The organism is Myroides gitamensis, from assembly GCF_029894455.1.
GTDB classification, from domain to species: Bacteria; Bacteroidota; Bacteroidia; order Flavobacteriales; family Flavobacteriaceae; genus Flavobacterium; species Flavobacterium odoratum.
Map to the genome: position 1 here is coordinate 1,787,029 of NZ_JARYHN010000001.1, position 57,671 is coordinate 1,844,699.

Here is a 57,671-nt window from a genome sequence, read left to right on the forward strand (position 1 = left end):
TGTTTTTGTTCAGAATTATAGCGTTAATATGGTTCTAAACTAAGTGATTTAAAGTAGTCCAATCGAGAAAGAACATGAGTCTTTCTCGATTGGATTAACTGAGAATGCTTTTCAACTTATTCGTTTTTTTTCTTCTATGGCTCAAACTTTTAAATATTAGATTTCCAATACAAAGTACTAATAGTAAGTAAATAACGAATAAAAAACGATTTATTTAATAAGTTATTATTCTGGGATTACTAACTCATAATATTTCAAATTTTTATCATTTGTACCATCATAGCTTTTACCATAGTTTTTAAATCCATTTTCAATAAGAAAATTTTGACTACTTCCAATTGCAGTGGTAGAAAAAACAATACCTTTTCTTGATTTAAGATGTTCTAACAGATTAAATTTAATTCTTTTACTTAATCCTTTTCTACGATGTTCTTCTTCTGTAAAAGAATAACCTATTTCAAAAGTTAATTCATCAGCGATTCGATTGATTTTACTTTTTTCTATAATTCGTAGTTTATAACTATTATTGGGGATTTTAATAGCTGATATACCTATTAGTTCTTTATTATAATAGCAAAATCCTAATAGTTCACAGTTTTTAATTCTTTCTTGTAACCCTACTAATTCAACTTTCCCTCCTTTTACTACTTTATTGTAAAACAATTCTAACTCTTCCTTAGAGCAATTTATAGGCTCTTTTACCAATAGATTACAGTCATCTATAAATTTCTTCATTTTCTAAATATTAATACACAAACATATTCAAAATATCTTCATTACCCCTTGCTTGAGCATTGAATTTCACAACTCTCTCATATTCAGTTTTTGAGATAAAAGACTCAATAATCTCTAATCGATGTAAATTCTCTAAATAGAAATAAATAACTCTGTGTATAATTTGATCAATGCTCTTACCGCATAAAAAATCAAACATCATTTTATTGAATATAGCTTTGCTATCGTGATTGAGATTGATTGGTTTTTTGGACGCCAAATTGGTCAGTCATCATAGCAGCCAAAAGCAAGGTGTCGTTTTCAATCAGGATTTTAATGATATCTGCTTTATCTTCCTGTGAAACAGATTCTAAAAAGAAGTGAATACACTGATAAAAGTATCTGCTTTGCTTGCCTTTTGCATACTCTTCCATAGATAAAAAATATCCTTCCGATAATTTGATGCAATCATCTTCAATAACTACTTCTTTACTTCCTGTTAAGATTAAGTGGATTAATGGAACTAAAACTGCATAATATTCTTTTGTTTTCATCAGCAGTTAGATTTTAAAATTCTTACTGAACGTATCTTTATCCGTTTGTTTACTTCTCCCTTTAGGTACAGAATCCTGTGCTTGTTTTTTATTGAAAGTGTCTTGGAAAATTTGGAGATCACTTCGATATGTTGAGTCTTGTTCTCGTGCTTTTAGATTCGCATTGAAGATACTATCTTGCTTACTCCTTTCCTGATTAAAGGCTTCCATTCGTTGTTGCATTCGCTTTAGACTTTCTTCAGCTTTTTGCTTTTTTGTTTTCTCTTGTGCTATAGAAGTAATTGAGAATAGAATTGATAATAAGAATACTGATTTTTTCATCGTGCCTTAATTTGTAGTGAATAAAAAAGCGTGGAACTAAGATCATGTCCTTATCAGAGGTTTGCGACAACCCAACAGCCAGACAGACTCAGCCCACGCCAATATAAGGCATGAGCGTAAGTCTATCGCTATGTTGGCTGTCATCTGAAGGTCGCAATTTCTGATAAACCAATAACGATAGATTACGCTTGTTCGTAATATTTTATAATGCAAATGTAGAGAATTAAGAGTAATAGTGAAAATTATCTTTTCAATAACAGAGATTTTAGAGATTTTTGGCGTGATATACAATTGTTTTTACTAGAGAATTATAGTAGTTTACTATTTCTCTTAGTTACTTTTTTTTAGTTTTGGTATCTTTATAATAATTTATACTTTTCAACTAATTATGATTAACCAATATCAAGCTAAATACTACGCCTACGAACTTTCGAAAAAAGCATCTTCAGACAGCCCAGAAAAGTTTGGTGCAACTTTAATGGATGCAAAAGTAGAACTAAATCCTCACCAGGTAGAAGCTGCTTTATTTGCTTTTAAATCACCTTATTCTAAAGGTGCTATCTTAGCTGATGAAGTTGGACTTGGGAAAACCATAGAAGCAGGTATTTTATTAAGTCAAAAATGGGCAGAAGGAAAACGAAAAATATTGATTATATGTCCTTCCTCATTACGTAAACAATGGGTAAATGAATTAGAAGATAAATTCTTTCTAAAAGCCGAAGTTCTTGATAATATTTCATATAATAAAACATCAAAATCAGGGATTAAAAATCCATTTGATAATGGGTTGACTATTAAAATATGTAGTTATCAATTTGCTAGAAAACGTGCCGAAGAAATTCAATTGACTTCTTGGGACTTAGTCGTATTGGATGAAGCTCATTATCTAAGAAACGCATACAAACATGGTAATGTTACTGCACAAACCATACAAAATGCAATTCGCGATTATAAAAAAATACTACTTACTGCAACGCCTTTACAAAATCGGTTAGATGAGCTTTTTGGCCTTGTTTCTTTCATAGATCCTGAAATATTTGGTGACATCAAAAGCTTTAGACGCAACTATATTTTAGATTCTGGTAATAGAGATATAGATGGGTTAAAAGAAAGATTAAATACCATCATCCACCGTACATTACGTAGAGATGTAAAAGAGTTTATCAATTACAGGGACCGTATTCCTATTACGCAACAATTTACCCCTACCAAAGAAGAACAAGAGTTATATGAAAAAGTCTTAGATTACCTAAGACAGGAACGTACATATGCCTTTCCTCCTGCTCAAAAGCACTTAATGCAATCTGTAATTTTCAAATTGTTAGGTTCTTCATCCTTTGCAATTAGTAGAACATTAGAATCATTGATTAAAAGATTAAAAATGCTTTTGGAAACATCAAAAGTTGTTGAAGATGATTTGTACGAAATGTTCTTAGAAGAATATGAGAATCTGGATGATGAATTTGATGAAAGTGAAATTATTGAGGAAGATATTTTTACAGAAATAACATTAGATGATAAGATCGCGATTGAAGAAGAAATTAAACAACTTGAAGAATTCTTAATACTATCAAATAGCATTCAGCATAATGAGAAAGGTGAAAAATTATTAATCGCTTTAGATCAAGGTTTTTCTAAATTGAAAGAATTAGGTGCAAAACAAAAGGCATTAATATTCACGGAGTCTACCAGAACTCAACAATACTTACTGGAGCGTTTGTCAAAAGAAAAATACAAAGAGAGAATTCTAATTTTTAATGGGAATAATGCTGATCCTATTTCTAATCAAATTTATAAAAACTGGTTAGCTGATGACAAAAATGCAGGTAAAATAACAGGATCAAAAGCTGTTGATATTCGTCAAGCGTTAGTGGATGCATTTAAAAGTGATGATTACGATATTATGATTGCAACGGAAGCTGCTGCGGAAGGGATTAACCTACAGTTTTGTAGTATGATCGTAAATTATGACTTACCATGGAATCCCCAAAGAGTAGAACAGCGTATTGGACGTTGTCATCGTTATGGGCAAGAATATGATGTAGTGGTTGTCAATTTTATAAATTCTGCAAATGCTGTTGAAACGAGAGTATATGAATTGTTAGAGCAAAAATTTAGACTGTTTGATGGGGTATTTGGTTCTTCAGATGAAGTTTTAGGAACCATAGAAAACGGAGTTGATTTCGAAAAACGCATCATAGAAGTTTATAAACAATGCCGTACAAAAGAAGAAATTGACGCCTACTTCAATCAATTACAAAGTGAATTTGAAGATCAGATTAACCAGAAAGTTAAAGAAACACAATCCAAATTATTTGATAATTTTGAAGCGAGTGTGATTGACAAACTTCGTACGACATATTCCGAAACAAAAGTTTTTATTGAAAAATTTGAAAAATGGCTGTGTGGGAATTAACCAAATTCTACCTACAAAATAAGGCGCGTTTTATAGATGAGGATTACACTTTTATACTTGAGAATGAAGATAAATTTACCTTAAATAAGAAAAGAGATGATGCCAAACGTTTTTTAATCAATGGTGCTATTGCTCAAAAAATAATTCTTCAGGGTAAAAAGGAAAATACACCTTTAGCGCATCTTTCATTTAATTGGTCTAATACCAAAGCGAAGCATTCAGAAATTGAAAACTTAAAAACTAAATCTGGAAGTATTAGGGTGAGTAATTTGGAAGTTAATTCCGAAATTGAATCTCATTCCGTTTTACTTTTTTCTGGTATTACCGATGCAAACGAAGTTTTAAATGACGATATTTGCCGTTATATTTTAGCACTCAATTCTACAGTACACGGTAATTTGAAAGGTGAATTAGAAAATATTGATGAGACTCACCTTAAAATTAAAACCGAACGACTTAATTATCTTAATGATACTGATGCAGCATTGATGCAAAGGGAATTTAAAAAATTCCACAATTGGGCGGATGATCGCATATATGAATTGGAAAACGATTTAAAAGATGCTAAAAAAAATGCAAAAGAAATCGATAAACAAGCTATGCAAGAAGGTTTATCTGGTGCAGAGGCGTTAGCGTTACAAGTACAATTAGCAAAAGCCAAAAAGAAAGTATCGCGTCTAAAAAAGCAAATGTTCGATCGTGAAGAAGAAATTGAAGAAGAACGCGATCAAATGATTGAGGAAGCTAAGAGTAAATTAAATAGAACAATAACAGAAGAAGAAGTGTTTACCATTTCTTTTGAATTGATATAAGGATGAGCAATTACATAAAATTACAAGGTGTTTTAAAGGAAATTTTTGAAATGGATAAGGCGGATTTAGATTTCGGAATCTACCGCATTATGAATCAAAAACGCGAGCAGGTAATGGATTTTATCGATCGTAATTTACCTAAAGACATCAAAGACATATTAGCCCAAACCCAATCAAAAGATTCTGCCATGATTCAGGCTGAATTAGATCAAATGGGTAAATCACTGGACGATGCTGGCGTTGCTCGCGAATCGGCACCAAAATATGTAGCCCTTAAAGCGCAATTAGAAAATGCTGTTGATACCAACGCTTTAGAGCAAGAAGTCTTTTCGCATTTAGCAAGCTTCTTCAAAAGATATTACAAAGACGGCGATTTTGTTTCCTTACGTCGATACAAGAAAGATGTATATGCTATTCCGTATGAAGGGGAAGAAGTAAAATTGCATTGGGCTAATGCCGATCAGTACTATATCAAAACATCAGAATATTTAAAAAATTATGCCTTCAAGTTAAGTGATGGTAAAAAAGTACATTTCCAATTAAAAGAAGCTTCTACCGAGCAAAATAATAATAAAACGCAAGGTGATACCGAACGTCGTTTCTCAATATTCGCAGAGCAACCTATTGAAGTGGTGAACGGTGAATTGTTTATCAATTTCACTTATGAACCACATAAAAAATCGGTAAAGCAAGACGAACTTGCAAAGAATGCCTTAGAAGTAATTCAATCCAATATTGTCAGTCTGAGCACTGTCGAAGACTTTTCTGGTATTTTTGATAAAGCGCCAACAGAGAAAAACAAAAATCGTACATTGGTAGAAAAACACCTGAATAATTTTATTTCTCGTAATAGTTTTGATTATTTTATTCATAAAGATTTAGGTGGTTTCTTATCGCGTGAATTAGATTTCTACATCAAAAATGAAGTCCTATACATCGACGATATCAATACGGAAAATCCTGCTTATTTTACAGCGCAGTTATCCAAGATAAAAGCCTTGAAATTGGTAGCATCTAAGATTATCAACTTTTTAGCTCAAATCGAAAACTTCCAAAAGAAACTATGGTTAAAGAAAAAATTTGTCATCAGTACCAACTACTGCATCACTTTAGATCGCATTCGAACAGAATATTATCCTGAAATTGCTTCCAATGAAGCTCAACTTACGGAATGGAAAGAATTATTTGGCATTGTCATTCCATCTACGGAGGCTGAGGCGCTCGAAGCCTTGCGTAATGAACCTTTCTTAGTGGTAGATACCAAGTTTTTCTCAGAAGAATTTAAGGACAAAATATTAGCAGAGTTTGACAATTTAGATGAAGAAACCAATGGTTTATTAATCAATTCAGAGAATTTTCAAGCATTGAATGTACTGCAAGAGAAGTATCAAGAGAAAGTGAAAACAATTTATATTGATCCGCCTTATAATACTGGAGATGATGGGTTCATATATAAAGATGACTTATCACATAGTAGTTGGCTTTCTTTTATGAGTGATAGGATTTTATATAGTAATAAATTACTAAATGAAAATGGATCATTTTTTTGTCAAATAAACGACAAAGAGTATAATAATTTATCTCTTATTTCTAATCAAATATTTGGTGTAGAAAATAGAGTGCAGTCTATTACTGTTAAAACTGCAACTCCTGCAGGTTTTAAAGTTGTAAATCCAGGTCCAGTTGATGTAAGTGAAAGTATTTTATTTTACACAAAAAATAAAAGTTCATTTGAATTTACTAAAGTATTCATTGAATCTAATTATGTTAAAGACTACAAATATTATGTTTCAAATATCGATGATAATATTTTAAATTGGAAAATATCTAATATTAAAGATATTGTAATCGAAAATTTAGGATTTGAAAACGAAAAAGCCTTAAAAGCAAAATATGGTAATGACATAGCTAAAAGAGTTCTTGAAATAAGTATTTCAGAATTTGCACTTAAAAATTCTAGTAGTGTGTTTGCTACCTATGGCCCACATAAACCAACAGGTAGATTACAAGAGCTTATTGAATTGTCTAAAAAATCAAAGGATAAATTAGTTTATGAAGAAAGAGATGGATTTTCTCCATATATTTTACTAAACGGCAGACTATTAGCTTTTTATTCGAATAAGTTGAAGCTAATAGATAAAAAAGAAGTACCAACAGAGTTACTTACTGATATTTGGACTGATATTTCTTGGGATAGTTTATCAAGCGAAGGCAAAGTGGAATTTAAAAACGGTAAAAAACCTGAAAAATTATTAAGAAGAATCTTTGAAATTAATAATTTAAAGAAAAATGATACTGTATTGGATTTTTTTGGAGGAAGTGGAACTACATCCGCAGCATCGATTAAATCAGGATATAAAAATATTTTAGTTGAATTAGGTGAGTATTTTAATGAAAGAACATTAAAAAGAATAAAGCATGTTATTAATGGAGAGCAAGGTGGTATTTCAAAACTAAATGATTGGAAAGGTGGAGGTTTTATAAAATATCAAGTCTTAGAAAGCTACGAAGATGCTTTAAACAATCTAGCCATTACATCAAAAGCACAAGACGGTTTAATACAGTTTTCTGAAGAAGCACAAGAAGAGTATTTACTTAACTATATGTTGAATGTTGAAACACAAGACCATTTGTTCAATATTCAAATGTTCCGCAATCCGTTCAACTACCAATTAAAAGTGACGGAAAATAACGAGTTGGTACCTACTAAAGTAGATTTGGTAGAAACCTTCAATTATTTAATTGGATTATATGTTGAGCGTATGCAACGCGTTGGCGACATCAAGTTTGTAGAAGGTAAAACACGCGAAGGTGTAAAAACTTTAATTATTTGGCGTAATCTAGAAACCACAACCAACGAAGAAACGGCTCAACGCTTCCGTAAAATCTACGACAGCGTTCGCTCTTCTGAGTTTGATCAAATCTATATCAATGGTGATCATCATTTTGATAATATGCGTACAGGTGAAGATAACTTTAAAGTAAAATTAATCGAAGAGACATTTTTTATGCAAATGTTTAATGTTTCAGAATTGTAAAATCCTTGTAAAAAATAAACTTATAAGTTGATTTAATGAAAATAGTTAATATATTTGCAGAACGGTTATTCGCTTTTCGTTATGAAAATGAAGTAGATAATGAATACGATAGGTTACTAGATCTATGGAGTGATATGGAATATGTTTACAACTTTCTAAAAGAAAATAAACAAGATATACCAAAGACCAAATCCATTGCGCAAATAGCGGAGTTCATTGTGGATGACGCTATAGAAATAGATGAAATTTTAATTGAAATTACTGAAACAGAAAATAAATCACTAAGCCATTTTTTTAAACCTTTACGCAATTTAGAAGCTGGTGCACGTATTTTATCCCTACAAAAAGGAAGACAGTTTTGTTTGAGAATATATGCAATTAGAATAGACGAGGATACTTTTGTAATTACAGGTGGTGCTATTAAATTGCCTTCACATCATTTAATGGAAGATAGAGAACATACAAAAGTAGAGTTACAAAAATTAAAAAATGCCCAAGCGTACTTAAACGGAAATGGCATTATTGACAAAGAATCATTTTTTGAATTTCTAAATGAAGATTAAAATGACTAACAAAGAAAAGTTTCTGAATTTAGTATCTAAAGAAGAAACAAAAACCGTAGATCGCGCAAAAGCAAGAATTGCTAAAAAAGCGTACACTAAAATTTCTAATAAAATAGCAATTGTTATCCTTACTCGTTTAGATGAGTTAAAATGGAAACAAAAAGATTTAGCTGAAAAAATGGAGGTTTCTCCTCAGCAAGTAAACAAATGGGTAAAAGGAAATGAAAATTTCACCTTAGATACACTTGCTAAATTGAGTCAAGTGTTAGGTATTGAATTAATCAATGTGTTAGTAAAACCAACACCGCAAAAACCTGAAGAAGTAAAAGTAACTTCTTCAGACAATTATTCTTTTACAAATGTAAATAAGGTAGTTAAACCAATGATTACGATGAGTGATGACAGTTATTATGAGAATAATTATAATACCTTAACGGCTTAATTTTATGAATAAAAAAGAATTACCTATACCCTTCAAAATTGTTAAGGTTGAAGAAAATCAATTTTCAGTTTTTGAAGAAACATTGGCTATCGAAGAGCGTATCCAGCAACAACTTGGTTTTGGTTTTGGTACGGATGCAGAAAACAATATAGTGGCTGTATCGATGGAATTTATGTTACACAAACAAACTCAACCATTGATTAAATTAGAAATTACTTGTTATTTCGAAATTGAACCAAAAGCGTTTAATGAAAAATTAATTCAAGCTGAAGCTATCATTTTACCTTGCGGTTTTGCTAAACATTTAGCTATGATAACTACAGGTACTGCCCGTGGTGTTTTATTTGCAAATACTAATAATTCGCCTTTTAACCAATACATTATTGGGTTAGTTAACGTAGACAAAATGTTTGCAGAGAATATCCATATTAAATTATAATCGATATGGCTAATTTTCACGACAAACTGGTACTTAATAAGTACCTTTTATCATTATTCGGAATTGATAGTATTGGGAAAAAAATAATTGGGAAAAATGGTGTTGAAATATTTACCGATTTAAAACTTTCTTTCAATGAAGGTTATACCGAAGAAGGAAATACAAAATATCTACAAACACTAATCAGTTATCTATACAATTCGGAGCATTTAACACCTACAATGCTTCAAACCTATGACGAAAATATTGTACATTATACCAAACAAATATCTGATAAGAGAAGTGAACTAATTACTTGGAAATATTTCCAATATTTATCGCTTTTATTTACAGAAGTGTACTTGGATAAATACTTTCAAAATAAAGTAAAGCTTCTAGCAGATTTAAATGAGTTTATCAAAGAATTCAATTTAAAACAAGCTAAAAAGCAAGCAGGTAAGAAAAAAAGCAAAGACACTTTTGTTGCTCAGACCTTTACTTTAGATAGTTTAAATAAATTAGCTTTTTGGAATGCAACTGGCTCTGGAAAAACATTATTGATGCACATTAACATCAAGCAATATTTGCATTACGCCAATTATTACAACCAGCACCATCAAAATAAAGTGTTGTTAATAACGCCAAATGAAGGATTAACAAAACAGCACCTAGAAGAATTCAAATTATCCGATATACGTGCGAATAATTTCTCTAAAAATGATTCAGGTATGTTCTCTGGTAAACAAGTTGAAATTCTAGAGATTACAAAATTAGCAGAAAACAGCGGAGATAAAACAGTAGCTGTTGAGAGTTTCGAAACCGACAACCTGGTATTAATTGATGAAGGTCATGGTGGAATGTCAGGAGATAGTTGGAAAAAATTCAGAGATCAATTAAGTCTAACAGGGTTTGCTTTCGAATATTCAGCAACCTTTGGTCAAGCTATTAATGCCGCTTCTGGTGCTAAGAAAACTGAATTTACACAAGAATATGCCAAAAGTATTTTATTTGACTATTCATACAAATATTTCTATGAAGATGGCTATGGTAAAGATTATCGTATTTTAAACTTAAAAGAAGATAACACAGATTATCAGCAATTATATCTGACAGCAAATTTAGTATCGTTCTTTCAACAGCAGTTGTTGTACAAAGAGAAGAAAACCGAGTTAAAGGATTTCTTATTACATAAACCCTTATGGATTTTCGTAGGTGGTAAAGTAAATGCTGTACGCAAAGAAGGAGGTAAAGAAGTTTCAGATGTTTTAGAAATTATTTATTTCTTGACAGATTTCTTAAAAAATCCTACGGTTTCTATTCAAAACATTGAGTCAGTAGTTAACAATAAGGCAGGGTTAGTCGATAAAAATGGCTATTCAATATTCGAGAATTCATTTACCTATATCAACGAGCAAAAGTTAGAGGCCAATACAATATTTAATTTAATCAATGAACTGGTTTTTAACAATACAACCATTGGTGCCAATCTATATGTAGATAATTTAAAAGGTGCAGACGGTGAGCTAGGACTACGTGTGGGTGATAATGAATATTTTGGAGTAATCAACGTAGGTGACGAAAAGAAATTACACGATTTAGCCATCAATAATAAAGTTTTAGGTACGGATCGTGATTTTTCAGATTCCCTATTTAAAAAGATAAATGAAGATTCATCAACGATTAACTTATTAATTGGTTCCAAAAAATTCTCCGAAGGTTGGTCATCTTGGCGTGTTTCGTCTATGGGATTAATGAATGTAGGGAAAAGTGAAGGTTCACAAATTATTCAATTATTCGGACGAGGTGTTCGTTTAAAAGGGTATAATTTCTCATTAAAACGTTCTACTGGTTTGGATGAATACCAAAAGCCTAATAATATTAAAATTCTTAAAAAACATCTAAGACAGTTAGAAACACTTCATATTTTTGGTGTAAAAGCCGATTATATGGAGAAATTTAAAGAGTTTTTAGAAGAAGAAGGTTTACCAACCAACGATTCAGCTTGGATTACAATTAAAGTACCAACGATTCAAAAGGAAATTGTTCAGCAAAATAAATTAAAACTAATAGCGGTTAAGGAGTCTGAAAACTTTAAACAAAAAGTGATTGTACCTTTAATCTATAATAAATCTATTTTTGATGGCAAGTTGGTTGAATTAGATTGGTATCCAAAAATTGATGTGTTAGAAAAGAAGAACACTGGAGTTGCAATCACTAAAAATGAAGCAATTTTGAGTGATTCTAATCTTTCGATGATCAATTGGAATTCGATTTATTTAGAACTTCAAAATTTTAAAGCGAATAAAGGGTATCATAATTTGAAAATTGAGTTAGAGCAATTACAAGATATTATGAATCAAGTGTCTTGGTATAAATTATTGATACCAGAGCATAAAGTTAATTTCTCACATTTTTCAAATACATTCATTTGGCAAGAACTGGTCATAACATTACTGAAAAAATATATTGAGCAGTTTTACCTATTCCATAAAAATGAGTTTAGCTCAGATCATGTAGAAGCCATTCAATTAAATGGCTCAGATGATAATTTTGTGTTAGAATATGATTTTAGATTAAATACAGAGGAAGAAATTGAACAGTATCAAACTAAAATTGAACAACTGAATGAAGAAGTAATAGACCCTGCTTTTACAAATGTTCAAATTGGATCTGAAGTGGATGCTTTTGATAATCTATTACATCTATATAAGCCATTAGTTCATATAGGTAAAGGATATAAAGAAAAAATACAGGTAAGTCCTATTCCTTTAGATGCCTCAGAAAAGCAATTTTTAAATGACCTGATTACTTATGTAGCAGCTAAACCATCTTCTCTAGAAGGAAAAGAAGTACATGTTCTTAGAAATCAAAGTAAAAAAGGTTTAGGTTTCTTTACAGATGGAAACAATTTCTATCCAGATTTTATTTTATGGATTGTAGAAGGTGAAAAACAAATAATTAAGTTCATTGATCCCAAAGGTATCCGTAATTCAAAAGCAATTAATGACCCTAAAATTCAATTCTACAAGGTGTTAAAAGAAAAGATACAACCACAAGTTGAAAAAGCTGGAATTGAATTGGATTCGTATATTATTTCTAATACTTCTTATTTAGAAGTGAACTGGAAGGATAATCTGAGTATTGAAGAGTTTAATAATAACCATGTATATTTTCAGAAAGAAAATGCTTTAAATTATATTAATAAAATTATAACACTTTAAAATATTACCACAACAGCCTTCAAATCGAGGGCTGTTTTTTTTATATACTCAGAATTATATAAGCTTCACATTTTTCTTTTAGTTTCTTATGTTTTGTTTTGATATTTTTACGTTAAAATATATCACTTTACTTAACAAAAACATGTATAAAAATTTAGACGAATTAATTGAAAAATACAAATCAATTACGAGTAATAACTATCATTTATCTAATGACATTCAAGAAATCATACAGAGAGGAATAACTTTTCAGTATGATGAAAACGAAACAGATGCGGATCTTCTTTTTCTCGGAATGAATCCTTCATTTGGAGGAGATAAAATTGATGGAATCTTTCCTTGGACAAAAGAGTTTTCTAAAGATCTAAGTTATTTCAAACCCTTTTTCACTATTGAAGAGCGATTAAAAGAAGTTTATCAAATAGACTTAAAGTGGACTCATTTTGACCTTTTTGTATTCAGAGAAACGAAGCAAGCTCGAATTGAAAAGGTTTTTATGAACAATGAACAAGGTAGAATATTCCTTGCTCAACAACTTGAAGTACTAAAAGAAAGACTATTGCGTACAAAACCAAAAGTAATTGTCGCTAGTAATGCTTTAATAAGAACATTTTTAGGATTGAACAGACACCATGATAAAAATGGAAATGAGGTTGCTATTTGGTTAGGTGATTGGATTGAAACTAAATTTGATCCAAAAGTAGGAACGCATGTCATCCTTCAACCTGAAGAATTAAAGGGTACTAAGATTTTCTTTACAAGCATGTTAAGCGGTCAGAGAGCCTTAGATTTAGGAACAAGAGAACGTTTGGTTTGGCATATTGCTCAAATTTTAAATTAAAAAATCAATTTTATGTTAGATCAATCATTTTCCAGTTCGAATTTCAATATTATCTTTTTAAAAGAAAATCGAAAAGGAAATATTAAAAAAAAATATTTAAATCAAGAATACTTTGAAAAACACCAAGAGTTTAAAAATATTCTTGCCCAAAAGTTAAGTCTAAAAAACAATAGAAATGGAGTTCTCTTAACCAAAGAAGAATTAGATGATTTTACAGAAAAACTAGAAAATATAAATATAGAAAAAGAAGAAATTAGAAATAATATTTTTTTCGAATACTCTAAATTAGTAAATTCAGAGGAGCTTCCATTCTATTTCAATATAAATTATGATAAACAAAAGAAAGTGTATACTATTAAAAAAGACGGTTTACATTTTTTTATAATGAAACAACTTCAGTACAATATCCATAAAACATTTAAGGTTATACAAGCTGACAGAAATAGTATTATCAAACAGACTTTTAATTTACTAAACGATGGTTTTCCTAAAGTTGTAGTAAGAACAGATATTACCAAATTTTATGAATCATTACCACAAGAAAAGCTTTTCGAATTAATTGAAAACAATACATTACTTTCTCCCCTCTCAAGAAAATTCTTAAAGAGAATATTCTACGAATTTGAAAACGTAAAAGATAAATCAATAATGGAACCTAAAAAAGGAATACCAAGAGGTTTAGGGATTAGTGCATATTTATCTGAATTATACATGAGGAAATTAGATGAGGAAATTAGATTACTACCAGATTTAATATATTATGCAAGATATGTGGATGATATAATTACAATTTTTGCGCCAAAGACTAAAAATACTAGAAGACCCTATGATTTAGAATTGAAAAATTTGATTAAAAATTATGGTTTAGAAATTAATGACAATTTAGAAGGAAGAAAGGACAAAACTAAAGTTATGGAGTTATTAGATTCCTCACTAGCTAGACAGTCTGTTTTTGAATTTTTAGGTTATAAGTTTATAATTAAGAATGATCATAAAGTAATAGTTGAATTATCTAATAACAAGATTGATAAATATATTCGAAGAATAGACTTATCAATAAATAAGTACAACAATGACTCTAAGACAAACGAAAAGTTAGCACGTAAAATGCTAATCGAAAGATTGAAATTTTTAACAGGTAATTACAGACTAAATCATAATAAAAGTAGTATTAAAGCAGGAATATTTTATTCAAATCAAATGCTTACTTTAAATAAAGACAGAGGATCTTTTAATAGCTTATATAACTTAGATAGGAGATTAGAAAGGAGTTTGAGTAATATACAACCTTATGAGAAAATAGGAATAGATGCGAATAAACTAATAGACTTTTTAAAAGTTAAATTTTCTTTTAGTGATGGTTTTTTTGAGAAAAGTAATCATTTCTATACTTTTAAATTTAATACTAAGGAGAATAATATATATAAAAGAAAATTTGACAGATCTACTAATAAATACGAAGTCATAAAATCAATTTGGAAAGATGAGTAAAAGAAAAATATATATCGGGTATCCGAAAGAACGAGTAGTTCTTTCAGATGTACACCCGTATGAGTTGCCAATAACTTTTTCAAATAGGTATTTTTATAGATTTATAGTTAATAACTACATAAATCTGGCAGATAATAGTATTACTTTTAAAAATGATCTCGCAGGTGATAATTTAAGAGCTTTTGAAGAAATTTTAAAGATTTTGTTTCATCATGATTTCAATAATAATGAAGATTATAAATTTCGAAGAATACCTTTTACATATAAAATTACACATAAAGAAAGCGACTTTCGTCAACTAGCTTTGATACATCCAATAAACCAGCTTAAAGTAATTGATTTTTATAATAAATATAAAGAATCAATTTTGTATTCATGTTCTATTAGTAATTTCAGCCTTAGAAAACCTATTAAAGAAGCTAGGTTTACGTTTTTCAACGATAAATTACATCATCAAAATAAGGGAGATAAAGATGATTTTCTTGAATTAGAAGGTGTAGAATATGAGGACTTGAAAACTTTTTTTGTTTATAAAAAATATACTAATATTTATAAATTTTATGAAGATTATCGTTTTCATAGAGCAGAAAAAAAATTTAATTTTTTATATAAGTTTGATATAAGTAAATGTTTTGATAGTATTTATACTCATTCAATCTCATGGGCTGTACTTGGTTTAGATGCAGTTAAGGAAAATGTAGATGAGTCTAAAAAAAACTATTCAGGAATTTTCGATAAACTCCTTCAGTATGCTAATTATGGAGAAACAAATGGAATTTTGATTGGACCTGAAGTCTCTAGAATTTTTGCTGAAATAATTCTTCAGAAAATTGATAAAGATTTAGAGAATAAAATCGCATCTTATTTAAACCTAAAAAATAAAATTGATTATGAACTTTACAGATATGTTGATGACTATTTCCTTTTTTGCGATAGCGAAGCAGTTAAGGATGAAATACTTAAAACATTAAAACATAGTTTAAAAGAGTATAAGTTGTCTATAAATAATTCTAAATCTATTGATTATAGTAAACCAATTATCACTGAAATTACCATTGCTAAAGAAAAAATAAACAAGCTTTTTAGTGAAAAGCCTAGATTCAAAATTACAGAATTAGAGGAGCAAATAGATACAATTGAAGATGTAGAAGCAGATATATCTATACTTAACCATAAGTTTTCTTTTTATTTTAAATCAGAAAATTTGATTACGGATTATAAGATATTGATCAAAGAGTCTAAAGTTGATTACAAAGATGTATTAAATTATAGTCTTGCTGTATTAAATAAAATTGTAGAAAAAAATCTTGTAAATTTTGAAAAGGTTTATTTTCAATATTTAAGCAAAATAGAATCTGGCGAAATTAATAACCCTAAAATAATTTCTAGTTTACAAAAGATTGAAAATGAATTTACAAGTCACATGATTAAATTTATTGACTTTATATTTTTTATATATTCGGTATCACCTAGAGTAAATTCAACAATTAAGATATGTCATATTCTATCTAAAATTATAACTTTTTATAAACTAAAAAATAAAGATAGTAAAAGTGAATATATAATTAAGACAAATAACAGACAACTAATTTTTAAAAAAATTCTAGACGAAACTACATTGATAATTAAGAAAAACTGTTTAAATCAATATTCACAATTAGAAATTTTTATACTTGTTGACTGTGATTAAGGAACTAGACAAAGAATTTAGATTGCCTGTTCATGTCTTAGAAAAATTTATTGGGTATGAAGCTAATAATAATAGTAAAAGAATAAAATCTGAGCATTTAAATTATTTTTCAATCGTAGTTTTATTATACTATATAGGAGATTTCAGCAAATACTCAGATGTTAAAAGATCATTAGTCAATTATATCAAAGAGTACATAGAATTAATTCCGCCTGAAAAGCGGAGTAAATCATCTGAGATTACTCATTTAATTTTAGATATATTTACATGTCCATTTATCACGGTCATTGATAAGAAAGAAATATTTAATATTTTTAAAAATGGTTCCCCAAACCAATATGATAATTTAGTTGAATGTATTTTAGATTTTCAAAAGAAAAAAAATATTAATTATTGGTTTACTAAATGGAAAAGATTTAATTTAGCAAAAGAATTTGAATATAAGAAAAGTCAAGAGGTTTATTCTTAAAAATATTGTCTTTACCAATCTCCAGTTAGGTTTTTAACTTCTCTAGAATTGAATAAAAGATAAAGTCGTATCAATTTTAAATATTGTATGCAAAACAATATAAAAATGATTTAATTTTTATTTAATTCACACACTTGTAATAGACAGCAATCTGTAAAGGATGAAAAAAAGTGAAGCAACCTAGGAGACAGGTTGCTTTTTTTTTATAAAAATATCATCACATTCGCATCACATAACTGGTGTAACTAATTATAAATCAAGCAATATAAGATATTGTATCGGTAAATAAATTACTTCAATACTAAACATAAAAAGATTAAAGCCAAGGAATACTTTGAAGTGCTCTTGGCTTTTGTTTATATACTATTGTTTACCAATCCAATCTACAATTTGTTGCTTCGGTTGTTGGTGAATATCATAAGGCTTGCTATCTCCATCCGAGAAAAAGTGGTTTTCACCTTCTAATACGATCGCTGATATCACAGGATTCGCAAGGCTATTTAAGCGATTGATATTCGCTACGGGATCGACAATCACATCCTCCGAACCAATCATATAAAAAACAGGTATGTTGGTGTTCTTCAATAAATCAATAAGGTCTTTCGACGCTAAATCACGCTCCAGAGAGCCAAGTAAAAAAGGAAAACGAGTAGCATATCTTTTCTTTGTATAACCGACTCTCTTTACTTCTTTTTTGTACACTTTCCAAAAGCCTTTTTCTTTTTGATTTGCAAGGTAAAAATCAATTAACTCTGAACATACTTTCTGTTTTTCTTCGAGTGTATCGTAGAGAAAGTAATCATTAAATATATTTTCACTGTGTTGTAATTGATAAAGGAATAGTTGTTTACCTGTAACAACGGGAGCAGCGAAAAGCACTAAAAAGTTTGGGGTAATCTCGTGTTGTAAGGCTTCCATAACTGCTATGCCCCCTAAACTATGGCCAATAATTCCCATTTTTTTATCTTGTAAGTCTGGGTGTTTTTTTAAAGTGTTAAACGCACAAGTCAACTCTGCTCCCATCATTGTAGCTGTATAAAGCATATCGCCTCCTCCTTCTCCTTTAGAATTTCCCATTTCGCGTTCATCATATCGAAAAACAGCGATATGATTATCCAATAACGCTTCAGCTAAAGAACTATGGGTATTACGCGTATTATAGCCCGTTCCTGGTTTGATAATCACAACTTTATCAAAACCATCTTTGGGAAAGATTAAACTTCCTTCAAAAGTCACACTGTCCACTTTTTGTCTATAATCAAAGGCAGGTACATTAAAATTGATCGTGGTAAAAAAATAGTTGTCCTTTTCAGGGATAAAGGTTTCGTATGGAGTCTTCACATTTTGTCCAAAACAAAGGGTCGTTAGTAAAAGAAAAGTCCCGAGATATCTCATCTTCATAGCTAATTATTTAATTTGCCTTATATTTATTTCACTTAATAAGGAAATAAACTTAACTAAATGTAACCTAACCAACAGAAGGGTTGTGTTTATTTTAACATATGTTTTTTTTTGTATTCCCCTTAAGACCGCAATGTTGATTATCTTAGCCTATAATCTTTATTGTAGTCATGAATATTCTACCTCAACCATTGAATGCGCTAGATATCCTAAACATTTTTATAGAGGAACATCGTATTTGTAGTCCTTTAGACTTCGAAGCCGATGTAACTATTATACTAAACTTTAATACAACAGTCAGTGATTGGAGATGTGCCAGAGACCTCATGCGCTGGAGGCCTCTTTCTCATTCTTTGAACGCCGAATTTAACCTCAGCCTATCAGAAGAACAGTGGAAATCGGTCCTTACACCTGCCCGAAAAAGGACCTTGCGAGAGGTATGCGAATTGATTGCCAATCATTGTTCTTTTCCAACCGTTACTCCCGTTCGATTACTTGGAAACTCTTGTTTAAGTGCGGCAGTATTTGTCACGCTAAAAAAGTATTTAGCGCGAAGAGGGGTCCAAGTTTATGATCTAAAACCTTCAACGCTTATTGCTCCCTATCTCGATGATCATTTTTCAGAAATGATTGAACAAATAGGAATTCTGGCTAGAGGAAATAAGGTCTTTGAAGTGTTGGACTATGCTTCAACATCGCATCTCAATAAATCCTTTTTTAATTTATTCTCCACTCGAGTTGCATTAGAAACGGGATCTATACAAACGTTTCGGGATGTAGTAGAGAAAATTATCGCTGTAAATGATTCCTATAGTTCTCCTAAATCCTAGCGAGCACTGTTCAATTTATACCTGAGAAACTTGATTACTTTAACCTTCACCTTACCAATGAAACAATACATTTTACTTCTAACCCTACTTGGTACATTTACGCTACATGCTCAAGAACAGGTTTTTACTTCCCGTAAAGGCCCCAAATTTTTACCTGGTCATTACGATATCACGATAACGGTTCAAAATGACACCTTGAAATACGAACTATTTAATCATTGGTATTCCAGATCCTATGCTCAATTGCGAAATGTTTCCATTCCCCTAAGCGACATACACAAACAGGATAGTATTACCTTCAAAATAACCAAAAAAGACATTCATCTAACGGATAAAAAATTTGGTATTACTAAAACAGTAAAGCGTAAAAACCTGTGTAATTCACTAGAAGATATGAGAAAAATCTCCTATGCGTATGAAATCGCGCAAGACAACAACCTAAGGCATTATGAGCTATTTAAGTCTGCTGATTTACAGCTATCGGAAGCAGCCTTTCGAGCAAAAGTGAATGCAAACCTGTTAAATAAAAAGGAGAATGAGTGACAAGATGACTCCATCTCAACCGATCAAACACTGTGACGAATGCGACAGCGCATACTATGTACATACTTCTGCTATGGATAAGCTATGCCCTGCTTGTGCTCATGTGTTATATGGATATCCCGACTGTGACCATCTATTTGAAGCAAATCGCTGTGTCCATTGTTATTGGGATGGTAGTAGGAGTTCCTATATAAATTCGATACTAGAAACAAAGAAAAGGTAAACGCGGTGTTCACCTTTTTTGTTTTGTATTATTGTAGTTTGCTCTTACTACTAAAAACAATTGATTATGGGGGTTATCAAACTTAACTTTATTCATTATTACTTCTCGCCATATTTCCTTCTCATTAATCTGTAAAAAAAAGTTCATTTTTCCTTTGAATTAGTTTTAAAAAACTATTGTACGAAAGATACAAAACAATAAAGCTCAGAAAATCTAGTTGATAAAACATATAATTTTCATCTATTACTCCCAAACAAAAAGGCTTTTTCTTATATGTTTTAACACAAGTTTTTAAAATTTATTAACATAAATTTTATTTTTATTATTTTTATTAAATCTAATTATAGTTAAATTTGCCCGCTTAATTTAAATTCATTACTAATGAAACAAAAAGCACTCTTATTTCTACTAATCTTATTTACCCTTTCATGCGCCAAAGAAGATAATGAATCCTTAAAAGAAGATGAATACACAAAAAAAACTCAATTACTACATACACTTCAAAGTGAATTAATCAACAACCAATACGAGCCAAAAGATCATTTTAATTGGGATATGCCTATTATTGAATATAATTCGAACAATGTCCCCTATATCATTGAATTGGAATCTAAAAAAGTATTCCAAAATAAAATTGCTAAAATAATTTTCAATATAAATGGAGAAAAAATAAGTTCTCAAGTATGGGTCCTATCCTTCGCCGACAAGAGCATAAATACGCAATCATTGCGTCATTTAAAAATACACGAAGTATTGTTAGATTTTTACGGTACTCTCACCGTGTATGATATTAATTCAAAGCTAGTTAAGCAGATACCCGTTGAGTCACCTATTTCTAAAACAAAAAAATACAGCGCACAATCAAATCCTCACGTATTCAATAGTGCTTGTGCTTTATGTCATAGAACTTTAGATGAAATCGTTATAGGAGGACCAGGCTCTAGCGGGGGCGGATGGGGCGGATGGGATAGTGGTTTTGGCTCTGAGTCTGACATTGGCGTTATACCTGGAGGAGGACACTCTGGAGGTTCAAGACCACCTGTTCCAGAAAAAAATAAAGATGATAAATTACAAGACAATCCGTGTTTATATCCAATATATAATACCGTGATGAATACTAACTTTGGTGAAAAATTTATCAGAAAAGTTTTTGATTTAGATAACAGTAGATTTGATTTAGTGTGGATGATAAAAAACAGTACTACCGATAATTTTTTAAGAGACAATCCTGGTACAAATGGATACACCACTCCATTCACACCTTTCAATAATAATTTCAAAATAGTACTTAATAGTGATAAATTTAGGGATAATCCAAAACTTGTTATTGCTTCAACGATAATACATGAAACAATACATGCCTACCTATTTAAAGTTAGATATGAATATGATCCAAATAAAATATTTTCAAATGAATTAGAAATGGCTTTTCCAGGAGTTTTTGATTATGTCTTAAGATACGCAAATGATGGAACTGCTAGAGCACAACATGAACAAATGGCTGCCCATTACATTGAAATTGTAAAAAATGCATTAAAAGCATATGATAATAGTTTTGACGAAAAATACTATGATGCATTAGCTTGGTTAGGTTTACAAAGTACTACTTCTTGGAATAGGCTAGGTAAAAAGAAACAAGAAGAGATAATTAAAAATTATAAGGAATTAAAATCTATAGCTCCTAAAATGGGATGTTAATACTATTATGAAAAAAATACATTTTATATTACTACTTAATCTTTTAAGTATTAACTGCTTTAGTCAAGAGGATAAAGCAATACATTTTGATACATATCGTACAATATGTACTGACTACATTATTGATTTGACGCAGCAGGATCATGTTATACGCGATAAACAAGTTGATTATGTCATTCTAGCGCTTGCAAAAAAAGACGAAGAACATTTAGGCTATTTCCGTTTTACACTTGATAAAGAAATTAATTTAGCTGACACTAGTACTATTAAAACTGTGCTATTTACAACTTTTGTTAGTAATCTACAACAAGAAATAAAGAAAAAAAATAGCGTCTTAAAAAAACAGAAAATTAGAAAAGCAGTATCCTTCGATAACCTGCTTTACGCTCCTGTTTTAATTCAATTAAAAAGTAACGATACCATCAAGTATTATAGAAGTCAGATTAAATATCAGGAAATTGTCTTTTAATCAAATTTCAAAAATAGTAATCTAAATAGACAATAAAGATCTATTGAATAACAAACACAGGGTGAAAATTTTTACAACTTCACCCTGCGTTTTTAAAGAAGTTTTAAACTTCCTAATACTTTTCACTAATCCAATGAATCTGCTTCCCTTTCTATTATGAAAATACAACGTGGGTCATCATAACCGTGATTTTCTGTCCATGTTGTTTGATGATCATACCATTTCATAAAGTCAGTTCTATACTTGGGTGCGGCTTCTTTTTTAAAAACCATTAAGTCATAACTCATATTTTAGAGGTGTTTTTAGTACTACTGAATGTTATACTTTTAGATAGCCTATTTCAATACGCAATGTCAACTGAAATAGGTCTCTTTGATTATCTTCTATCTGCCTTTTGTTGCTCCTTTCGCTGATTACATCCTAAAAGTATAATCGTGAAAATAATAAAAAGAATTGGACGTATTCCAATAATTTAAAGTGGAGTTGGAGTTGCGGTTTTTATTTAATTGAGTTATAAGCGTAGTAAGCTCTGCGAGATCTAATTTCGTAACCGTTTCTAAAGTAACATTTTTATCAAAGTTGATCACTAATACGCCTTTATTGTCTTCTTCATATCCAACTTGATGCGAGGTGAACTGAATTTTTTTAAAAGAGAATTCCGTTACTTTATCCTTAAACCAGCTGTAATCCGCTATATAGATTAGTTTATTATCCAACATAGTGATTATCTCTTTTCCACACGTATTCCACAAGGCAATTCGCAACATAAAATAAAAGATTAACCCACCGAGAAGTAAAGCAATTAGATTAAAAAATTTGAATGATTCACCATTGACAATATTTACGACAAATCCACCTATAGGCAAAGCAGCTGCAAGAAACGTAATGATGTACAAAATTACACGAGCAAAAAGCGTACTCTTTTTCACTTTCAGCACTAATGTAGTATCATTCAAGGTTATTTGATTCATAGCGGTTTATTCTTATACGAAATGAAAAACTGTCTTTGTTTGCTGTTAACATTCGAAAATATCATAAATAACTTAAAAACAGTAGATGACAATTTTAAATTTAAATTACTCATTTTCAATTATTTAAATCATAATTTTATCTGTTATTTCGAAATTCATTCCAACGGTAAACTATTCTTTACAGTGACTGTTGTATGTCTCTTAGTTAACGATCACTTTTTACTTTAGTTTCACCTGCAACAATTCCATCCATTTTGCTCGATCATTAACTACAAAACGACATTCTTGATCCGCTAATTTCACCTTTAAACCGTTATCAATCACCCCCATGGTTCTACAAGGTTGGATGGTTTGAACATCTGTAAAGGCAATGCGTACCGTTTTTTTTGTAAAATTAAACTTGTGTGAATGGAAGAGTAAATAGTCTTGAGTTATCCCCAGTTTTCCACCAACGGCCTGTCCTTTTAAAAACAAGTTGGCAACGCCATAAGCTTCTAAGACTTCCCCTTCTTCTAAGGGTAAATCTAATTTAAGTAAGATTCCCTTAGTCATCTTCTTGATAAAGAAGTAAAACACCAAGGAGAAAAATACACCAAAAAGCACCCCTTTTATTAAATAGTAATACCATGCAACTAGGCTACGATCAAATAGCCAATCCAGTAGTACCCCTAAAAGAATATACGTTACAATAATTAAGCTTACAATCTTGATGGCGTCTTTTTTGCTTACTCCTAAAGCATCTTCTCCAATTTTCATATTTTTTCGTTTAATGGTTTTTCAAAGATACGGATAAGATAATGTTAATTTTTATAAAAATGCAACATAACTGCCAAAGGATATCAAGTTGAAAATTGAAGTTATTTTTACATATCAAAAGGCAATTTCTATTCTTGGATGTTAAACACCGAGCTATTTCCTCTTCGGATATTGGTTGACAAACGTCAGCTGTTCAAATGAACTTAGTGCCTTTTTAAAACGCTTTTTTATGGCTCCCTTTTTACTATTTCGGATTAACGACAAGAGTTTTAAACTGCAAAACAGAGCAAAGTCAGACGCTTACAATCGGGCAATACAACCACAAAAAAAAGTCAAGCAGCAAACTACTTGACTCTTTTTTATAATTTAGCAGCGTAAACGCCTTCGTTTAAAAACGCGTCCAATCTGAATTTACTTGATAATCCAAGATAGGATCCACATCATTTTGGGTTTTAAATTGTCCGTAAAAAGCGGCTAAGTCAGCTTCAACCTGTTGACGGGTAATCTCCACTAGTTGGGCATTAAAATCGTCCATTTGCAACACAAATTGAAAGGCAATAACGCGAGAAAGCATCTTTCCAATAAGCAACATATTGCGTTGTTTTACAGCACTATCCACCGTAAAATCGAAGTATGTACGAAACAAATCCACACTTAGATTCGTGCGTTCATACCCTTGTAAAAAGCGATATAAATTGGTTTCCTTCGCTTTTCGCATCAACTTTACAATGCCTTCCGCAATTTGTGTATACAGCATCTCATTGGATCCCTCAAAAATTTGGAAAGGTCTACAATCAACTAAAGATCGCCCTGCAATATGGTCTAAGCGATACCCATTTGCCCCTGCTAATTGCAAGCTAATTTGAGCCGATTCTTGCATTAAATCTGTCACAACCGCTTTGAGCACATTCGCCTCAATACTCATCGAAGCCAAATCGTTTTCAATGCCACTAGTCGCTACACTGAAAATACACATCCCTGAACATAGCGTGTAAGCTGCTTGAATCTTGGCAATTTGATTTTTCACGGAATCAATACTCAATAGAGGAACTCCTCCTACTTGTCTTTCTTGACAATGCGCCAATGATTCATCTAATAGCCTTTGAATAAAGCCCAACCCCATTCCTGGAAATTGCAACCTACTGCGGTGTAACGTATCGAGCATTAATTTAATTCCCGTGCTTTCAGTTACTAATTTTTGTTCTGAAGGAACGGCAATATCAATTTCATTAATACCATAGGGAATCGCATACAGTCCAAGGTTATTGTAGCGATGCGTCATGGGAATATGTTGTTCCACTCTATTATTTTCAGAAACAAAAAAATCAATATCACGAGATAATTCGCCATTGGGTTTACACTCTCTTGCCGTTACTAACCAAAAGTCAGCTGCACCACTCAAACCTTGCCAGTGTTTTTGTCCTTTAATGTGAAACATACCCTCTTTCTGCTCAAAAGCCGTTTTCATATTCAAGGCATCACTACCGTGAGCTTTTTCCGTAATCATCAAACCTCCCATGGCCTTGTTTTCCATAAACTGATGAAATACGCGTTGCTGTACAGCTGGTTGTCCGTACTTCGCTAGAGGTTCCAAAAAAAGCGCAATGTTAATCCCAAACATCAACGACAAAGGCAACGACTCATACGAAGCAGCAGCAAGTATTTGCAAGCACTCTTTTACTTGTACTCCTCGTCCACCGTGCATGGTCGGAATAGCCACTGCCAAAGGCTTTTCATCCATGATTTCCTCCATTAATTCAGCTGGAAAATCACGGGTTAACCCCATATCATTATAATTGTATTTTTCGCGAAACAAATACTTCAATCGCTTCTTGAATTCTGCGATATAGGTACTAAAATCGATGTGTTCTATTACTGCATGCATAACTATCTCCTTTTTTTTCAATTAAAAAATCTACAGCGGTTTGACAGCTTCCTCCCCTATGTGCCGAAAAATCGATTAACGATTGGCTCATCTATAAGGACAAAAACGATCAAACATCACTTTGAACAAATTTAAGGAGCTGATAGCGAAACAAATATGATAGTTTAGATTAAAACTAGGACAAATCGTGCATCTTTAACCTACAACTAAAACTATATTTTCCTGTATGCAGAAGGAGTAATTCCCACGTGTTTTTTAAAAAGTCGAGCAAAATAAGACGGATCGACAAAATCGAGTTCATAAGCAATAGTTGCAATGCTTTTATTGGTTTCTAGCAGTAAAAGTTGGCTGTGAATAATAGCGATTTCCAAGATAAGTTGCTTGGATGATTTTTGATACACGGCAGAAACACAGCGATTCAAGTAATTGATTGACACTTTGAGTTGATCCGCATAAAAATCGACCGTCTTGTGCTTGCTAAAGTGCAAATGGACAAGTTGTTTGAACGCAATAGCAATCTCTTGCCTACGCTCAATAGATGTCGTCGAATCTGACAGTTTAATCACTTTCAATGCAATGGTTTTGAACAAGCTTTCATACAGCTCTTTATAGGGTTTATCACTGTGAATTTCACTATACAATAAATCAAGTAAACTACTAAGTGCCGCACTGTTTTGCGCATTGAGGTTGAGCAACGGAGAGATGGTAAAAATATTCAAAATCTGTGTTTTCGCGAAACATGGAGGTCATTGCGTGTTCTTTAATCAGTACACAATACCCTTCTGCCGATTTGTCCACAGACTCAATAGCTGAAATATAACCATAGTTACACAGTAATACCGCGGGCGCTTCTACCGTAAACGTAGTTGAATCAATTCGTTGGGTAAAATAGCCTTTAGTTAGGTGAATCAATAAATTGTACCCAAAGAAAATAGGCGGAATTGGAATTTTGAGGTAAGGAGCAATATCCTTGAGGGAAAAAATTTTAATTGGAGTACGGATATAGATCAAATGATTCCTACTCATGTCCATGAACTTGGAAACAAACTCATCTGCATTAATTTGATTGTCTATCATACGTAATGGTATTTATTCAAAGTTCAGCAATTGAATTGAATTAAACATCAAAAAACAGGCTTTTTTTCGTTATTTTTAAGGAAAATGAAGCGGTGTTTGAACGAGCGCTCGTATACGCGAAGTTATTTTATTCTTGCGTTTCTTCCGTCTCTAAGCCGTTATACAAACAAGGATAATCCCCCTGTGATAAACAAGGGGGCCACATATTAAAAAAGAATCACTCCTTTCAATTGCTTAGGAGTTCTCTTGACTTAGGCTTGTTTATCACTTTGTCCAGGACGTTTTCTAGGTCTATTGTTGCGTTTATGTCGCTTCTTAACCTGCTTTACTTTTACCTCGGGTTGCGGTTCTGATAAAGGAAATGTAGTTGACAGTACTGGGATTTTAATACCAATTACCTTTTCTATCTTTTTTAACTCTTTGATTTCATCTGTTCCACAAAAAGAAACTGCAACACCTGAAGCCCCTGCGCGTCCGGTACGTCCAATGCGGTGTACATAACTTTCGGGAATATTGGGTAATTCATAGTTCACTACATGAGGTAATTCTTCTATGTCAATACCTCGAGCAGCAATATCAGTAGCAATTAATACGCGTATCTTATTCGCTTTAAAATCGCTAAGCGCTCGTTGTCGAGCATTTTGTGACTTATTACCATGGATAGCAGCAGCAGAAAGCCCCATGCCCACCAATTTTTTTGCCAATCGATCTGCTCCAAACTTCGTTCGTGTAAATACCAAGGAACGCTGGATAGACGCATCCTTCAATATAGAAAAAAGCAAATCTAGTTTGTCGTCTTTTTCTGCAAAATAAACACCTTGTTCAATCGTTCCAGCGGTAGAAGAAACAGGAGATACATGCACTTCTTTCGGGTTCCTTACGAGTTGCATGGCTAATTTTTTAATCTCTGGAGGCATCGTTGCCGAGAAAAATAGCGTTTGCCTTTTTGTAGGGATCTTGGTAAATATTTTGTTCACATCTTTGACAAATCCCATATCCAACATACGGTCAGCCTCATCTAGTACCACAATTTCTACGTGTTGGAGTGAAATCAACTGTTGATTCAACAAATCCAACAAACGACCTGGAGTTGCGATAACAACATCCACACCCCGTCTAAGTTGTCCTACTTGTTTGTGTTGAGACACTCCGCCAAAAATAGCCACGTGTTTTATTTTTAATTGTGCCCCATAAGCCTTAAAATTCTCATCAATCTGGATGGCTAACTCCCTTGTAGGAGTTAAAATAAGTGAACGAATTCCTTTTTTTGGGTTTACTTGCTGCTGTAACAGCTGTAAAATAGGAATGGAAAAAGATGCTGTTTTTCCCGTCCCCGTTTGGGCACATCCTATGATATCATGTCCTTGTAAAATAAATGGGATACTCTTTGCTTGTATTGCAGTAGGTTGATCATATCCTATTTTCTCAATTGCATTTAGGATGGGTTGGATTATATTTAATTGTTTAAAAGTCATAGTCGATGGGCTGAAAGCCCAGTATTTCCAATACTCCATTGTATCAGGTTGAAATAACTTGGAGTAGTTAACTTATTTCACCTCTTTTTTTCATCTTACAAAGAACGAGTTTCTTCAGCTAACTTTTGCAAATGACTCCTTTTATTTTGCTTTGTCCACCTTATATCCATCAAAATACGCCACTTAGAGTAACGCTTCTCACTCGTGTTTTTCATCAAAAAACCATCTACCATACAAAGAGGTATTCTTTTACAAAGTATTTTTGTCCCCTTGTTACATTGACAACTAACAATTTAAACAAAACTATAAACAAGAAATACCAAAATTACTTGAGCAAAGTCAATTCAATAAAAAAAATAATGCGTGCTGACTATGATCAACTTACGTTAAGTCTAGAAATGACAGAAATTGTAAGAAATAATCTTTATCAAGATTTCTCTAAAACAAACTGTCAAAGTAAACGATTTACTAGATAGAAGTTTTTCAATAAGTATAAAAAATGATAGTATTATAACAAAGGGTTAGTATCTTTTATCAAATCCTAACCCTAATTTTATTTTACATAACACTTATAAAACAGATAGTTCTATAAAAAAGTAGTTCCTTTCAATAAAGTTTCACCGTAATTACAAAATGTCCAAATTCAATTTTATGATTCTTATCAGTAATAGTACAAACAAACAAAAAACTATCCTTAGATACTTGTCGGTAATGGACTAGCGAGCTTAACTCTCTATTGACTGGAGTAGCTGTATTTAGAAATGTTTCTAAATTATCTACAACTAATTTTTTACTTTGGAGATCCTCTGCTTGAAGCTTAAAGAATTTTTCAATTCCCTCTAATAATCGATCCATTATAAAAACACCTGGCACAATAGGATAATGATCAAAATGTCCCTTACATTGTTCAATTGTAAAAGCGGGAATTTGAATTTTAAAACAAAATGGTTCGATTAAATCCACCATTAAGTCTTCATTTATTGGAGCACTTTCTGCAGGAATTTTCTCTGTATAAAAACTGCTAAAAACTTCGTTAAAAGCATTTTCATCGAAAATAATATATTCTAGTTCAGAGGTATAAAACAATTGATTTTGATTATTCAAAACATCTACTAAAACTTTTCCTTTACGCTTTGAAAATGAAAAAGGCTTAGCACAATACTTTAATCCATCCTCTACAATCGTACTATTGATTTTCCTTATCCTAATTTTTTCAGCTAAAAAAAATGTTTTAGTAGAGATATCCATAGCTGTCAATAAAGAGATACTTCCTAATGATGCAACTGTTTGTCCTATTTCTTTAAATCCTCTCAATTGACTATCTGAGCTATTTGTCGTAATATATTCTACTGTAGATTCCTTCATTACCAAATTATCCATTGGAAATAAATAAGGATAATTCTCCCCGATGTAATTATACAAATGTTTCATCTTACAAATTATTTTGTTTAATAATATAAGTACAATCTATATTTGAATTTTCGTCATAGACAGATTGGGATACTTGTATTTCTATATTACTTAATTGAAGATAATCTTTGATTCCATCTAAAAAAGCTATTAAAGTGGGAAAGGTTAGATACTGATCAATTTTATACTGTTTAGCGGCTCTGTGATAACGATCAACGCCTTTCAAATGAATCACAGCATAATCTGACGTATATTCTTGCACATCAAACTTGAACTCCGGACTCGAAGTATAAATAGCAGAAATAGCGACCATAACCATTGACCTGCAATCTCGAACCATAGTAGAATCTTTAATTAGTGCTTGCTCTGCTTTTGCTTTGCCAAGATTGTAAAATAGTTTATCGGAGTGCAAACGTATTTTATCTACTCCATACTGCTCTCCTATTGACTGTAATTGCAAAGCATAGAATTGGGAAGTAATATTGGATAAATTAATCGCTAAGTCTGATACGGTTGAAGGAAGATATAAATCAATTAATTTCTCTTTAATCTGCTGTGAAGGATATTGATCATCTCCCCTTAAGAGACGTAATTCTTCAAATAAACTATTTTTTTCTTTCATTGCTACATATTTTATTAATCTATTTTTTTTAAGTTAAAAAACAACAATACTTATAAAAATATAATAAAAAAATTATATTACAAATTAAAATAGCAAAAATTAATTTAAAACAAGAAAACATCTTAATTAATTTTATGTCGCTATTTTACAAAATAATTTGTTTCGAGTAAATCTAAAATTCCTGTTTTGTGAACCTCAAATACGTTTTACTGGTTCTGGCTGTAATTTTCAAGTCTTTTAAACTGCTTTAATATACTTCATATAGGGAACAAGGCTACTTTTTATCGCTTCTTCAGAACTATCTCTTTCAATCCCGTAATAAGCATAAAATCCTTGATAATCGGCTTTGATATAACTAAATGTCTCCTCAAAAAAAACCAACAGCTGCGCTAGCATATAATTGTATTTTCCTTGAGCAGCTTACTCCTGTTCATCAATACCACGCTTCAATTGCGCAAATTGGAGGAGCATGGGATTATATACAGAACGGTATATCGAAAAGTGTATTCTCTCGTTGAGTATGAATTAACCGCTATTGGCCTAAACTAAGCCCCATCATAAAGGTTTTAGGTAAATGGGGTACTGAACATAAGAAATTAGATTTATATATTTAATAAAACCCCACTTCTTTAGATTGAAGTGAGGTCATTTAAGTATTATTCTATATTGAATTTCTACCACTTATTGATTGAAAATAATCAAGCTCAGCAGCCAATATTCTTTCTTCTCTGTCTTTTTATAAAATGATTACTTTAGAAAGTAAATTTAAAACAAAAATCCATCCATTGGAAAAACCTTTCCTACATCTCCAAAAGTTGGTAAATACGATCTACTGATAACGATAGGATCTTGATCATAACTACCTTTAGGATATAACGTAACTTCAACTTTTACTACATATCTATTATCGTAAACTCCCTTCTTCAAATGTCTAACAGGAGTTTTAAAAGGCCCTTGACCTGTTGAAACTGGTGGTCCACCTACACCTTTATATGTTTCAGCTCTAACATCACTATAAATTTCATTTTGAGCATCTTGATATACTAATGTTCCATTAAAATTTAAATTATTATGATAACTAGCTGTTGAAGTATTTGTATTCCAATTGTTTGCATCCTGAAACTTTTTATATACAAAAACATTAGATTTCACTTCGTATCTATCTATTTCTGCTAGTACACTAGGATTTACTTTTACTTTAATTGAGTTTTGATCTAAAGATACTGTTCTAGTAAAATCAACTAAATCACCATTTAAACTTTCATCACCAAAAGCATAAACAGCAAAATTAATTTTAGGTGACTCCTCTAAATTCCAAACTCCCAACGGTTGATTATATAAAGGTTTTATACCTGGATTACTTATTGTATTTCCTGTAGGAATAGGTAAGTTAGACACAGGTAAAATATTGTTTCCATTAGAACTAGTAATAGTACCCGATATTTCAACTTTTCCATGTGTTTTGAATTCTATCTTTTGAGTAGTTGTAGTTGTGTTACTTTTTTTACCAATAAATGAACCAAATATTAAGTTTATACCTTTGGAAACTATAGCTGTAACACCACCTCCAATCACTCCAGCACCCATTTTAATTATGCCACTGGTAATATTATCTTTTATATATTTCGTTGCAGCACTACCCGCACCTTTAGCTACATTATTTGCGGCTGTTTGATAAGAATTACTAGTTGATGTTGTTATGATAGTTCCTTCTGAGTATAAATCGACATTACCTACTAATGATACATTGGATATATTTTCATTGTAACTAGATACAGACATCTTTACATTCTCAATATTTTCATTTGTATAGGTAAATTCTGTTTCAAATACATTCCAACCTCTAGTTATAAGTTTATTATTTCCCATAGCAGCTTCGTCAACAATGTTAGAGCTAATATAGAGAGGATTATTTATTTTATGATTTATAGGATAGGCGAAATAATTAGAATTATTAAGCAAGGCATTATTTCCTGTAAGTTTTAATCCCCAATAACCATTATTCCCCGCTGTTACAGTTTCATTTAAATAATAGAAAACACGTAATATACCCGTGAATTTATTATAAAAAATCAGATAATTATTACCTACATCATTTACATTTTCAGCTAAGTTGTAAATTAATTCCCAACCTTTATCTTTTTGATAATCGTCTGTTATATAGTTAGGGATTGATGTATTGGCCCCAGATATCCAAGGAAGAGTTCGTTTATTTCCACCAGGTAATGTTATTTCAGTCTCACTTTCCCAATCAAAGTTTCCAAGAGACCTTAAACCATTTTGTATTTGAATATTTTCAGCATTATCTTTTTTTGAAGTAACTGAACTTTCATTATCACTAGAACATCCTATAACGAATAAAACCACAACAGGTATAAAAAATATTCTCCTCATAATTATATAAATTTAATAGATTATATCATAAAAATAGTTAATTTTTTTAAATCAAAAAATAATAAATTAACCTAATTTTACATTTACAGATTTATAAAATATAAAAACAACATGCAATCACTCTACTCATCAGACATTCGGTTAAAATATAAAAAGTATATATTTTCTACATCTATTACTTTTATACTAAACAAATAGAATAGTTAAAAATCAATTTACTTTAAATTATTTTCTCTTAAAAAATCTTTATGCAACGTGTATGAAAACCAACAGATATGTTGGATAACTATTAAATTCTTGTCCCCGCATATTTTTCTCGATATATTTACGTTTTATAAATAAATGATTCAGTCTTTATATATGCTCATGGAAAAATGTACTCAAAAATTTAATGAATGAAAAAAACAATTATTTTATCTGCCACCTTACTAACATTTACTTTGTCCAGCTACTCACAAAGCGACACAAATACGATCGAAAATCAATTTAACACATTAATCAGTCAGTCTAATAACTGGCAAAATTACAAGGTAGTAGAAAAAAATAAATTACAACATGTACAACAAAACGTAAAAGATTCGATACACAGTTTACAAACAACAATAAAACAAAATAAAGTTGCTCTTATCGAACAAAAAACTTCGATTGATTCCTTATCCAATCAATTAACAGCGCTTCAAAAAGAGCTAACTATAGCCGTAGATCAAGAAAACAACCTTGATTTTATAGGGATTAGTACCCATAAAAGCACATTCAAGACAATCGTTTGGTCTATTATTCTTATTCTCCTCTTAGCTTTAGGCGTGTTATTCACTCAGTTTAAGAAAAGCTTTACGGATACAAAAGATGCGCGTAAAAAGCAACTAGATGCCGAAAGTGAACTAGAAGAATACAAGAAATTAGCTTTGGAGCGCGAACAAAAAATTAGACGCCAGCTTCAAGACGAACTCAATAAGAATAAACGCAACTAATACACCCTGACAAAAGCATATAAAAGCATCAATTTTATTTACTAATTCATTAGGAGCTAATACATAATTAGCTCCTAATGAATTACATTATACAATAGTAATTCCTTGCTCTAACAAGCATAAAAAACAGTACAATGGCTTATTCTATCAAAAAAGAAGACGTAATTCAGTATAAACCCGAAGAATTAAAAAATTTCCATCTTTTTATACATGAATACATCGACAACTTAAATTTCACCTTTAATCCGTCAGATTTTTTATCCAATGCAGCGGACTATATCGCAATGGCAGCATCCTTATTCAAAGACGCGGGCTGGTCTGGAGATGGAGTAATACAACTAATCTGGGTTCCACCATTTATTTGGGAAGGTTTTTCCACTGGCGAAGAAGCCAATGGTATTGTGCTTTGGCATGTAAAACAAAAGGAAGATGGGATTTCTTGGTTGCTTTCGCCTATAGCCTTTCCAATCAATACACAAGTGAGATAAACTTTAGTAAAGCTCAACCCTGGTTGCATTCACCCTATAAATCATCTTTTTCATTCAAAAAAATAAATATTCAAAAAATATTCAAAATTGCCTCCTAATTTCGATTTTCATTAGTAATCCTTTCAATAAAATTAGGTATGAAAAAGCGCAGTTATCAAATAATCGTTTGTATTTTTTTAGTTTGTATTTGCATGTCGTGCAAGAATGATGATGACAATCCAACGTGCCATTTCCCATTAAAAGTTAGATTACTAGATTAAAATTTTACCTCTTAACAAAGAGACTAGCTTCTAACTTTAATTCGATGTCATCACCATTTCTTCTATTTTCTACCTAACAGTTATAATAGGCTTCAGGAATGGCTACTGATTTTTTTGTCATTAGTTCCAATGGATGGGAAAATTGATCAAAAAAATAGGTGTCCGCAGTAAAAATATAGAGGTATTCCTTTGTTTTGAAGTGAACAATAAGATCAGCATATCCAGCTCCTTTTGCGGGGAGTACATTCTGGAAGGTAAAATTTTCGATTTTATCTAGGTCTAGTATTAACGCAGTTTCCAATCCGACAAACCCAATTTTATTTGTCGCTTGATCCAACCAAATCCCACTTTTAGCTCCCTCAACTTCTCTTATCTTTGGCGGAATACGCTTCACTTCTTCTCTATCTTTGTATCCTACTTGCAAATCTAAACGACTCGGAAAAGGGAGAAATTCTGATAGCTCCATCACTTCTTCGTAGGCTTCATTGTCTAAAAAAGAATCATATTCTCGTTTGTTGTAAAAATGAAGAGAGGTACTACCGTCGTCATAACCGTGTTCTGCATCATAGGTATAACAAATCGATGCACTTATTCCTTCAGCAAAACCAAATTGCAAATAACATTGATCCTCTCTTTCATAACCATATTGCTCAACATCAATCGCATCATCAATCCAAAGTTCGCGCAATTGTTTGTAGCTTTTATCCGTATTGGTTTCATCGTATAACGATACAAAATACTCTTGTACAGGAAGCGCAGCACTGCCGTGATCAGCATATACTTCCAGTTGATGAATTAGTACTCCTTCTACCCTAACCGCATGTTTAAATCGCAAGTATTTAGAACCATACTCCGTAAAATAGGCTTCTACTACCCCAGATGCTTCCAATTGTTCGTACGTTGTATCCCAAGAGATCATTTGCTTAGGTGTGGTATACACGTCATAGCCCAAATCACCATCATTCAAATACTCCTCTAAGAGTTGATAATTCTGCGCCATTTTCTTCGCCCAAATCTTTACTTTATCGTCTTCTACTCTCGTTTTACACACGGCATAAAAGGTGGTATCATCAAAATGAAACTGATGCGACAATTCTTGGTACATAGCCTCAAACCCCTTTAGCTCAGTGGAGATATAGCGTTGATGATCCGCAAAAACGAATAAATAGGGTATATGTCCCAAAACCTGAACATAGGCATATTTCAGGTTAGTCAATACTAGTTGTTCTATCGTTTCTCGATTATAGTAAAAAAGGATTTCTCCTTCTATCCAGGTCTCTTTCTTATCCATATCCTATATTTTTTATCTAGTATTATACAAAGTTAAACAAGCATCTTAGTCTTAAAAACAAAGGCAATCCATTATTTTTATATTATACTTCCTTGTACTTTCTATTACCTTCAAAATAAAACAATTGTTCGGGACCAAGTACTCGCTAAAATCAGTGATTTTTACAGTTTCCATTTTCTTAGTTCTTCCTTTAATTGATTATAAAAAAAGTCATCAAAAGAGAAGCTGTCATTTGATAACCTACGCTTGACACAATAAAAATCCATTTTTAAATTTAAAATACTGGTGACCTAAAGGTAACCTCTATTGCTTTCATAGTCTCTTTTAGAAACCATTAAGTTCTAGCTTTGCTTGCTAAACATAAATAATACCAAATATGAAAAAAAGTAGATCAAACTTCATGACTTTTATACCTCTTCTTTTATGGTTATTAGTCAGTCAAAACCTTGTAGGACAACCTTCTTTTTACACCATTCAATTGGGAGATTATAAAGTAACTGCACTCAGTGATGGCAGTGTCGATATTGATGTTGATGCCTTATTTGATGCTCAAGAGGGGGTAAAAGCTAGTGAATTAACAACAAAAGCTTTCTTGCAAAATCCTGTAGAAGTCAGTATCAATTCCTACCTTATTCAATCCTCAACTCACACTATTTTAGTTGATGCAGGTGCGGGCGATTTCTTTGGTGCAGCCGCAGGAAAATTAGTACAAAGTCTACATGCTTATGGGCTCCAACCCGAAAGATATTACGGATATCTTGATTACTCATATTCACGTTGATCACGCGGGGGGATTAGCACGAGATAACAAAAGAGTATTTCCAAATGCTATCATTCACATCAATGAGGTGGAATTTACTTATTGGTTAGCAACTATGAATAGCGATGAGGCGAGAAATACTTTATCAGCAGAACAAAAAAAGATTGTAGAAGGTGTTCAACATGCAGTTTCACTTTATACAGACTCTAATCAAATTGTGACCTTTAAAAATCAGGCAGGCTCCCTCTTACCCGATATAAAAGTACTCCCTACAATAGGCAACACCCCTGGTCATACTGTATATCTTTTAGACAGTAAAGAAGAACAACTGTATTTTTGGGGAGATTTAGTTCATGTAGTAAGCGTCCAATTTGAATTGCCATTCATGACGAATCATTTTGATGAAGACCAAGATTTAGCTAAAAAAGTTCGAAATTCGTTTTACCAGTCTATGGCAGAAAAACAGTCTTTGATTGCTGGAGCACATCAATCTTTTCCAGGTTTTGGTCGAGTACGACAACTACACCATAACTATGAATGGATAGCCGTTCCTTATAGTATTAAAGGACGAACGAAATAGGAGATTTACTCTTCTTGCTTGTACCCTTCTCCATTGTACTTTTGATTCCATAGCGTAAGTTGATTCAATATTTTAAGCTGTTCAATACCTTTTTCGGTCAACTTATACTCTACTCGTAGGGGGATCTCGTTGTATTCTGTACGCGTAACAATTTCATCTTCTGCCAGTTCCTTTAATTGCTGTGTCAATACTTTCTTAGAGATAATTTCCACACGAGCAAAAATTTCGCCGAAACGCAACGTTTTGATTCCTATGGCATAAATAATAATCGGTTTCCATTTCGTTCCAATGGCAGCCATAGTACGAGTCATAGGACAATTATGGCAGATAAATATATCGTTTTTCATGGAGTGCATTTGTATGACCAAGATACAGAAAATATAAGCGAATACGATATTATTTACGCTCCAACTCACTGAATGGGGCAGCAAGCTGATTACGACCAATTAAAAAAAGCATTGTAGAAAACTACAATGCTCTTTTTATATTATGCTGTGGAATTTCTAAAAGTTAATTCAGTTTCCAGTTATATCCAACACCGATTGCAATTGGCAACAATTCATTATCCATAGATACACGACTGTCGTCTTTTACGGCATCGTAGTTATCCATAAACTTTTTAGAACGGATAGGCACATACAGTCCTGTACTGATTTTATTTCCTTTTCTACCAACATAAATGTCTAGATTGACACCAAAAGTCATACCATGAGAAACCATATCATATTCTGAAGCTCCATTCACTTTAAGAACCCCATTATACCCATACATAACCATTGGATTGACAGACAAGTGATCGGTTGCTTTTATTTTATAAGAAGCTCCAACATTCCATCCAACTCCATCAAAATTGTGCCCTAAACCAGCAAAAACACCAATATTTTCAATAGGTAAATATTCAATTTTACCTCCTATTCCACCATAATCGAGTCCAAATCCCAATCCTACATAGACTAGATTCATTTTTTTCTCTTTTGGGGTAGAAGTGTCTTGTGCAAAAGCTGAAGAAGCTGTTGCCATAAAAAGCAAACTAAGGCTTAGTTGTTTAAAAAAAGTGTTCATAAGGTATCAATAATAATTACATGCTTCATGAAGGAGAAAATAAATACTACTCTAAGACTACAAGTCGTTTTTTGTATCTCCTTATGTAGGCGGCAATATTACTAATTTTAACTCATTTATAACAACATTAACACTAAAAATTGTTAATTAAAACACTTAAATCTTTCATTTCTATTCTCTAGTAATAAAATATAGGATCAATAGCTGTATTTTTTATTTTATCTCTATTTATTAAGCATGTGTTTTCCCGTCGGATACAAAAAATACAGCTAGTACTCCCCCCCTTGCTCCATGCTCCTAATCAGAGCATCTTACTTATGGTTTGAGTACTAGCTGTAATAGTATTACTTTAATGGGTTTCGTATACTTTACCTGTCTTTATTTATTTGCTATGCGCTCCATCAAAGTCGTCCAAATATTGGCAATAAAAGCACCAATATTTGTCACATCAACGTTTCCTGTTTGATCGACATGGAAAGGTTCTCCATTAGCATTTATATGAGTTCCTACTGTTAATGTACCTTCAAACCAATCTTCTGCAATAGGAGCCCAAATCATATTTTTATGCGTTTTATGTGCAAAGATTAAACCTCTCGCATCACCAAACTGAGTTCCCCTATCTGCCAATAGTGCTCTAAAGCTAGAACCCGCTCCATCTATAGAACCAAAGTTCGTTAGGCTACGCGCCATATACCAGTGAATATCGTAGAATTTACCATTGGTATTTCGTTTGTATTCATATCCATTTCTAGCTTTCGTCAACTCCTCGTTTGGATTCGCTACAATCATATTGTAATTTTTATCATTACCATAATTATTAGCAATCAAATCATTCCCGCCATTAAATTGCTTAATTAAATCATAACCATTTGGTTTTAGCCCTCCTGGTATACTAGCCATTTGGAATGGTCTATTTAATCTGAAAGTAGATACATAGTTAATACTACTCTCGCGATTCGCATGATAATAACGCGATTGTAACCACAAAACTCCTTGGTCAGTAGTAACATACTTGTAGAGTGCATCAGCAAGATCACTATCTACACCATATAGTGCTGCTTGTCCAGAAATCAGAATAAAATTATACTTTCCTGCCAAAATATCTGTTACTAACTGTGCTCGTAAGGCTACAAAATTAGAATCAAATATTTTAACCGTAGTTACTGTTACTTCTCCTGTTTCTGTAAATTCTCCTCCAGCTCCAAAACGATGCTTACCACTGCTATTTTTTCCTGTAAAAAATAAAGCATCACTACTTCTTGGCGTTGTAGTATTGCTTTTTTCTCCAAACAAGACTAAAATATTAATATCATTATACCCCACTTTCAATTTTACTTGACTACATGTAGTATTAGACGTATCGTTTGCTACCAAACCAACCGTGTATTCTCCTTTATTAGTTGGAATCTTTGTTCCATCTACCGCATACAATGTCACTTCTTGTTTTCCTGTAGTAGTAAATGCTTGTTTAACTCCTGCTCGAGTAGTACTAAACAAGATTCCATCTATTGCTAGATCAGTATTAATTTCATATTCCCCAACTACAGTCACATCAGCAGTTACCTGTATCGTATACTGCTCTCCAATTGGTTTATTGTAAGGCATGGCACCTCTACTCGTTTTTATGGAGGTACAATCTAGGGTATATTGTACTGGTTTTATAGTTAAAGGCAAACGCAGAACAGTACCATTTTCAATTGTAAATCGAGGGTCACCACCACTTAGTGTTAGATTCACTTCATTTGCTTTTGGCAATGTTCCTGCAACTGCTTTAAATGTGACCTCTTGTAAATCATCTGAATGCGCAGGCATATTGAATACAATATCTTCTGCTTTAAACACAATTCCTCCAGCTCCTTTTAGATACAAAGTACTCTTACCCGAACCGATCACTTTAACTGGTAATTTTATTGTATGCTCTTCTGTTAATTCAGCTTCTTGGTAATATGGTTTCGTGCCAAATGTTGCCTCGTCGAATTGAGCGTCTATTTTTGTTTCTGCAATCACAACTTCTGCAGTAGCCGATCCAATCGTTCCTGTAGGATCAACTGTGTTGACTGCAAAAGTTAATGCATACCTTTCTTGTATATTTTCTAAAGGTGTATTTTGCCCTGCTATTGGTTCTAGTATAATTTGATCAACTGTATTGCTAGTTAACATTTTTGTACCTTCAAACGTCAGTCCAACCACAGCATTAGTCGCTTTTATCGTCGCTAATCCACCATCTATTACCTTAACATTAACCTGAATTTTATTATCTTTTGCGGCTGAAGCTACTGCTCCTACATAGTATTTCCCTTGTGCTTGATGTGCTGTTGAAGTGAAGGTATACTTCAGATCAGCTGGAATAACCAACATCTCCGTATTGGTACAAACGGTAGATTCCTTTCCATTAATGATAAACTTTAACGTATCTCCTCCATCTTCATATCCGTTCACTGGTGTTCCCATTCCTTTCAATATAATTTGATACGTTCCTATCGCTTGGAATTGACCTTCGCCCGAAAAGAAATATCCATTATCAGAAATTACAGAAATGGTGTAGGTTCCCACTTGATTCACTTTCAACCGCAAACTAATAAACTGTTCTTCTGGTTTAAAAGCAATACCTTGTTGGGCTTGCGGTTTTCCATGTACCATAGGAAATCCATTAAATATAATAGTAGAGCAACTCCCTGCTTCAATATCTAACTCAGCAGGTGGTAAAGTTCCACATAAACTCATCCACTTATTTGCGCGGGCACTCCAGTATTCCACACAATCATTATCAATATTATAAACAGCTAAACCGTTGTCTTTACTCATATCTTGCAATAAGGCATCTCGTTGTGCTGTAGTCATACGAGGCAAATAAAAACCTTTGGATGTGCTATCTAAATCTAAAATAGCATTGGTTCTCAATTCCTTATCGATAGTATTATCTGTAATACGCGTTCCTGTCGATTTATTTATTTGCCCATAAAAAGTACTGATACTAAATAGTACAGACCATAGGGTTATATAGTGTAATATTTTTTTCATAACTACTTCTGATCTAATTTTCCTTTTTATCTTTCATCTCTTGTTCAAATTGAGTGAACTGCTTTTGAAGTTTATCTAATGCTTCTTGTTGACTTTCTATAATCTTCTGTTGTTCAATGGTATGCAAATACAATTCTTCTACTTTTTCCAACAATTGAATGGATAATTCAGATACATTAATTAAGTAACCTTCTTCTGTTGATTGTTCCAAGGCTGTAATAGGAGTAATACCTGGTAAATGATGATTGGCTTTAATAAAAGATTCAACAGTAGTTAAATCCTTAAAACGATAGTCTTCTTTAAGATTGGATACTTCATTTGAAAAATAAGTATCAAATACATAATCTGCATAATAACTATTACGCGCGTAGATACTTCCATTAATACGCAATTTTTCATCGGGTTTTAAATGGTGAATGGCTTCTTTTGCTTGCTGAGGTGTTAAGCCAACTCCAACCCATCCATTGGTAAAAATATTATCTGAAAGGGCAGTAGCTTCGGTATTATCTTCTGCTTTATGCCACGGTTCTTTCACTACATTTCGGATATTCACTTGTTGTCTCGCTTGTCTTTCATTCACAAAAATGAGGTTATCATGCTCATCAATAGTCATCGTCGTAACGGTTTCATTTTTTTTAATGAGCTCTACTAAATCAACCAGTACATCTATTCCTTTTTCATTGGTATAAACCAACCCCGTATTCGTCTGATTTACTTTCAAATCCGTAATAGCTGGAATATCATCATTATTTCCTCCTAATAGGTCTTTTACTGCAAAATTAAATACCTTCTCATCTTCATCAGTATACACTAACTCTAACTCTGTCGTTGTTTTATCCAAACGAATCATACCATTGTTCGTTTCTTCTGGTGTTTTTGGTACTCTAGTTACATCTCCATTTGAATAGTGATATAACGCAAATTGTTCCAAAGTAAAGCTAGTCAACGTTTGATTTTTCACGACCAAACCTGGAATATCCAACACCAAGCGACCAGGGGCTTGAGGATCATCTGCCATGGTTTTATCTGGGGTATAAACAAACACCCCCGTTCCTTCTGGTTTTCCATTAACTAGAACTGTTTCTTCCACAAATGATTCTTGAATTTGCCCCGCTACAAGACGATCGTGATCTTCACTTGTTAACACTCTAACCCATTTTCCAAGGGGGTCTGTTCCCGTTACTGTCCAATAGTAATAACCTTTCGCTAAATCATCCGATTCTCTTTTGTTATACACCAAAAGACTTTCTTTCATCTCGCTATCTATAGGAAATTTTTGGCGAATGTCTTGTAAGTTTACATTGGGAATTAAGATTCCTTGATTCTCCGACTCCATGTGAAGTATCGCACTTGGATCAGGAATAGCTACGCCAATCCCCATATTTTACCTGTTTGTGCGTGAGCAACATAACCTATACTCAAACAAAGTAGTAGTGTTTGTATTTTGTGTTTCATTGTTCCTGTTTTATCATCTACTCTTTATCCCTAAAAATCAATATAATAAACTAGACTTTAGGTTATTTTTATGGGGAAATTCTCCTTTGTACTTATCTTTTCTATCCCCTGCATTTTACTTTGAAAAAGTATTACTTTTTCACATTATTCACAAGATATTCTTCGCATTTTATGTTATAAAAAACATTATACTCAGAACATAGTAGGCCTAGAATATTTGGAAGGTAAACCTACCTCATTACAAGTGTATTCTTGTGCTTAATAAATCAACAATAACACCGTATCCTCCAGCAGGCAGCGTAAAGTACATACTGCTTGTACCTAGACTAAATTTCAAAACCCCCGCCGCTGTAACTTCTATATCGGTAATATTAATATCAATCAGCTGTTGATCCGCATTGACTAAATGAATGTCAAAAATGACTCCTTCCTCTAGTAACTGTAGGGATTCACGGCTCAATCTTACTCCTCTCACTTCTGCATTTCCCTCTTCTATTTCGGTCCTACCGTATACACTATACTGATATTTCCCTTGTATTGATTTACCGGTATAGACAATGTGTTCTGTTATATCGTATCCAAAAACCTTTTTAAGTCTAAAGATATTCTCTTCCGTCAAGCTATTTAAATCTTGTAATAAGATGTTTAGCAAGTCAATGGCTTCCTCAACGTCATTTCCCTGTGTATCCTTTTTCTTTATATAAAGTACATCTTGGGTTCCTCCATTTATTTTGCCATAATACACCCCTCCATTAACAGTTTGCGAGGCTACTAAATCTAAAATAGTATCAGTATCTGGAAGTCCAACCCAAGTTGTCCCTGTCCAGTAATAATAACCTTGATGGAGCCCTTTCGCAACATGGGTTTGTGATGTTGTATACAAGCAAACCAACATTGTGCGAATCATAGCTATCTCCTGTAATAGGAGCATACGATTTTGTATCTACCAAAGCCACTTTAGGGAAAAGCACCCCTTTATTGCCGCCTGTACTATGAATATCTAACATAGCGGAAGAAGAAGGCTTATTAATCCCTATTCCTACTTGGGCGTATCCTTGAAGATACCCCCAAAGTAAAAACACAACAAAAAATAACTTTTTCATCCTTTTCTTTTTTTATTCTATTTCGCCGTATACTCAAAAACAACTTCGTATTCATCATTTTCTAATGCTGTATACATTGTGCCTAAACCAAAACTAAAACTCAATTGATTCTGAGTTGTTGTACTTACATCTGTCACTTGATTCGTTATGATTTGCTTCGTTGCTTTTCGAATAATTGTCGCCGAAAGTAACGTTTCTATTTTCTCATTCGTAGGTTCATAGCTAATAGCATCTGTACCGGGTGCATTTACTTTTTTCGCAGGTTGTACCGTAATGGGATGAGTAAATGTAACATCATATCCATCTTCATGGAAAACAGTTATGGTTCTCTTTCCTTTATACACCTTACTTCCATCAATGGAAGTACCTACAGCCACATCTGCATCATCTATCTTAATCGTCACCTCAGTTCTTTCTAGAATCTTATCAATAATCGTGTTATTTGTCACATCTTCAATTACTTTTAAGATATCTTGGGAGATGTCGATTTGTTGTGGAACATCATTTTGAATTACATACAATACATCTTCTGTACTGGAAGCATCCATCTTGCCGTAATACACATTTCCTCCTGTCGAGTTGTACTCATTTACGGTATTGAAAATCTCCTTTTTTAGCGTTTCACTGTTTTGAATGGAATTGATAACATCATTGGTCATATTGATATAAAACGTCTGTCCGTGCTCTGCCTGATAGGAGTAATAAATCCCTCCATCTTTTAAATCAGCTGAATTTAAAGTTGATGTCGATAGTGCTTCTCCTGTATTCCCATCACCACTCACGACATGTTTAAACATTTGCGTTTGTGTTTCTTGTTGAGTTAAATTGACTTCGTGCTCCGTTTCGTTTTCATCTATATACATTAAGTATTGCCCCGCTTCTCCTCGATCGTCTACCCAAACATTATTCGGTGCATTTTTAATGATATCATGGATGATCGTCGTATTGGTCTCGCTCTCAAAAAGGTCTTTAAAATTATTGTTTACTACGCCCAATACATCAATGCGAGTTCCCAAGTCATTGTCCATTTCCAATACTGGATTTCCTTCTGGATGGTCGACTTTCCATGCTTTAATCACATCCTCTGAGAAATAAACATAGCCCGATACCACTTCTTTCCCTTCTGAATTTGTAAGGGTTACTTCTCTCATGAAAGTGTTAGTTTCTATTCCTTGTACAGCTTGTGTAAAATTAATTTCTGTCTTATCATACCCCCCATCTTCATTGGGTTTTAAATAGGTAAACACATTGGTTTCTGGATTAAAGGATACCAAATAGCTAATATCCGTTCCTTGATCCTCTCCACCACCATTGATGATATTGGTAATTTGCGTCTCAAGCCTTTCCTCTACTTTTGCCAATTCATCTGCGATATAGTTATCTCCAGTCAGCATTTCCCATTTTTCTCCATTCCAATAGTAGAAACCTGGAGTCAAAACGGTTCCATTATTATACACAATTACTCCTTCTGGATTTACTCCTCCTTGTAGAACTGTGGTTGTTTTTAAATCTATTCTCGGGATTAATACCCCTTTATTTGTTGCTTGAATATCTAATACTGAAGCTGGGTTTGGAACATGACCTCCAATACTGAATCCCAATTCTTGAGCTTGAGTACTTACAACTCCTAAGCCCATTAAAAAAACCGTTAGTAACGTTTTATTCATCATAATAAACAATTTTTGTTCTTCTATTTTTAATGAAATTTTATGACAGCAAAACTAATCAAGGAAACGAATATCATACAATATTGAGTTAATTATTGAAAATAATTTATTTTATTAACACATAACAAAAACTAAACAATAGTAAAATCACAATACAATATCGTTTCAGAATAAGTCGACTTTTATATAAAAATCGCAGATAGTCCGCTTTCATTTTTAAATAATTCGAGAATAAACGAACGTTGATCGCAAAGAGATCCATCTAACCTCCTATATTGACAAGGAGCGAATTCTTTTTAACGAAGAAGCATTTCATTTTTCTCATCTGTTTTTTTCTGATTTTAGGCTTATTCCCTAAGAAAACAAGGAAAAATCGTTCACTTAGCGCCTATTGCTAAAAGTTTATCTTCTAAAATATAGGCATACGCTGCCCTGCTTGAATCTCATTTACAAAAAAAGAGACAAGTACTTTTATTTATCCGATTTACTTTTTGAAAGTTGCACTTGGTAACAATACACAACGTGCAGATGGATTGATATGCTATTCTTTCTTCTGTTACTTCTTATCTAGAATAGCACAACCGATTTAGTGCTGAATTAAATTCTTTACATTAGGTAAGAATGCCCCGTGAATACAAAAAACCTCTCTTACATCTTCAGGGCGAATCTCCAAGTTTTCAAAGGCGAAGTTATCGCTCACGAGAAATAAATTCCCCTCTGCTGTATATTGTTTGAAGCGATAACATAAAATCCCCCTATTTTCAACCACAAGCACATAAATTTGCCAAGGTAAGATATCTTGAAGCGCTATCTTTTTTACCAATACATAAGAGCTTACTTTAACTGTAGGAAACATATTTTCCACCCCAATTTGAAAAGCCATATCGACCTCTTCTGCGATTGGAAAAACACAAGAAGGGGAAGTTCCATAGCACTTTTCTGGATTCAAGAAGTATTCAATATGATGATCAACAGAAATCATTTTTACTCTTCGATCTTCTAGATTGATATTTAAAATAGAATTAGGATGAGTAAGAAATAAATCATTCAAATCAATTTTATATTTCTTGCATACTTCTATAATTTTATCATAGGCCAATGTCTCACGTTTTTTCCAGGTCGATAACGTATTGGGTTTGATGTCCAATACCTCAGCTAACTGTAAATCATTTTTATATCCCAGTAGCTGTTTTAATCTTGTAATTACTTCGTTTGCTTGTACCATTGTTTTTAGTTTTTAAAACATTCGTTCTATTCTCTAAAATCCAACTATTGTGCCAAAAAATTCTCATATTACCACTTTTTACTAAAAAAGAAACGCACAAAACAATTAAAACACTGAAATTCAACTATTTAAAACCAAACAAACCGTATTTTTATTAACTTTTTATTAACTACATACATATTAAAAACTCAAATAAAACAAGCATTTTTTTTCAATCTACATTAAAAAAAATACTCCCTCCTTCCTTTTTATTATCGCAAAATGTGAATACACTGATAGTTATTTGAATTGGACAATAGTCAAGACAAAAAAAAGTACCTGCCTTTAAGTAAGACAGGTACTAGAGAGTAAAAAGAAAACCCAACTTGATTAAGTTAGGTTTTTATTTTTTAAAATTCCAATATAAATTCTTCTTTGGGAATCCTTACTTTTTTCATGGGCGCAATCCAATCATTAACTGGATCGGCGTATCCTACATACATTAAAGACACGCTTTTTAAACCTAGTTCTTTCAATCCTAATACTCGATCAACTACTTCATTGCTAAACCCTTCTGCTGGCGTAGAATCAACTCTTAATTCAGCCGCTTGAGCTAACGCTAATCCCAACGCAATGTACGTCTGACGAGCTGCGTGAGCAAAGTTCATTTCACTCGGCTGATTCAAATACATCTGTTTTAATTTATCCGTATAGCTCCCAAACCTTCCTCGAGGTAGGTCGCGTTGATCCGTAGTAAAATCATATACCGTATCAATTCGATCTTCGGTGTATTGATCCCAAGCTGCAAAAATTAGCACATGAGAACAGTCGCGCATACACTCGGGATTTAATGCTCCTTCCGCTAATTTTTCTTTCATCGCTTGATCGCGTACTACCAGTAATTTAAAAGGTTGAAGCCCCGAAGAGGTAGGTGCCAACCGGGCTGCTTCTATAATTTTATCTAGTTGTTCTTCACTTACTTTTTTTGTAGAGTCATACGCTTTTACAGCATGTCTCCATTTCAAATTTTCTATCAATGACATGGCTCTTATTTTTGTTTATTTAAAATTTTCATTACACTATTTTTCAGTTCCAAAACCTCTTCTTCCGAAACTTGCATGGATTCCATAAGCTTCTGCGGAATATCCTTTGCCTGCTCTTCTAAAGCAAGTCCTTTTTCCGTTAACGATATTTTTACTACACGCTCATCTTGCGGGCTTCGCTTTCTTTCTACCATTCCTTTTTGCTCCATGCGCTTCAAGAGAGGCGTGAGTGTTCCACTATCCAAAAACACTTTATCTCCAAGCTGTCCAACTGTTTGTTCGCGTTCTTTCCACAAAACCATTAATACCAAATATTGCGGATAAGTAATTCCCAAATCATCCAAAAAAGGACGATAGTGATGGACAATCTCTTTTGCTAAAGCATAAATAGGAAAACAAACCTGGTTTTCAAGTGATAAGGAATCAATCATTAGAATCTGACTTAAAATATAAAGCAAAGGTACACTATTATATTGTGCACAATATAATTTTAAACAATATTTAAGAGTAAGACACACCTATCCCTCCTTTGGTTGAGCATTTCTAGTGTATTTTCACTACTGTGAAATCATCCCAAAAAAGAAACACTTACTTACCAGAAGGTAAGTGGTTTCCAAATAGAAACCAATACGATTCAACCACTTAAGTTATCTTATCTTTGTGTAATAACCATCAAATACAGCATAGAAAAAGGAGTTCTTCTCGATGTTCATTCCTGTTTTGGTGTCAATCGAAAAGTAAATCAATACGGGGCGACATATAGCAATTAACAAATAGCCGCTCACTATAGGAAAATAGCACAACAAGTAATTTCACCCCTTTTCGCCTTCTCTATTATGACCTATAGTGACAAGAATAAATAATCAAATACTACTATTATGAATGACAATAAAACAAACAACCCGCTCTTGTGTGATATCGAAACGGGGCTATGCGAAACCCCTAACACACAAATAGAACAACAAGTCATAAAAAATACCCCTATACAAGGAGAAAAGATCAAAGTAGTGTATTTTACTGATCCTATTTGCTCTTCCTGTTGGGGGATTGAACCTCAACTGCGCAAACTGAAATTAGAATACGGTTCAGCTATTGAGATCGACTACCGCATGGGAGGGCTGCTACCCGATTGGAACTACAACAGTGGCGGAATCAGCCAGCCCGCCGATGTTGCACACCATTGGGATGAGGTCAGTGTACACTACGATATGCCAATTGATGGAGATGTGTGGCTAGAAGATCCGCTGAGTTCTTCCTATCCTTCGTCTATTGCCTTTAAAGCAGCACAAATTCAAGACAAAAACAAGAGCGAAAACAAAGCAATTGCCTTTTTGCGCGTCGTTCGGGAAATGGTCTTCTTAGAGAAGAAGAATATCGCCAAATGGGAGCACCTAGAAGCCGCGGCAAAGCAAGTAGGTTTAGATCCTATCCAACTAAAAGCGGACTATGAAGGAAAAGCAAGAATCCTATTTGAAGAAGATTTGCAACTAGCGCGAAGCTACGGAGTACGTGGATTTCCAACCCTGTTTTTTGAACGTGCTGAAACAAGAGAATTCGTATATGGTACAAAACCGTATCCTTTTTATGAAACGGCAATCTTAACTCTGAATCCACAAGTACAAAAATTACATTATGCCAAAACTTGGGACTATTTGTTTAGCGTATATCCAACATTGACGGCCAAAGAATTTGCTGAATTGTCCGGAATGCCAAGAGCAGAAAGTGAACAACACCTAACTCAACTCACAGCAGGAGGCATCTTACTACAGACGACAACCAAGAACGGCTCGATGTGGGCATTAAAAAAATAAAAACGACTTACGTTATAAAAAAAAGCTCCAAAATTTGGAGCTTTTTTTATATCGTATTACTATTCTTCCTCTTCTTCTTCCATTTTTACTTTAATGGGCAAATTAGGATTGACAGTAGTTGAACACGATTTCATTATTGCAGTAACTTTAGTTGGTCTACTTCGGTATACATCTTCTGCAAATGGACCACCACTTCCATCTTCTATAGCTTTTGCAGAATAGTATACACTATACTCTCCTTCTGGTAAATCATTTCGTTCTGGAGTGAAATAAAAAGTTACATCGGGTCTAAAAGTAACATCAGGACGGTAATTTATTTCCCACAAACCAACTCCTGGATCTTCATACTCAATAACCATGCGAATACCTTCCATTCGCCTTGAGGTTGTTACATCAAAACCATTTTCATCTTCAAAACGCAACGTACTTAAATCCGCATTATATTGTCCTTCTCTAGAATCAGGATCCTCAATAGTTCCCTGATAAAAAGTGAAATTTGAAAAAAAATTTTCTATTACAACATAATTTTCAAAATTAGTTGCAGTACTTGTACAAATTTCAATTTCACGATCTACCGTAATTGGAGCATACGGCAAGTCAACTATAACTTCCTTGATTAATTGGGTTTGTGTTGCCCCTCCAGTACTCGCAGCGAAACCAACCTTAAAGACATCTGGGACTTTCGTTTGAAACGTATAAACATTTCCATTTTGATCCCTTGTTTTAAAAGAATTTGGGTAATAAAAATCAGTAAAAGGGTTTGCATATCCATTATAGCTATCTTGTCTAACTATAACACTAACTAGCATACCATCTTCTCCATTATTGACCGGAATTAAGGTAGCTGTTACGGTATTGTAATAAGGAGCCCATCCATCGTATTTAATTGATCTTAAATCATGCATTCCCCCAGGATTACTATACGTACTTGTCTCATAATCACCGGTATCATAATCTAATATTGCTCTTGCCACACCAGGGGAGCCTTCATTTCCATAAGCTACTTGTTCTGTACCTAAAACCGGATATCCTTTATAGCGATCATTTTTAAATTGTCCACCACGCAATGTAATATGATCGTTATACTTATATGTCAATCCATCAATTCCTTCCCTTTTCTCTCCAGAAGATACAGCGCGTTCTTTAAAACCTCCAAAAACATCTAGTCCAATCCCTAAATAAGCCCCATTCAATCCTGCTGTATTATTTCCATTGTTGTATGCATAACCTAAACCCGCTCCTGCAGCTCCAATTTCAAAGTCTTTATCCCCATCGAATAAAAACATACTCATTCCATCTCCATACGTTCCAAAATATTCTTTTCCGTCATACATTGAATATTTAAATTTCACAATGATTCCATGATTAGATGGGAATTCAATATCCTTTAAATAAAACCCACTAAAAGCGAATTCCTCTCGATCTTCGGTCAAGACAAGTCCATATTCTGTATAACGGCTACTTCCTGTAGGAGCATTTTCACCTATATGTTCTTCAATTTCATCAGGTGCATAATCCTCTGTCAAAACTAAATGATAAGGAAAAGGCCTGTCTTTCGTTTGCCCCAATAGTAAATTGGTACATAAAGCAATAAATAGTAGTAGTATTTTGTTTTTCATTTTCTTTCTTTTATTTGCAATAAAAAAGGGTATTCTTGCTGTATCAAATTCTTTTTTACAGAAAGCATCACGTCAATTCACATTGAGAAGTAACTTGTCTCTGGTAAGACAAGTTACTTTGTTACCTCTTCTCTTATTTCAACTGCATCACTACATTAAAATAAGTCTTAGTAGTCACATTTGGATTTCTCATCGTTTTATAAGTCAATTCTCCATCCTCATCAATATCCACCTCTTCGAATACCTCATCATCGTAGTACACGATAAAGAAATCTAAATCTTCGCGATTGTATATATTCAATCTTGCAGTACTTCTCGAACCAATAGCATTACTAAATTGCTCATAATAAATATCATACACATCTTTAGATCCTTCTCTTCCTGGCTCAATTTCTACCACGAAAGATGGTGCATAAAAGAAACCTGCTCCACCACCTGATGGGCGTCTGAATTCGGCTGAACCATCTCCTTTTGAAGTCAATACTAAACCTTCTTCTGCATAGTCCTCATCATATTCTTCGGTCGCAATTTTGATTGGCGTAACACTGTAATCTTTGATGATATCAAAACCTACTGAATTGGCTGCTAATTCATCCGTTCCTACAGCGCCACCAGCAATTTTGTCAGAAGTAACTGCCTGATTTGCTAGTTTTTCCTCTGTTACAGCATCATTTTGTAATTCCTCTGTTCCTACTGCTCCGCCTGCTAATTCATCGCTTCCAATTGTAGCATATTTGATATGTCTTCCTTCAATACTGTGCTCATTCACATCTAATGTTACGTTTTTCAATACAGCATCTGTACCATTAGCTACATCAATTACCGAGCCTCCAGTTAAATTACCTTTGGTTATATCTTGTCCTGTTGGAGCTTTAAAGGCTACTTTTCCATCTTCTTCTACCGTTAACACGTGGCCTACGGTTTCTCCTGCTGCACTAAGTTTACCTTTGGTAATGGTATTGTTTTTAATTTTGTTATTCTCAATCGCAAGATTTTTGATCTTAGCTGTAGTAACTGCTTCATTTTCAATTTTTTCTGTAGTTACAGCATCACCTGCAATTTTGTCTTCCGTTACAGAAGAACTTCCCAATTTACTCTCTGTTACTGCGTTAGCTGCAATTTTTTCGTTGGTTACTGCATTTTCTCCTATCTTCACAGAGGTCACTGCTGCATCGTCTAAATGAACCGTTTTAATTCCTTTGTTCTTAACGTTTACTGTTGCATTGTGTAACACAGCTCCTAGTCCGTCAGTAACTTCAATAGAAGTTGATCCTTTCAATTCTCCGCTCGATACTCCTGCAGGAGCTACAAAGTTTACATTTCCATTGCCATCTGCTGTTAGTACATGTCCTGCGGTAGCTGAGGTATTCCCTGTTTTAGAACTCATTTTGGCTGTTGTTACTACATTAGCCCCTAATTGTCCTGTTCCTACTCCACCATCAGCAATCGATACTTTCGCATCTTTTAATAACGCTTGACTCGCACCTGCTCCTGTTATGGAAATACCTGTTCCTTGTTGTAGCGCTTTACCACTTGTTCCAATAACAGCGTCTAAGCTTTCGAAGGCTGCTCCACCCTGTCCATCAGTGGTTAATACCAATCCTCTTGCTTTTTCTGAGGATGCAATTTTATCTTCGGTTACATTTCTCGCTGCGATATGCTCCGTTTTAATTCCACCTTCTGCTACTTTAATGTTTACGTTTTGCAACGCGGCATTGTTTGCTGCAATCGTCAAGGAAGTATCCGAAGTAATCGGTTTTCCTTGTGTTGCTGCAACAGTTTCAAACGATTGAAATTTTACATTTCCAGCACCATCTGCTGTTAATACCGTACCATTAGTTGCGTTATGGTCTCCTACAACTGAACTTATTTTTCCGGTTGTAATTGCTTGGTCTTTGATGTGTTTTGTTTCAATTCCACCTTCCGCAACCGCGATTGCTGTTTCCGCTAATAAAGCTTTGTTGTTTGCTGTTACTGTAATTGAATGATCTGCAGTCAGGTCTTTTCCTTCTCCTTCAAAAGCTGTATTACTCAACGCTTTAAATTCCACTGTACCATTGGTTCCTGTAGCAGTTAACACCGTATTAGCTGCTGCTGATCCTGCAGCTATTTTATCTACTGTTACTGCACCAGCAGCCAGTTTTCCACCAGTTACCCCACCTTCAGCAAGGTCAATTTTTGTTGGTGCTAATACCGCATTTAAACCATCGGTATCATCTGTAAATACTAAGGCATTACCTAAGCTTAAATCTTCACCTCCTGCTTGAACGGCTTCTTTCAATACATAATCAAATCCACCTTGTCCATCGGTAACTAAGATAAAATCACGCGCTTGACTTGCACTGCTTAATTTATCTTTTGTAATACTGTTATTTGCTACACTCAAATGAATATCTTTCAACAGCGTTTTTTCACCATCGGTTGACATTTGAATGATACTATCAGTCGTTAAATTACCTGCTGTTAAATCAACGATTTCACCTAACTCACCCCAAGTAACTTCGCCATTTGCTCCACTTAGTAGCACACTTTGCGCCGTTATCCCTTCCGAAGAAAGTTTGTCAGCCGTTATCACTTGATCTGCAATTTTAGCATTGGTTACTGCGCCATCTTTTAATTGAGTAGCAGTAATTCCTTGGTCTTTAATTCCCAATTTAAGGTCTGCCAAGACTTTATCCACCCCGTTATTTACCGTTACCACTCCATCGGTTGTAATGGTTCCTTTCCCTGTTAATTGGCTCGTTTTTAACGGCTCAAAAGTCACTGTAACTCCATTAGATCCAACAGTCGCAACTGATCCTGCTTGTGCGTTACCGCCGTGTAGTTTCCCTGCTTTGATTGAATTGTCCTTCACGCCTAACGTTACATCAGCCAATACTTTATCTACTCCATTGTCCGATACGGAGATAACATCATCCGTTAGAATATTTCCTTTTTCTGTCAGAATAGCGGAAGATAATTGTTTGTATTCAACCACCCCTGCTGCATTAGCCATCGCTACTCTATGATCCTCTCCTGTTCCGGCAGTTAATTTCGCTGCTTGGATCGTTTGATCGGCAATATTGCCATTTTTAATGGTTTCTGGAGCAATATGTCTTCCGAGTACTCCACCGTCGTTGATTTTTACAACTACACTTGTTTCTTCATTTCCAAATAGTACATTTTCACCACCTTCAACAATAATTCCCTCTGATCCTACTAGATCACCTTGCATCGCTGGTGCCACAACTTGATCTGTGGTTGTAAACGCTGCATTTCCAGATCCATCTGCGGTTAACACAGCACCTCTTTCTATATCAGTCGCATTAATCTTAGCTGCAGTAACAGACTTGTTTTGAATGTGATTCGTACCGATTCCATCTTCTTTTACCTTTAAGCTAAACGGTTGTAAAACAGCTTTTGACGTATCACCAGTTGCTGCTAAAGAGCTATCTAACGTCAATGCTTGTCCACTAACTACGGCTGCCATCGGTTGATAAATCACAGATCCATCTGCTTGTGCTACAGGTACGTGATTTTCTTTGTTCTCTCCTGCATATAATTTATCCGCAGTAATCGCCTGATTTTTAATTTTTTCTCCAGTAACTCCTTGGTTTTTCAGTGACAAAGTCATTTCCGTTAAGGCTGCTTTTTCACCCCCTGTAACCTGAATCGCTGCATCACCTTGTACTAATTTCCCTTGCGCTGCAACTGTCGTATAAATATCGTTTTGAACGGTTGATTCATTTAAAATTTCTGTGATATTTTCAATTACAGTACCTGCAACATCAATTATACCAATAGGAGTAGTCGAGGCTTGGTTATAAAATGTAAATACACCTGATTCGTCTTCTACAATACGCAACGTATTTGCATTAAATGTTACACCATCACCAATTATTTCTCCTGCTGCATTTACGTCATTTTCATTGAAATAAGTAAACGTACCATTGTTGTTATTTTGTAAGACTGTTACTTTTTCTTGTGTAGTAATGATTTCTTCTATAATAGAATCTGTTGCATCTACCCATTCCGCTTTTCCTTGCTCATTGGTAACTAAAAGTTGTTTTGCATTACCACCTTTAATCTTAGCTGTCGTTACCCCTTCATTGGCAATTGTCAATGTTACTGGTGTAAATACAGCATCCGCCACACTTGTATTTCCATTGATTAAAATGCCATTTCCTGATAAGGTTGCTTTCTCGATTTCAAGTTGCTCAAGCACTTCAACCTTTTGGTTGATTTGATTAATAGCTTCTTCAATATTAGTATACTGATGAGAAGAATTATCTTCAAATACAATTGATTTCGCACGAACATCGATAGTCGCTAAAGGCGTATTGCTTGCTTTATCTGTAAATACGAATACCCCTGTAGTATCTTGTGCGATTTTTAACGTATTCGCATCGAATTTTACTCCTGTTGCGTCTGGTTTAATCGCACCATTTTGATCGATATCGGCTTCGTTAAAATAAGTAAACGTTCCGTCACCATTATCTCTTACGATAGTAGTAGTTTCATTTACACTAGTAATTAATTGTAAAATATCACTTTCAGCATCCAACCAAGTTACCGCACCTGAGCGATCCGTACCTAATAATTTTAAAGCACCATCTCCGATCATTTTAGCTGCACTTACGGCTTGCGCTTGGATTTTAGCTGATGAAACTGAATTTTGTGCCAGTTTTTCCTCTGTAATTCCTCCATTTTTCACATCAAGGGTTACATCTGCTAACGCTGCGTGATCCCCACCAGTAACATCAATAGCAGGTGCTCCAATAATAGCTTTCCCCCCATTTCCAATCACTTCACCTAGCGGTTGGAATTGAGCGCCTCCTTCTATTGTAGAGGTTAAAACTAATCCAGCACCTTTAGTTGTGCTAATTTTATCTTCCGTTACAGCTCCATCTGAAAGATGTGCGTTTTTAATTCCGCCTGCTGCTACTTTGATATCCAACGCTTGTAATGCCGCTTTGTTTCCAGCAGTCATGGCCAATGATTGATCCGAAGAAGCCACGGCATGTCCTTGTGTTTCTGCTACATCACCTAGTGTTTTAAACACTGCATTTCCTGCACCATCTGACGTTAATACTGCTCCACTTACTGCTGTTTGAGCGTCAATTTTGGCTGTTGTTACTGATTTAGCAGCCAAATGTGTGTTGTCAACTCCTCCAGTTGCAATACCAATCGTTAAATCTTTTAATACAGCTTTATTATCCGCTGGAATGGTTAATGATCCATCCGATTTCAAATCTGCTTCTGTTCCTTCAAAAGCGGTTTCATTTATTTTTCTATAGGTTACATTCCCTTGACCATCTGCTGTTAGCACTGCATTTTCTTCAGCACCAAGTGCAGAGATCTTAGCCGTAGTAACGGATCCATCCGCTAATTTTGCTTCTGTAATTCCTCCGTCTGTAATTCCTATTTTGGTTTCTGCCAATACAGCCGAAATTCCATTACCATCTAAAAATTCTAGTTCATCCCCTAATTCTAAGTTAGCTCCAGCTTGTACAATGCTCTCTCTATCCACATAATGAAAACCGCCATTTGCATCAGTTACCATCACCATGCCAGGTTGTGATCCCGCATTACTTAGCTTACTAATTTCAATCGTTTTAGCTGCAAGTTGTTGGTTGGTAATACTACCATCCTTAATGCCTAACTTCACATCGTTAAACAGAGAATTAACTCCATCCCCTTCTTTTAACTCAATGATATTATCTGTAGTTAAATTACCTGCTGCATCTGTTACGATATCATCTAATTCTCCCCATTTTACTACGCCTTGGTCATCAATAACCATCACGCGTTTTGGTGGTTCATTCCCTGCTGATATTTTATCTACTGTAATGGTATTCGCTGCAATTTGTTGATTGGTAATTGTACCATCCGCCAATTGAGTTGCTGTAATCGATTGATTCGTAATACTCAAGTTAACATCGGCTAATACTTTACCCGTTCCATTGTCAACCGCTACAATACCATCTGTAGTAATATTTCCTTTCTCGGCAATTGCATTGGCTTCTAATGGTTTATAACTCACTGTACCATCCGCATTTACTGTTGCTACTGCACCAGTTTCTGCTCCTGTAGCATTAAATCGATCGGCTTGAATGGACTGCTCGCCAATACTGAACGTTACATCACTTAATACTTTACCTATACCGTCATTGACAAGGATTACTCCATCTGTGGTAATATTTCCTTTATCTGTAATAACAGCAGAAGTTAATGGTAAATAGCTCACTGATCCATCCGCATTTACAGTTGCTACTTTACCTGCGTCTGTTGTATCCGCTACTAGCTTAGTAGCTGTAATGGTTTGATCCGCTATATTTTCGCCTTTTACTGCTTTGATACCGATGTGTTTACCTGCGATTCCTCTTTCGTTGATTCCAACGGTTACTGCTTTATCCGTACCGCCAAACAACACATTTTCACCTCCACCAGCGATTGTAATTACGCCAGCTTCTCCTCTTAAATCACCTTGAGCTGCAGGTTTTACTGCATCCGCAATACTTTCAAAAGACGCATTGCCCAATCCATCTGCAGTTAAAACAGCATTTTGTGCAATTCCCGTAGCGTTAATTTTAGCTACTGTTACTGCTCCATC

General features: G+C 33.5%; 48 protein-coding genes (1 of these 48 running past the window's edge). 21 read left to right on the top strand and 27 right to left on the bottom strand.

All coding sequences use genetic code 11. The annotated features are described in order from the left end of the window. Positions 1 to 225 precede the first annotated feature (225 nt). The 3 genes from M2306_RS07810 to M2306_RS07820 form a co-directional block, all read right to left on the bottom strand. Complete coding sequence (locus tag M2306_RS07810) at positions 226 to 735, bottom strand: hypothetical protein (protein ID WP_259188315.1); 510 nt, start codon at positions 733 to 735, stop codon at positions 226 to 228. Between the two features lie 221 nt (positions 736 to 956). Then, positions 957 to 1,268: a hypothetical protein gene (locus M2306_RS07815; RefSeq protein WP_498882805.1), complete on the bottom strand. Its 312-nt coding sequence runs from the start codon at positions 1,266 to 1,268 to the stop codon at positions 957 to 959. Between the two features lie 6 nt (positions 1,269 to 1,274). Beyond that, positions 1,275 to 1,589 carry a hypothetical protein gene (locus M2306_RS07820; RefSeq protein ID WP_259188313.1) on the bottom strand — a complete coding sequence of 105 codons (315 nt, stop codon included), beginning with the start codon at positions 1,587 to 1,589 and terminating at the stop codon, positions 1,275 to 1,277. Positions 1,590 to 1,977: 388 nt separating this feature from the next. On the opposite strand from M2306_RS07820, the gene M2306_RS07825 reads away from it, so the two are divergent. From M2306_RS07825 to M2306_RS07875, 11 genes are all read left to right on the top strand, one after another. Further along, positions 1,978 to 4,005: an SNF2-related protein gene (locus M2306_RS07825; RefSeq protein ID WP_498882806.1), complete on the top strand. Its 2,028-nt coding sequence runs from the start codon at positions 1,978 to 1,980 to the stop codon at positions 4,003 to 4,005. Then, the gene (locus tag M2306_RS07830; RefSeq protein ID WP_498882807.1) at positions 3,987 to 4,817 is read left to right on the top strand and encodes a hypothetical protein; all 831 of its coding nucleotides are present in this window, start codon (positions 3,987 to 3,989) and stop codon (positions 4,815 to 4,817) included. Before M2306_RS07825 ends, M2306_RS07830 begins: the two co-directional genes overlap by 19 nt. Before the next feature lie 89 nt (positions 4,818 to 4,906). Continuing rightward, complete coding sequence (locus M2306_RS07835) at positions 4,907 to 7,855, top strand: site-specific DNA-methyltransferase (protein WP_259188310.1); 2,949 nt, start codon at positions 4,907 to 4,909, stop codon at positions 7,853 to 7,855. Between the two features lie 35 nt (positions 7,856 to 7,890). Beyond that, a complete protein-coding gene (locus M2306_RS07840) occupies positions 7,891 to 8,418 on the top strand; it encodes a hypothetical protein (RefSeq protein ID WP_259188309.1) in 528 nt (175 codons plus the stop codon). Position 8,419: 1 nt separating this feature from the next. Beyond that, positions 8,420 to 8,860, top strand: coding sequence for a helix-turn-helix transcriptional regulator (locus M2306_RS07845; RefSeq protein WP_259188308.1), 441 nt, complete (start codon positions 8,420 to 8,422; stop codon positions 8,858 to 8,860). A 4-nt stretch (positions 8,861 to 8,864) separates the two neighbouring features. Then, entirely contained in the window at positions 8,865 to 9,299 is a 435-nt protein-coding gene (locus M2306_RS07850; protein ID WP_259188307.1) for a hypothetical protein, read from the top strand. Positions 9,300 to 9,304: 5 nt separating this feature from the next. Then, a complete protein-coding gene (locus M2306_RS07855) occupies positions 9,305 to 12,499 on the top strand; it encodes a DEAD/DEAH box helicase family protein (RefSeq protein WP_259188305.1) in 3,195 nt (1,064 codons plus the stop codon). 142 nt (positions 12,500 to 12,641) lie between these two features. After that, positions 12,642 to 13,340, top strand: coding sequence for a hypothetical protein (locus tag M2306_RS07860; protein ID WP_259188303.1), 699 nt, complete (start codon positions 12,642 to 12,644; stop codon positions 13,338 to 13,340). 12 nt (positions 13,341 to 13,352) lie between these two features. Next, positions 13,353 to 14,831, top strand: a complete 1,479-nt coding sequence (gene drt3a, locus M2306_RS07865) for an antiviral reverse transcriptase Drt3a (protein WP_259188302.1) — start codon at positions 13,353 to 13,355, stop codon at positions 14,829 to 14,831. After that, complete coding sequence (gene drt3b / locus M2306_RS07870; RefSeq protein WP_498882808.1) at positions 14,824 to 16,521, top strand: antiviral reverse transcriptase Drt3b; 1,698 nt, start codon at positions 14,824 to 14,826, stop codon at positions 16,519 to 16,521. Before drt3a ends, drt3b begins: the two co-directional genes overlap by 8 nt. Continuing rightward, entirely contained in the window at positions 16,514 to 16,990 is a 477-nt protein-coding gene (locus M2306_RS07875) for a hypothetical protein (protein WP_498882809.1), read from the top strand. Before drt3b ends, M2306_RS07875 begins: the two co-directional genes overlap by 8 nt. 363 nt (positions 16,991 to 17,353) lie before the next feature. On the opposite strand, the gene M2306_RS07880 is transcribed toward M2306_RS07875, so the two are convergent. Further along, positions 17,354 to 18,391: an alpha/beta hydrolase family protein gene (locus tag M2306_RS07880; protein ID WP_259188300.1), complete on the bottom strand. Its 1,038-nt coding sequence runs from the start codon at positions 18,389 to 18,391 to the stop codon at positions 17,354 to 17,356. 326 nt (positions 18,392 to 18,717) lie between these two features. Between M2306_RS07880 and M2306_RS07885 the strand changes: the two genes are divergently transcribed. The 4 genes from M2306_RS07885 (at position 18,718) to M2306_RS07900 (ending at position 22,154) form a co-directional block, all read left to right on the top strand. Then, the gene (locus tag M2306_RS07885) at positions 18,718 to 19,221 is read left to right on the top strand and encodes a hypothetical protein (protein WP_259188299.1); all 504 of its coding nucleotides are present in this window, start codon (positions 18,718 to 18,720) and stop codon (positions 19,219 to 19,221) included. A 57-nt stretch (positions 19,222 to 19,278) separates the two neighbouring features. Beyond that, positions 19,279 to 19,764: a hypothetical protein gene (locus M2306_RS07890; protein ID WP_259188298.1), complete on the top strand. Its 486-nt coding sequence runs from the start codon at positions 19,279 to 19,281 to the stop codon at positions 19,762 to 19,764. 604 nt (positions 19,765 to 20,368) lie between these two features. Continuing rightward, entirely contained in the window at positions 20,369 to 21,685 is a 1,317-nt protein-coding gene (locus tag M2306_RS07895; protein ID WP_259188297.1) for a hypothetical protein, read from the top strand. A 7-nt stretch (positions 21,686 to 21,692) separates the two neighbouring features. Beyond that, positions 21,693 to 22,154, top strand: a complete 462-nt coding sequence (locus tag M2306_RS07900) for a hypothetical protein (protein WP_115089911.1) — start codon at positions 21,693 to 21,695, stop codon at positions 22,152 to 22,154. Between the two features lie 413 nt (positions 22,155 to 22,567). Here the strand turns inward: M2306_RS07900 and M2306_RS07905 are convergent, their stop codons facing one another. From M2306_RS07905 to M2306_RS07945, 9 genes are all read right to left on the bottom strand, one after another. After that, positions 22,568 to 23,125, bottom strand: a complete 558-nt coding sequence (locus M2306_RS07905; RefSeq protein WP_115089910.1) for a hypothetical protein — start codon at positions 23,123 to 23,125, stop codon at positions 22,568 to 22,570. Positions 23,126 to 23,344: 219 nt separating this feature from the next. Further along, positions 23,345 to 23,881, bottom strand: coding sequence for a PH domain-containing protein (locus M2306_RS07910; protein WP_115089909.1), 537 nt, complete (start codon positions 23,879 to 23,881; stop codon positions 23,345 to 23,347). A gap of 388 nt (positions 23,882 to 24,269) precedes the next feature. Continuing rightward, entirely contained in the window at positions 24,270 to 25,766 is a 1,497-nt protein-coding gene (locus M2306_RS07915; protein ID WP_259188296.1) for an acyl-CoA dehydrogenase family protein, read from the bottom strand. Positions 25,767 to 25,978: 212 nt separating this feature from the next. Continuing rightward, the gene (locus M2306_RS07920) at positions 25,979 to 26,485 is read right to left on the bottom strand and encodes a helix-turn-helix domain-containing protein (RefSeq protein ID WP_498882810.1); all 507 of its coding nucleotides are present in this window, start codon (positions 26,483 to 26,485) and stop codon (positions 25,979 to 25,981) included. Continuing rightward, positions 26,424 to 26,843: a hypothetical protein gene (locus tag M2306_RS07925; protein ID WP_498882811.1), complete on the bottom strand. Its 420-nt coding sequence runs from the start codon at positions 26,841 to 26,843 to the stop codon at positions 26,424 to 26,426. The genes M2306_RS07920 and M2306_RS07925 overlap by 62 nt, the downstream gene beginning before the upstream one ends. 251 nt (positions 26,844 to 27,094) lie before the next feature. Continuing rightward, entirely contained in the window at positions 27,095 to 28,318 is a 1,224-nt protein-coding gene (locus M2306_RS07930) for a DEAD/DEAH box helicase (RefSeq protein WP_201650545.1), read from the bottom strand. Positions 28,319 to 28,924: 606 nt separating this feature from the next. Next, positions 28,925 to 29,749, bottom strand: coding sequence for a hypothetical protein (locus M2306_RS07935; RefSeq protein ID WP_259188295.1), 825 nt, complete (start codon positions 29,747 to 29,749; stop codon positions 28,925 to 28,927). A gap of 1 nt (position 29,750) precedes the next feature. Further along, positions 29,751 to 30,350 (bottom strand): hypothetical protein, encoded by a 600-nt coding sequence (locus tag M2306_RS07940; RefSeq protein WP_115089903.1) that lies wholly within the window; start codon positions 30,348 to 30,350, stop codon positions 29,751 to 29,753. A 237-nt stretch (positions 30,351 to 30,587) separates the two neighbouring features. Further along, a complete protein-coding gene (locus tag M2306_RS07945) occupies positions 30,588 to 30,746 on the bottom strand; it encodes a hypothetical protein (protein ID WP_259188293.1) in 159 nt (52 codons plus the stop codon). Between the two features lie 63 nt (positions 30,747 to 30,809). Here M2306_RS07945 and M2306_RS07950 point away from each other — a divergent pair, with 63 nt between their 5' ends. Continuing rightward, a complete protein-coding gene (locus tag M2306_RS07950) occupies positions 30,810 to 30,899 on the top strand; it encodes a hypothetical protein (protein ID WP_317193960.1) in 90 nt (29 codons plus the stop codon). Between the two features lie 216 nt (positions 30,900 to 31,115). On the opposite strand, the gene M2306_RS07955 is transcribed toward M2306_RS07950, so the two are convergent. Then, positions 31,116 to 32,744, bottom strand: coding sequence for a hypothetical protein (locus tag M2306_RS07955; protein WP_147279613.1), 1,629 nt, complete (start codon positions 32,742 to 32,744; stop codon positions 31,116 to 31,118). A gap of 395 nt (positions 32,745 to 33,139) precedes the next feature. On the opposite strand from M2306_RS07955, the gene M2306_RS07960 reads away from it, so the two are divergent. Together M2306_RS07960 and M2306_RS07965 are read left to right on the top strand one after the other, a co-directional pair. Beyond that, positions 33,140 to 33,715: a hypothetical protein gene (locus M2306_RS07960; protein WP_259188292.1), complete on the top strand. Its 576-nt coding sequence runs from the start codon at positions 33,140 to 33,142 to the stop codon at positions 33,713 to 33,715. Positions 33,716 to 33,849: 134 nt separating this feature from the next. Continuing rightward, complete coding sequence (locus M2306_RS07965) at positions 33,850 to 34,203, top strand: hypothetical protein (RefSeq protein WP_259188291.1); 354 nt, start codon at positions 33,850 to 33,852, stop codon at positions 34,201 to 34,203. A 333-nt stretch (positions 34,204 to 34,536) separates the two neighbouring features. Here the strand turns inward: M2306_RS07965 and M2306_RS07970 are convergent, their stop codons facing one another. Beyond that, positions 34,537 to 35,754: a hypothetical protein gene (locus M2306_RS07970; protein ID WP_259188290.1), complete on the bottom strand. Its 1,218-nt coding sequence runs from the start codon at positions 35,752 to 35,754 to the stop codon at positions 34,537 to 34,539. Positions 35,755 to 36,130: 376 nt separating this feature from the next. Between M2306_RS07970 and M2306_RS07975 the strand changes: the two genes are divergently transcribed. Then, positions 36,131 to 36,535 carry an MBL fold metallo-hydrolase gene (locus tag M2306_RS07975; protein ID WP_498882812.1) on the top strand — a complete coding sequence of 135 codons (405 nt, stop codon included), beginning with the start codon at positions 36,131 to 36,133 and terminating at the stop codon, positions 36,533 to 36,535. Then, positions 36,480 to 37,094, top strand: a complete 615-nt coding sequence (locus M2306_RS07980) for an MBL fold metallo-hydrolase (RefSeq protein ID WP_498882813.1) — start codon at positions 36,480 to 36,482, stop codon at positions 37,092 to 37,094. Before M2306_RS07975 ends, M2306_RS07980 begins: the two co-directional genes overlap by 56 nt. 5 nt (positions 37,095 to 37,099) lie before the next feature. Here M2306_RS07980 and M2306_RS07985 read toward each other — a convergent pair whose 3' ends face one another. The 10 genes from M2306_RS07985 to M2306_RS08030 all read right to left on the bottom strand — a co-directional run bounded on the left by M2306_RS07985 (position 37,100) and on the right by M2306_RS08030 (position 48,080). After that, complete coding sequence (locus tag M2306_RS07985) at positions 37,100 to 37,441, bottom strand: winged helix-turn-helix transcriptional regulator (RefSeq protein ID WP_259188288.1); 342 nt, start codon at positions 37,439 to 37,441, stop codon at positions 37,100 to 37,102. A 163-nt stretch (positions 37,442 to 37,604) separates the two neighbouring features. Then, positions 37,605 to 38,114 carry a hypothetical protein gene (locus M2306_RS07990; protein ID WP_259188287.1) on the bottom strand — a complete coding sequence of 170 codons (510 nt, stop codon included), beginning with the start codon at positions 38,112 to 38,114 and terminating at the stop codon, positions 37,605 to 37,607. 420 nt (positions 38,115 to 38,534) lie between these two features. Next, entirely contained in the window at positions 38,535 to 41,177 is a 2,643-nt protein-coding gene (locus M2306_RS07995; RefSeq protein WP_259188286.1) for a phage tail-like protein, read from the bottom strand. Positions 41,178 to 41,190: 13 nt separating this feature from the next. After that, entirely contained in the window at positions 41,191 to 42,558 is a 1,368-nt protein-coding gene (locus M2306_RS08000; protein WP_259188284.1) for a phage tail-like protein, read from the bottom strand. Positions 42,559 to 42,870: 312 nt separating this feature from the next. Next, a complete protein-coding gene (locus M2306_RS08005) occupies positions 42,871 to 43,539 on the bottom strand; it encodes a hypothetical protein (RefSeq protein WP_498882918.1) in 669 nt (222 codons plus the stop codon). Beyond that, positions 43,421 to 43,735, bottom strand: a complete 315-nt coding sequence (locus M2306_RS08010; RefSeq protein WP_498882814.1) for a phage tail-like protein — start codon at positions 43,733 to 43,735, stop codon at positions 43,421 to 43,423. Before M2306_RS08010 ends, M2306_RS08005 begins: the two co-directional genes overlap by 119 nt. A 17-nt stretch (positions 43,736 to 43,752) precedes the next feature. Further along, on the bottom strand, positions 43,753 to 45,405 hold the full coding sequence (locus M2306_RS08015) for a phage tail-like protein (protein WP_259188280.1): 1,653 nt from the start codon (positions 45,403 to 45,405) through the stop codon (positions 43,753 to 43,755). 583 nt (positions 45,406 to 45,988) lie between these two features. Then, entirely contained in the window at positions 45,989 to 46,627 is a 639-nt protein-coding gene (locus M2306_RS08020; RefSeq protein WP_259188279.1) for a helix-turn-helix domain-containing protein, read from the bottom strand. A 389-nt stretch (positions 46,628 to 47,016) separates the two neighbouring features. Beyond that, positions 47,017 to 47,649 carry a nitroreductase family protein gene (locus M2306_RS08025; protein ID WP_259188278.1) on the bottom strand — a complete coding sequence of 211 codons (633 nt, stop codon included), beginning with the start codon at positions 47,647 to 47,649 and terminating at the stop codon, positions 47,017 to 47,019. 5 nt (positions 47,650 to 47,654) lie between these two features. Next, the gene (locus M2306_RS08030) at positions 47,655 to 48,080 is read right to left on the bottom strand and encodes a MarR family winged helix-turn-helix transcriptional regulator (RefSeq protein ID WP_181816677.1); all 426 of its coding nucleotides are present in this window, start codon (positions 48,078 to 48,080) and stop codon (positions 47,655 to 47,657) included. 447 nt (positions 48,081 to 48,527) lie between these two features. Here M2306_RS08030 and M2306_RS08035 point away from each other — a divergent pair, with 447 nt between their 5' ends. Further along, complete coding sequence (locus tag M2306_RS08035; RefSeq protein WP_259188277.1) at positions 48,528 to 49,460, top strand: DsbA family protein; 933 nt, start codon at positions 48,528 to 48,530, stop codon at positions 49,458 to 49,460. Positions 49,461 to 49,519: 59 nt separating this feature from the next. On the opposite strand, the gene M2306_RS08040 is transcribed toward M2306_RS08035, so the two are convergent. Both M2306_RS08040 and M2306_RS08045 read right to left on the bottom strand, forming a co-directional pair. After that, complete coding sequence (locus tag M2306_RS08040; RefSeq protein WP_115089886.1) at positions 49,520 to 51,079, bottom strand: L-type lectin family protein; 1,560 nt, start codon at positions 51,077 to 51,079, stop codon at positions 49,520 to 49,522. Between the two features lie 133 nt (positions 51,080 to 51,212). After that, positions 51,213 to 57,671, bottom strand: the 3' portion of a protein-coding gene (locus M2306_RS08045; protein WP_259188276.1) for a beta strand repeat-containing protein. 603 nt of this gene lie beyond the right edge of the window; 6,459 of the gene's 7,062 nt are visible here — the last part of the coding sequence; its start codon lies beyond the right edge, outside the window — the gene reads right to left on this strand; its stop codon occupies positions 51,213 to 51,215.

What these genes read in the sequence shown, in the direction of transcription:
- M2306_RS07810 (WP_259188315.1), bottom strand. Translation starts at nt 735, where the DNA reads ATGAAGAAATTTATAGATGACTGTAATCTATTGGTAAAAGAGCCTATA.
- M2306_RS07815 (WP_498882805.1), bottom strand. Translation starts at nt 1,268, where the DNA reads ATGAAAACAAAAGAATATTATGCAGTTTTAGTTCCATTAATCCACTTA.
- M2306_RS07820 (WP_259188313.1), bottom strand. Translation starts at nt 1,589, where the DNA reads ATGAAAAAATCAGTATTCTTATTATCAATTCTATTCTCAATTACTTCT.
- M2306_RS07825 (WP_498882806.1), top strand. Translation starts at nt 1,978, where the DNA reads ATGATTAACCAATATCAAGCTAAATACTACGCCTACGAACTTTCGAAA.
- M2306_RS07830 (WP_498882807.1), top strand. Translation starts at nt 3,987, where the DNA reads ATGGCTGTGTGGGAATTAACCAAATTCTACCTACAAAATAAGGCGCGT.
- M2306_RS07835 (WP_259188310.1), top strand. Translation starts at nt 4,907, where the DNA reads ATGAATCAAAAACGCGAGCAGGTAATGGATTTTATCGATCGTAATTTA.
- M2306_RS07840 (WP_259188309.1), top strand. Translation starts at nt 7,891, where the DNA reads ATGAAAATAGTTAATATATTTGCAGAACGGTTATTCGCTTTTCGTTAT.
- M2306_RS07845 (WP_259188308.1), top strand. Translation starts at nt 8,420, where the DNA reads ATGACTAACAAAGAAAAGTTTCTGAATTTAGTATCTAAAGAAGAAACA.
- M2306_RS07850 (WP_259188307.1), top strand. Translation starts at nt 8,865, where the DNA reads ATGAATAAAAAAGAATTACCTATACCCTTCAAAATTGTTAAGGTTGAA.
- M2306_RS07855 (WP_259188305.1), top strand. Translation starts at nt 9,305, where the DNA reads ATGGCTAATTTTCACGACAAACTGGTACTTAATAAGTACCTTTTATCA.
- M2306_RS07860 (WP_259188303.1), top strand. Translation starts at nt 12,642, where the DNA reads ATGTATAAAAATTTAGACGAATTAATTGAAAAATACAAATCAATTACG.
- drt3a (WP_259188302.1), top strand. Translation starts at nt 13,353, where the DNA reads ATGTTAGATCAATCATTTTCCAGTTCGAATTTCAATATTATCTTTTTA.
- drt3b (WP_498882808.1), top strand. Translation starts at nt 14,824, where the DNA reads ATGAGTAAAAGAAAAATATATATCGGGTATCCGAAAGAACGAGTAGTT.
- M2306_RS07880 (WP_259188300.1), bottom strand. Translation starts at nt 18,391, where the DNA reads ATGAAGATGAGATATCTCGGGACTTTTCTTTTACTAACGACCCTTTGT.
- M2306_RS07885 (WP_259188299.1), top strand. Translation starts at nt 18,718, where the DNA reads ATGCGCTGGAGGCCTCTTTCTCATTCTTTGAACGCCGAATTTAACCTC.
- M2306_RS07890 (WP_259188298.1), top strand. Translation starts at nt 19,279, where the DNA reads ATGAAACAATACATTTTACTTCTAACCCTACTTGGTACATTTACGCTA.
- M2306_RS07895 (WP_259188297.1), top strand. Translation starts at nt 20,369, where the DNA reads ATGAAACAAAAAGCACTCTTATTTCTACTAATCTTATTTACCCTTTCA.
- M2306_RS07900 (WP_115089911.1), top strand. Translation starts at nt 21,693, where the DNA reads ATGAAAAAAATACATTTTATATTACTACTTAATCTTTTAAGTATTAAC.
- M2306_RS07905 (WP_115089910.1), bottom strand. Translation starts at nt 23,125, where the DNA reads ATGAATCAAATAACCTTGAATGATACTACATTAGTGCTGAAAGTGAAA.
- M2306_RS07910 (WP_115089909.1), bottom strand. Translation starts at nt 23,881, where the DNA reads ATGAAAATTGGAGAAGATGCTTTAGGAGTAAGCAAAAAAGACGCCATC.
- M2306_RS07915 (WP_259188296.1), bottom strand. Translation starts at nt 25,766, where the DNA reads ATGCATGCAGTAATAGAACACATCGATTTTAGTACCTATATCGCAGAA.
- M2306_RS07925 (WP_498882811.1), bottom strand. Translation starts at nt 26,843, where the DNA reads ATGATAGACAATCAAATTAATGCAGATGAGTTTGTTTCCAAGTTCATG.
- M2306_RS07930 (WP_201650545.1), bottom strand. Translation starts at nt 28,318, where the DNA reads ATGACTTTTAAACAATTAAATATAATCCAACCCATCCTAAATGCAATT.
- M2306_RS07935 (WP_259188295.1), bottom strand. Translation starts at nt 29,749, where the DNA reads ATGAAACATTTGTATAATTACATCGGGGAGAATTATCCTTATTTATTT.
- M2306_RS07940 (WP_115089903.1), bottom strand. Translation starts at nt 30,350, where the DNA reads ATGAAAGAAAAAAATAGTTTATTTGAAGAATTACGTCTCTTAAGGGGA.
- M2306_RS07945 (WP_259188293.1), bottom strand. Translation starts at nt 30,746, where the DNA reads ATGCTAGCGCAGCTGTTGGTTTTTTTTGAGGAGACATTTAGTTATATC.
- M2306_RS07955 (WP_147279613.1), bottom strand. Translation starts at nt 32,744, where the DNA reads ATGAGGAGAATATTTTTTATACCTGTTGTGGTTTTATTCGTTATAGGA.
- M2306_RS07960 (WP_259188292.1), top strand. Translation starts at nt 33,140, where the DNA reads ATGAAAAAAACAATTATTTTATCTGCCACCTTACTAACATTTACTTTG.
- M2306_RS07965 (WP_259188291.1), top strand. Translation starts at nt 33,850, where the DNA reads ATGGCTTATTCTATCAAAAAAGAAGACGTAATTCAGTATAAACCCGAA.
- M2306_RS07970 (WP_259188290.1), bottom strand. Translation starts at nt 35,754, where the DNA reads ATGGATAAGAAAGAGACCTGGATAGAAGGAGAAATCCTTTTTTACTAT.
- M2306_RS07975 (WP_498882812.1), top strand. Translation starts at nt 36,131, where the DNA reads ATGAAAAAAAGTAGATCAAACTTCATGACTTTTATACCTCTTCTTTTA.
- M2306_RS07980 (WP_498882813.1), top strand. Translation starts at nt 36,480, where the DNA reads ATGGGCTCCAACCCGAAAGATATTACGGATATCTTGATTACTCATATT.
- M2306_RS07985 (WP_259188288.1), bottom strand. Translation starts at nt 37,441, where the DNA reads ATGAAAAACGATATATTTATCTGCCATAATTGTCCTATGACTCGTACT.
- M2306_RS07990 (WP_259188287.1), bottom strand. Translation starts at nt 38,114, where the DNA reads ATGGCAACAGCTTCTTCAGCTTTTGCACAAGACACTTCTACCCCAAAA.
- M2306_RS07995 (WP_259188286.1), bottom strand. Translation starts at nt 41,177, where the DNA reads ATGAAAAAAATATTACACTATATAACCCTATGGTCTGTACTATTTAGT.
- M2306_RS08000 (WP_259188284.1), bottom strand. Translation starts at nt 42,558, where the DNA reads ATGGGGATTGGCGTAGCTATTCCTGATCCAAGTGCGATACTTCACATG.
- M2306_RS08005 (WP_498882918.1), bottom strand. Translation starts at nt 43,539, where the DNA reads ATGATTCGCACAATGTTGGTTTGCTTGTATACAACATCACAAACCCAT.
- M2306_RS08010 (WP_498882814.1), bottom strand. Translation starts at nt 43,735, where the DNA reads ATGAAAAAGTTATTTTTTGTTGTGTTTTTACTTTGGGGGTATCTTCAA.
- M2306_RS08015 (WP_259188280.1), bottom strand. Translation starts at nt 45,405, where the DNA reads ATGATGAATAAAACGTTACTAACGGTTTTTTTAATGGGCTTAGGAGTT.
- M2306_RS08020 (WP_259188279.1), bottom strand. Translation starts at nt 46,627, where the DNA reads ATGGTACAAGCAAACGAAGTAATTACAAGATTAAAACAGCTACTGGGA.
- M2306_RS08025 (WP_259188278.1), bottom strand. Translation starts at nt 47,649, where the DNA reads ATGTCATTGATAGAAAATTTGAAATGGAGACATGCTGTAAAAGCGTAT.
- M2306_RS08030 (WP_181816677.1), bottom strand. Translation starts at nt 48,080, where the DNA reads ATGATTGATTCCTTATCACTTGAAAACCAGGTTTGTTTTCCTATTTAT.
- M2306_RS08035 (WP_259188277.1), top strand. Translation starts at nt 48,528, where the DNA reads ATGAATGACAATAAAACAAACAACCCGCTCTTGTGTGATATCGAAACG.
- M2306_RS08040 (WP_115089886.1), bottom strand. Translation starts at nt 51,079, where the DNA reads ATGAAAAACAAAATACTACTACTATTTATTGCTTTATGTACCAATTTA.